General features: G+C 36.4%; 57 protein-coding genes and 4 pseudogenes. 50 read left to right on the top strand and 11 right to left on the bottom strand.

Translation table 11 applies throughout. From position 1 onward, the window contains the following. Positions 1-17: 17 nt before the first annotated feature. Together OK414_RS28205 and OK414_RS28200 are read left to right on the top strand one after the other, a co-directional pair. Positions 18-497 carry a hypothetical protein gene (locus tag OK414_RS28205; RefSeq protein ID WP_205663252.1) on the top strand — a complete coding sequence of 160 codons (480 nt, stop codon included), beginning with the start codon at positions 18-20 and terminating at the stop codon, positions 495-497. Next, positions 484-648, top strand: coding sequence for a hypothetical protein (locus tag OK414_RS28200; RefSeq protein ID WP_157842233.1), 165 nt, complete (start codon positions 484-486; stop codon positions 646-648). The genes OK414_RS28205 and OK414_RS28200 overlap by 14 nt, the downstream gene beginning before the upstream one ends. A 206-nt stretch (positions 649-854) precedes the next feature. Here OK414_RS28200 and OK414_RS28195 read toward each other — a convergent pair whose 3' ends face one another. The 4 genes from OK414_RS28195 to OK414_RS28180 all read right to left on the bottom strand — a co-directional run bounded on the left by OK414_RS28195 (position 855) and on the right by OK414_RS28180 (position 4850). Beyond that, positions 855-1328 carry a MerR family transcriptional regulator gene (locus tag OK414_RS28195; protein ID WP_205663250.1) on the bottom strand — a complete coding sequence of 158 codons (474 nt, stop codon included), beginning with the start codon at positions 1326-1328 and terminating at the stop codon, positions 855-857. A 301-nt stretch (positions 1329-1629) separates the two neighbouring features. Continuing rightward, entirely contained in the window at positions 1630-2424 is a 795-nt protein-coding gene (locus OK414_RS28190) for a plasmid stabilization protein (RefSeq protein WP_205663248.1), read from the bottom strand. Between the two features lie 109 nt (positions 2425-2533). Next, the gene (locus OK414_RS28185) at positions 2534-3835 is read right to left on the bottom strand and encodes a replication protein (protein ID WP_205663246.1); all 1302 of its coding nucleotides are present in this window, start codon (positions 3833-3835) and stop codon (positions 2534-2536) included. A gap of 469 nt (positions 3836-4304) precedes the next feature. Continuing rightward, complete coding sequence (locus tag OK414_RS28180; protein ID WP_205663245.1) at positions 4305-4850, bottom strand: DUF3967 domain-containing protein; 546 nt, start codon at positions 4848-4850, stop codon at positions 4305-4307. 491 nt (positions 4851-5341) lie between these two features. On the opposite strand from OK414_RS28180, the gene OK414_RS28175 reads away from it, so the two are divergent. The 4 genes from OK414_RS28175 to OK414_RS28160 all read left to right on the top strand — a co-directional run bounded on the left by OK414_RS28175 (position 5342) and on the right by OK414_RS28160 (position 8794). Further along, positions 5342-5596, top strand: coding sequence for a hypothetical protein (locus tag OK414_RS28175; RefSeq protein WP_205663243.1), 255 nt, complete (start codon positions 5342-5344; stop codon positions 5594-5596). A gap of 240 nt (positions 5597-5836) precedes the next feature. Continuing rightward, positions 5837-6817, top strand: coding sequence for an alpha/beta hydrolase (locus OK414_RS28170; protein ID WP_205663242.1), 981 nt, complete (start codon positions 5837-5839; stop codon positions 6815-6817). 7 nt (positions 6818-6824) lie between these two features. Next, positions 6825-8219 carry a sensor histidine kinase gene (locus OK414_RS28165; protein WP_234943564.1) on the top strand — a complete coding sequence of 465 codons (1395 nt, stop codon included), beginning with the start codon at positions 6825-6827 and terminating at the stop codon, positions 8217-8219. Further along, the gene (locus OK414_RS28160) at positions 8207-8794 is read left to right on the top strand and encodes a response regulator (RefSeq protein WP_205663241.1); all 588 of its coding nucleotides are present in this window, start codon (positions 8207-8209) and stop codon (positions 8792-8794) included. Before OK414_RS28165 ends, OK414_RS28160 begins: the two co-directional genes overlap by 13 nt. A 172-nt stretch (positions 8795-8966) precedes the next feature. Here OK414_RS28160 and OK414_RS28155 read toward each other — a convergent pair whose 3' ends face one another. Further along, positions 8967-9377: a helix-turn-helix domain-containing protein gene (locus OK414_RS28155; protein WP_047933336.1), complete on the bottom strand. Its 411-nt coding sequence runs from the start codon at positions 9375-9377 to the stop codon at positions 8967-8969. A gap of 153 nt (positions 9378-9530) precedes the next feature. Here OK414_RS28155 and OK414_RS28150 point away from each other — a divergent pair, with 153 nt between their 5' ends. From OK414_RS28150 to OK414_RS27980, 35 genes and pseudogenes are all read left to right on the top strand, one after another. Continuing rightward, on the top strand, positions 9531-9737 hold the full coding sequence (locus OK414_RS28150) for a helix-turn-helix transcriptional regulator (protein WP_264363560.1): 207 nt from the start codon (positions 9531-9533) through the stop codon (positions 9735-9737). Between the two features lie 39 nt (positions 9738-9776). After that, the gene (locus OK414_RS28145) at positions 9777-10025 is read left to right on the top strand and encodes a hypothetical protein (protein ID WP_205663238.1); all 249 of its coding nucleotides are present in this window, start codon (positions 9777-9779) and stop codon (positions 10023-10025) included. Between the two features lie 485 nt (positions 10026-10510). Next, positions 10511-10978 carry a hypothetical protein gene (locus tag OK414_RS28140; protein ID WP_234943562.1) on the top strand — a complete coding sequence of 156 codons (468 nt, stop codon included), beginning with the start codon at positions 10511-10513 and terminating at the stop codon, positions 10976-10978. Positions 10979-11006: 28 nt separating this feature from the next. Next, positions 11007-11255: a hypothetical protein gene (locus OK414_RS28135; protein WP_061860170.1), complete on the top strand. Its 249-nt coding sequence runs from the start codon at positions 11007-11009 to the stop codon at positions 11253-11255. 21 nt (positions 11256-11276) lie between these two features. After that, positions 11277-11582 carry a hypothetical protein gene (locus tag OK414_RS28130; protein WP_055990036.1) on the top strand — a complete coding sequence of 102 codons (306 nt, stop codon included), beginning with the start codon at positions 11277-11279 and terminating at the stop codon, positions 11580-11582. 59 nt (positions 11583-11641) lie between these two features. Further along, a complete protein-coding gene (locus OK414_RS28125) occupies positions 11642-12757 on the top strand; it encodes a hypothetical protein (RefSeq protein WP_205663236.1) in 1116 nt (371 codons plus the stop codon). A 170-nt stretch (positions 12758-12927) separates the two neighbouring features. Beyond that, the gene (locus OK414_RS28120; RefSeq protein WP_264363558.1) at positions 12928-13437 is read left to right on the top strand and encodes a hypothetical protein; all 510 of its coding nucleotides are present in this window, start codon (positions 12928-12930) and stop codon (positions 13435-13437) included. Continuing rightward, positions 13424-15139, top strand: a pseudogene (locus OK414_RS28115) (VirD4-like conjugal transfer protein, CD1115 family); the annotation flags it as partial. The gene OK414_RS28120 and the pseudogene OK414_RS28115, both read left to right, overlap by 14 nt. 602 nt (positions 15140-15741) lie before the next feature. Further along, the gene (locus OK414_RS28110; protein WP_205663233.1) at positions 15742-17556 is read left to right on the top strand and encodes a reverse transcriptase/maturase family protein; all 1815 of its coding nucleotides are present in this window, start codon (positions 15742-15744) and stop codon (positions 17554-17556) included. A gap of 104 nt (positions 17557-17660) precedes the next feature. After that, positions 17661-18572: pseudogene (locus tag OK414_RS28105) on the top strand (TraG/TraD/VirD4 family protein); the annotation flags it as partial. 25 nt (positions 18573-18597) lie between these two features. Beyond that, positions 18598-18804 carry a hypothetical protein gene (locus OK414_RS28100; RefSeq protein WP_205663231.1) on the top strand — a complete coding sequence of 69 codons (207 nt, stop codon included), beginning with the start codon at positions 18598-18600 and terminating at the stop codon, positions 18802-18804. A 23-nt stretch (positions 18805-18827) separates the two neighbouring features. Beyond that, positions 18828-21359: a pLS20_p028 family conjugation system transmembrane protein gene (locus OK414_RS28095; RefSeq protein WP_264363556.1), complete on the top strand. Its 2532-nt coding sequence runs from the start codon at positions 18828-18830 to the stop codon at positions 21357-21359. A gap of 40 nt (positions 21360-21399) precedes the next feature. Next, entirely contained in the window at positions 21400-21690 is a 291-nt protein-coding gene (locus OK414_RS28090; protein ID WP_205663229.1) for a DUF5592 family protein, read from the top strand. A gap of 14 nt (positions 21691-21704) precedes the next feature. Further along, complete coding sequence (locus OK414_RS28085; RefSeq protein ID WP_205663228.1) at positions 21705-22349, top strand: hypothetical protein; 645 nt, start codon at positions 21705-21707, stop codon at positions 22347-22349. 16 nt (positions 22350-22365) lie between these two features. After that, positions 22366-22494 (top strand): hypothetical protein, encoded by a 129-nt coding sequence (locus OK414_RS28080; protein ID WP_264363555.1) that lies wholly within the window; start codon positions 22366-22368, stop codon positions 22492-22494. A 26-nt stretch (positions 22495-22520) separates the two neighbouring features. Then, positions 22521-24455 carry a VirB4 family type IV secretion system protein gene (locus OK414_RS28075; RefSeq protein ID WP_413676979.1) on the top strand — a complete coding sequence of 645 codons (1935 nt, stop codon included), beginning with the start codon at positions 22521-22523 and terminating at the stop codon, positions 24453-24455. Between the two features lie 3 nt (positions 24456-24458). Further along, positions 24459-25574: a bifunctional lytic transglycosylase/C40 family peptidase gene (locus OK414_RS28070; RefSeq protein ID WP_234943561.1), complete on the top strand. Its 1116-nt coding sequence runs from the start codon at positions 24459-24461 to the stop codon at positions 25572-25574. Between the two features lie 13 nt (positions 25575-25587). Beyond that, entirely contained in the window at positions 25588-26172 is a 585-nt protein-coding gene (locus tag OK414_RS28065; protein WP_050691785.1) for a hypothetical protein, read from the top strand. Between the two features lie 10 nt (positions 26173-26182). Then, positions 26183-27070, top strand: a complete 888-nt coding sequence (locus tag OK414_RS28060; RefSeq protein WP_205663227.1) for a hypothetical protein — start codon at positions 26183-26185, stop codon at positions 27068-27070. Positions 27071-27317: 247 nt separating this feature from the next. Then, positions 27318-27575, top strand: coding sequence for a hypothetical protein (locus OK414_RS28055; RefSeq protein WP_034656083.1), 258 nt, complete (start codon positions 27318-27320; stop codon positions 27573-27575). Beyond that, a complete protein-coding gene (locus OK414_RS28050; protein ID WP_050691797.1) occupies positions 27575-27952 on the top strand; it encodes a hypothetical protein in 378 nt (125 codons plus the stop codon). Before OK414_RS28055 ends, OK414_RS28050 begins: the two co-directional genes overlap by 1 nt. Continuing rightward, positions 27949-29145 carry a MobP2 family relaxase gene (gene mobP2, locus OK414_RS28045; RefSeq protein WP_205663226.1) on the top strand — a complete coding sequence of 399 codons (1197 nt, stop codon included), beginning with the start codon at positions 27949-27951 and terminating at the stop codon, positions 29143-29145. The genes OK414_RS28050 and mobP2 overlap by 4 nt, the downstream gene beginning before the upstream one ends. Continuing rightward, a complete protein-coding gene (locus OK414_RS28040) occupies positions 29145-29585 on the top strand; it encodes a hypothetical protein (protein WP_050691669.1) in 441 nt (146 codons plus the stop codon). The genes mobP2 and OK414_RS28040 overlap by 1 nt, the downstream gene beginning before the upstream one ends. Positions 29586-29612: 27 nt before the next feature. Continuing rightward, positions 29613-29894, top strand: coding sequence for a hypothetical protein (locus tag OK414_RS28035; protein WP_205663225.1), 282 nt, complete (start codon positions 29613-29615; stop codon positions 29892-29894). Then, positions 29887-30855: pseudogene (locus tag OK414_RS28030) on the top strand (ArdC-like ssDNA-binding domain-containing protein); the annotation flags it as partial. The gene OK414_RS28035 and the pseudogene OK414_RS28030, both read left to right, overlap by 8 nt. 431 nt (positions 30856-31286) lie before the next feature. Next, positions 31287-32321 (top strand): hypothetical protein, encoded by a 1035-nt coding sequence (locus OK414_RS28025; protein ID WP_050691671.1) that lies wholly within the window; start codon positions 31287-31289, stop codon positions 32319-32321. 78 nt (positions 32322-32399) lie between these two features. Next, complete coding sequence (locus OK414_RS28020) at positions 32400-33395, top strand: DUF3991 and TOPRIM domain-containing protein (RefSeq protein WP_050691672.1); 996 nt, start codon at positions 32400-32402, stop codon at positions 33393-33395. Beyond that, a complete protein-coding gene (locus tag OK414_RS28015) occupies positions 33388-34026 on the top strand; it encodes a restriction endonuclease (RefSeq protein WP_050691673.1) in 639 nt (212 codons plus the stop codon). Before OK414_RS28020 ends, OK414_RS28015 begins: the two co-directional genes overlap by 8 nt. 228 nt (positions 34027-34254) lie before the next feature. Next, positions 34255-34401: a hypothetical protein gene (locus OK414_RS28010; RefSeq protein ID WP_205663224.1), complete on the top strand. Its 147-nt coding sequence runs from the start codon at positions 34255-34257 to the stop codon at positions 34399-34401. A 252-nt stretch (positions 34402-34653) separates the two neighbouring features. Then, the gene (locus OK414_RS28005) at positions 34654-35823 is read left to right on the top strand and encodes a site-specific integrase (RefSeq protein WP_264363554.1); all 1170 of its coding nucleotides are present in this window, start codon (positions 34654-34656) and stop codon (positions 35821-35823) included. A gap of 30 nt (positions 35824-35853) precedes the next feature. After that, positions 35854-37989 (top strand): tyrosine-type recombinase/integrase, encoded by a 2136-nt coding sequence (locus tag OK414_RS28000; protein ID WP_205663223.1) that lies wholly within the window; start codon positions 35854-35856, stop codon positions 37987-37989. Next, entirely contained in the window at positions 37982-38377 is a 396-nt protein-coding gene (locus tag OK414_RS27995) for a DUF6262 family protein (RefSeq protein WP_034652919.1), read from the top strand. Before OK414_RS28000 ends, OK414_RS27995 begins: the two co-directional genes overlap by 8 nt. Before the next feature lie 104 nt (positions 38378-38481). Beyond that, positions 38482-38889 (top strand): annotated as a pseudogene (locus tag OK414_RS27990) (L,D-transpeptidase); the annotation flags it as partial. 112 nt (positions 38890-39001) lie between these two features. Next, a complete protein-coding gene (locus tag OK414_RS27985; protein ID WP_050691806.1) occupies positions 39002-39217 on the top strand; it encodes a hypothetical protein in 216 nt (71 codons plus the stop codon). A gap of 294 nt (positions 39218-39511) precedes the next feature. Next, on the top strand, positions 39512-39793 hold the full coding sequence (locus OK414_RS27980) for an AbrB/MazE/SpoVT family DNA-binding domain-containing protein (protein ID WP_050691616.1): 282 nt from the start codon (positions 39512-39514) through the stop codon (positions 39791-39793). Between the two features lie 251 nt (positions 39794-40044). Here OK414_RS27980 and OK414_RS27975 read toward each other — a convergent pair whose 3' ends face one another. Continuing rightward, positions 40045-40974, bottom strand: a complete 930-nt coding sequence (locus tag OK414_RS27975; protein ID WP_050691139.1) for a hypothetical protein — start codon at positions 40972-40974, stop codon at positions 40045-40047. A gap of 48 nt (positions 40975-41022) precedes the next feature. Then, entirely contained in the window at positions 41023-41427 is a 405-nt protein-coding gene (locus OK414_RS27970; RefSeq protein WP_050691138.1) for a hypothetical protein, read from the bottom strand. Positions 41428-41800: 373 nt separating this feature from the next. On the opposite strand from OK414_RS27970, the gene OK414_RS27965 reads away from it, so the two are divergent. Then, a complete protein-coding gene (locus OK414_RS27965; protein WP_050691137.1) occupies positions 41801-42064 on the top strand; it encodes a hypothetical protein in 264 nt (87 codons plus the stop codon). A 213-nt stretch (positions 42065-42277) separates the two neighbouring features. Here OK414_RS27965 and OK414_RS27960 read toward each other — a convergent pair whose 3' ends face one another. Next, positions 42278-42529 carry a hypothetical protein gene (locus OK414_RS27960; protein ID WP_050691136.1) on the bottom strand — a complete coding sequence of 84 codons (252 nt, stop codon included), beginning with the start codon at positions 42527-42529 and terminating at the stop codon, positions 42278-42280. Positions 42530-43473: 944 nt separating this feature from the next. Beyond that, the gene (locus OK414_RS27955) at positions 43474-45423 is read right to left on the bottom strand and encodes an LTA synthase family protein (protein ID WP_404826837.1); all 1950 of its coding nucleotides are present in this window, start codon (positions 45421-45423) and stop codon (positions 43474-43476) included. Positions 45424-45985: 562 nt separating this feature from the next. Between OK414_RS27955 and OK414_RS27950 the strand changes: the two genes are divergently transcribed. Then, on the top strand, positions 45986-47287 hold the full coding sequence (locus OK414_RS27950; RefSeq protein WP_205663219.1) for an MFS transporter: 1302 nt from the start codon (positions 45986-45988) through the stop codon (positions 47285-47287). Between the two features lie 133 nt (positions 47288-47420). On the opposite strand, the gene OK414_RS27945 is transcribed toward OK414_RS27950, so the two are convergent. Then, on the bottom strand, positions 47421-47963 hold the full coding sequence (locus OK414_RS27945; RefSeq protein ID WP_205663217.1) for a recombinase family protein: 543 nt from the start codon (positions 47961-47963) through the stop codon (positions 47421-47423). 242 nt (positions 47964-48205) lie between these two features. Between OK414_RS27945 and OK414_RS27940 the strand changes: the two genes are divergently transcribed. From OK414_RS27940 to rnjA, 7 genes are all read left to right on the top strand, one after another. Next, the gene (locus OK414_RS27940) at positions 48206-49678 is read left to right on the top strand and encodes a SulP family inorganic anion transporter (RefSeq protein ID WP_205663215.1); all 1473 of its coding nucleotides are present in this window, start codon (positions 48206-48208) and stop codon (positions 49676-49678) included. Positions 49679-49693: 15 nt separating this feature from the next. Then, entirely contained in the window at positions 49694-50101 is a 408-nt protein-coding gene (locus tag OK414_RS27935; protein WP_205663213.1) for a universal stress protein, read from the top strand. A gap of 33 nt (positions 50102-50134) precedes the next feature. Next, entirely contained in the window at positions 50135-50341 is a 207-nt protein-coding gene (locus OK414_RS27930; RefSeq protein ID WP_205663211.1) for a helix-turn-helix domain-containing protein, read from the top strand. A gap of 313 nt (positions 50342-50654) precedes the next feature. Beyond that, the gene (locus OK414_RS27925) at positions 50655-52121 is read left to right on the top strand and encodes a SulP family inorganic anion transporter (RefSeq protein ID WP_205663209.1); all 1467 of its coding nucleotides are present in this window, start codon (positions 50655-50657) and stop codon (positions 52119-52121) included. Positions 52122-52135: 14 nt separating this feature from the next. After that, entirely contained in the window at positions 52136-52543 is a 408-nt protein-coding gene (locus OK414_RS27920; protein WP_205663207.1) for a universal stress protein, read from the top strand. A gap of 84 nt (positions 52544-52627) precedes the next feature. After that, positions 52628-53908 carry an MFS transporter gene (locus tag OK414_RS27915; protein WP_404826836.1) on the top strand — a complete coding sequence of 427 codons (1281 nt, stop codon included), beginning with the start codon at positions 52628-52630 and terminating at the stop codon, positions 53906-53908. A 132-nt stretch (positions 53909-54040) separates the two neighbouring features. Beyond that, positions 54041-55705, top strand: a complete 1665-nt coding sequence (gene rnjA / locus OK414_RS27910; RefSeq protein ID WP_205663317.1) for a ribonuclease J1 — start codon at positions 54041-54043, stop codon at positions 55703-55705. Between the two features lie 906 nt (positions 55706-56611). Here the strand turns inward: rnjA and OK414_RS27905 are convergent. Further along, positions 56612-57671: reverse transcriptase domain-containing protein (locus OK414_RS27905; RefSeq protein WP_264363553.1), on the bottom strand; the 1060-nt coding region annotated here is incomplete at its 5' end.

Raw genomic sequence — 57671 nt, 5'->3', positions numbered from 1 at the left:
AATAAGGAGAGGATTCTGTGTATCGACTCACTTTAAGGTGTAGCGACGTCTATCGTACATATATTGATGAATGGTTTCAGCAAACATCCCTAAGTCGAAATCAAATTGTCAGATGTGCATTGTTTACAGCTGCCAACAATCCGTTATTTCTAGAAATTATGAGTCACTATAAACGAAGTGATGTCACTCCCCCCTCTCCACCATGGGACGCTTCTGCCCATTATTTATGGCTGGAGCAAGACGCGAATGTAAAAGAAGAAGGGAGCATTATATATGATGTCATGGAAGGAAAAGGAACGTCTTCAAGCGCTTCTAAAGTACTTAGAACACCAACTGGTAGCAGACGAATACCAGAAGCAAGTATTCAACCCTCACGTTCCTCCTACAGTGAAAAAGAGTCACCTTCACGATGTGAGCCAACGTCTGAGAGACGAACAGGGACGCTTCCTATCGTACAATTCTCAAATAATGGAGGAATCAGACTTGATCTTCGATAGTGAACAAGAGACAAAACGTAAATTAAAAATAGAGCCAATTGCTGGCTCGTATAATAGCTACTCTGTTGATGAAAAAGATAAAAGAGATTGGAGTGGAAACATTTATCTAGGTTGTGTGGCTGCTATTTTAGCCATTGCGTTCTTCTCTTAATCTCTTTTAAAATATTGTCGATATTTTTGTCATAAACATATAGCATGAATACAGGTAAGACCGCCTTATAGACTGATACATAATGGGCGGTCTTTGTTATAGATATTCCTCAAAATTGAACTTCACATAAACAAACCCTTTTTCCTTTAGGTAAAGGAAAAAGGGCTTGTTTTTTAGAGAATATTAGATAACACCATTCTAGCAAATCATTTTTCAAAAAAGGTTTTTAACCACTTATAAAAACTCTTCTTTTGTTGTTGTGCTTTTTTTAACGCCCGAATTTCGCGAGCCATTGAAATTAATTGACGTTCGCGTTCTTCAAATTTTGCATCGATATAGCTTTGTATTTTTTTCATTTGTACGTCGAATGGTTCTAAGCTAAGGGTTTGTTTTTCAGTTGAAATGTTAGGTGGAGTGTCTGGTACTAAGTTGAATTTTTTTGCAACGGTTATAACGGCTTTTTCTAAGGTCATTTCGGGATGGGCATACATTTTTTTAAGTTCATGAAAGATGGTAACGTCGTCATTCGTATAAGCTAATCTACCTTGTTTTTTAGTAAACTGCACTCCTATTTTGGTAAAATGGAAGTTGTATTTTCGTATAGTTGATATAGGCAAACCAAGTATATCGGCTAATTCTTCGGTGGTATATGCTGCTTCTGCGGTTATGACTCTCAACATATGATCACCTCCTCTTATCAAGAGAACTATTCTAGGTATATACGTAAAAACCTTCAAATAATAAGAGGACCATCTTTGGTGTTTTGTCATTTTGCCGTTAATGTACCAAGGAACAGTGTTGGCTGAAGGTAGGATAGTACGTTCAGCTATTGATTTCAATTCATGTTTTACCGTTAATAATGAACAGCTTAATATTCTCATAGTCATGGGATAACATAGGTCCTCACGCTCGATATTAGGGTTCTCTTTTTCAACTTGAGTCAAGATGTTCTCTCTCTATACCATTCTACTCCCACTTTATTTACTTTTGATATTCATAGACCACAGGAACTTTCTCCATTTTCACAGTTTTAGCCACGACATAACGACGATAGCCATCTTTTAAAACCTTGGAGCCTTTTTCAATCGTTAATGGCTCATCTAAGCGTCCTGTACGCTTCACATAATCAATGACCTTTTGTGTTTTCTCAGGGTTCGGACGTGTGTTTAAGAATGCTTCAGGTACGATAATATCATCAAAGCTCAAAAGATCCTGTGTCCCTTTTGGTTGATTCGGTAGTGTTTTCGGTTTTGGCTCAGCCTTTTTCTCTTGTACAGGTGTTTCTTTTGTTTCTTTTGCTTCTGTCTGTACCGTTTCTGCTTCTTTTTTCTCCTCTTTTGCTACAGGTTGAGAAACAGGTGCTTGGTCTTCTTCCTGTTTAGTAGGTTCCGTATTCTTTTGGGATTGAGACGGCGCAGAAGCTTCTTGTTTACTTTCTTTTTTTGCATCCGACTCATTCTCTTTGTCGTTTTTATTCGGTAGAACGGTAATCTGGAAACAGATCACCCCTACTTCGCCAGGGCATTCATCAATCGGAATATCTAACGTTGGTTCTCCTTGAATTAAGATTTTTTCATGCATGATACTTTTCTTCGTGAGGCCTGTTTTATTAAAGGCTTTCTTAGCAACAAATACGGTATACGAAATAAAGGTACTCTTCTTTAATCCTTTCGGTGCAGATGGTGACCCTTTTTCACGCATATCAAAGGCAACGTAGCGATCATATTCTCGTAGTGGTCCTGTGGCTGATCCGGTTAAGGTAATTTTATGTGGCATAATAGTCTCCTCCTGCGTAGATTATTGGTTATTGTTTATTTAGAACACGGTTCTAAATAAACATATTCTATTAAAACATCAGCTTCTAAGGAATTTCTACTTTTTTTGATTAGGAAGCTGTGTCTTCTAGCTGGTTATGCTGACGTAAACATTCTTGTTCCTCTAGTGTTAAAGCTTGTCCTAAGTCCTGTTTCACCTGAGCTATCTCCAACAAGCTATACGTGGAGCTGTGCTCCTCCAGCAAATTCTCTTCTTCTGGTGTTAGCTCTTGTCCTAAATCTTGCTTTAACTGAATCATTTCAAGCTGTTGATCCAAAGAAATCTCTGTTTCTTTTGGAACTTCTTCTTGCTGCTGTTCAGCTTTTAACCAATCAGGAACCAATTCTTTACGGATAATATGTTTCGGTTTAGCCAATGTTATTGATTGACTTTCGTTATGTATAACTTCTTGTTGGTTTGCGTATACTGATGAATGATCCTGTCCTTTAGGGTTTACCCATTCATAGAATTGATTTTTCGCAATTTGATAGATTAATCGACACATATCCCGTAGGGATAAAGGATTGCCTTGTTGATTAGCTTCATGGACATATTTATCTAATCCCACAATGGATGTATACGCAATGTCATGTACTTGCTCTTTCTCAATCGTAATCTCTGTATCTCTTTTTACTGCTTTTGCAGCATTTTGAATGCGAGCATAGAAGTCTTTTAGTTGATGACCATATTTACCTGCATAGACTTGATTGACTTTCTTAGGCACACCTTTGATATAACTGAAGGACTGTGAAACAGATATTAAATGATTATTTATATGATTTACAGGTAAATCAAGGTTAATAAAGGCATCAGGTGATTTATCGTCCTCTAAGCTTGGTGTATCAACGTTTTCAGCACTTTCTGGAGACGTCACAGGACGTGTCACAGGAGTGGTCATTTCTTCTTGTTGAAGTGTTTGTATCCCTGTTGTATCATGGGCAAAAAAGATCTCGTCGCAAATATGCTGAAAGTTCTTATGGCTTTTAAGGATAAATACATAACTGTCAGGATGAGTACCTGTTGCATCCTCTTTAATGTATCGCGCCACAAGTACAAAGGGCGTTGCCTTTAGTGAGCGTACAAAACGAGAAACCGTACTTTTGGACACGTTAAATTTCTTCATAAGCGTTTCAGAACGGATTGCTTGAATGCCTGTAGCCACTAGGTTATAGATGACGTGATCGAGCATTTCCATTCTCTTTTTAGGAAATTCTTTATGTATAGCAGATTGTTGTTGTTTAAAGTGGGTACGAAGAATGTCTAAAAACTCTCCTTTCTTTTTACGAAGCGTGGACTTGTTGGTCCATAACCATTTGAACCGTCCATTGAAGGTATCTACATCTTTTAAATAGCAGGTTAATATCTTTGTCATTTGTTCATCGTCTCCTTTTAGGAACAAAAAAAGACACTGTTTCCCTTGAGAAAGGAAAACAATGCCTTGATTTTGATGAACTAAGCCCTTGAAATAGATGTCAATTTCGTATAAAATAAAAACATAAGTTTTATTTTATAAAAAAATGAATCTATTAACAAGAGACTTCGACAAGTGTTTTCCCTACCGGATTTAGGGGGAACGGTTTAAGAGTGCGACCAACACTTCTTAAACAGTTGAAGTCTTTTTTCTATTCCGAACCTTTTTGTTAGTTTTATTATAGCGTTAACTCATCTCAAAATTCAATAAAAAATAGCAAAATATATCAAAACAAGTATATTTAGCTACAATCGATCCTTCACTGTTTATTGGAGGAATCAACTTCATCATATATGAATTTAATAGATTTGGGGAGGGGTATTTTTTTACCCCTCCCCTATTTCCGTTTTATGTGGTATAATGTGCAACTTTACTTCTTAAACAGCTTTGTAAACCAAGACTCCTTTTTTTCTTCAGTATTGACACCTTCTTTACTAATAGATGCTAATAATTTTGTTTCTTGCACTTCCCTTATTGATAACATCAGTTGCTCGTCACGTTGCTTCAACTTTTCATCAATGTACTTTTGTTGAGAAACTAATAGTTCTTCTTGTTCTTTAAATTTTTCTAAAAGTTGCTTGTTAAACTCTTTTTGCTCATCTAAGGCTTTTTTTATGTCCATCACAACTTCGCTCAGCTCTGCACTCTCTTGCTCACCAGTCTCACTCACAACCTCTACAGTTACTGGAACCCCTTGTGATGTAAGGATTTTGTCTACCTCTTCCGCATTTTTACCATTCCCATATAACTCACGTATTCTCGCTAGTACATCTAAACAATCTTTATGAAGTTGATAAGCTTTATGTTCCTTTTTAATGCGTAATAAATGTGCATGAGAAGCTATGTATCTTCGTAATGTTTGTTGCGGAATACCTGTTTTTTCGCTTATTTGAGGTACGGTAAACCATTCACTCACACAATCACCTCCTTTTGCTTACCACTCACTTATTCTAACAGATTCAACAAAAACAAGCATTATCCTTCTTTCGTGAGTGAGTGAGCTTTAGTTAAACTCATTCGCTTTCGAGTTGAACTCCATGGTGGGTGAGTGATATGTTTGCGTGAGTTTTTAGGGTGAGTTCACCTTAAGTTAAACTAAAGGTGAACTTAAGGTGAGCTAGGGCTCTTTTTTTAAAAAGATATAGGCATATTGTGTTTTGTCAATCACAAAACAATATAGAGAGGAAGCACTATTCTCTGAAAATGAGGGTAATCACTCTCTGTAAAGTATAAAGAATATAATATATGTAGCATTTAGTATAAATTTGAGCTGCATTTTCTATTATTATTGGTGTGTGAAAATGGCCCTATTGGAAAATTGAGGGTAGAAAGTTAAATTTAAGATGAACCAGCTAATTTTAATTTATGAAAAGGATAATTACAGAAATGGAGTGGGGAGGGGTTTATATGAAGCTGTTGAAGCATAATGCAATTCCAATCTTTATATCTTTTCTTATATTAGGTTTAATTCTTACGGTTTTATTTATGCTTAAAGGGTTATTATTACAGCTTATAGGAGCAGCTTTAATTATTGTTGCAGTAGTTTTTTGTATTTTATGTGGCTTGTATTTGTTCGGTTATATTTTATTGGGGGTAATAGGTATAGTAGCTCCTATTATTGGCTTGTTATTAATAATTGGAATATTTATGTGGATTTTTTAGGGGAATATAGGGCTGTTATAGGAATTTTGAATCTCTTTAAATGGTAAATATATGATATATATTTAATTTATTACCTATAATTCAAATAATATCCAATAATTTAGGTCTTAATTATTGGATATAAAAGGAATGTGGGTGCATGTAAATCAGAACACAAGTTTGATATCATGAAAAAGAGTACAAAAATTTAACAAAAAAACTAAAATATATCTAATTTTTAGGTCGTAGGGAGAAATTAATTTGTTATTTTCGAAACTTATAGATCATTACGCTTTAAATGATTTGCATAAAGACCGAAGTGAGGAGTATCAATACTATATTGATTCTGCTCATATACCAATAAACATAGATAGAGAAACTTTTTTTGAAGTACCAGTATCACTTTCAGATATTGGCTTGAACATAACTTCTACAGACAAAGGATATAGCATGGGTGAATTTGGATTTGAAAGTTTGATACCTTCAGGGGATGATCCCAATGACTATGTAAGAGGAGAGGCTTACTTAAATGAAGCTGAAAGTAAGCCTAATGTTATTTTTGTACATGGTTGGCGAATGAAAGGATTCGATAGGGTAAAGAAGATTTTTCATAATTCGATTATGAATAGTTTAGGATGGAATATGTACTACTATACTCTTCCTTACCACTTGGAACGTCAGCCAGAGGCATCACTTTATAGTGGGGAGTTTATGGTTAGTGCCAATATCAATAGGACTGTTGAATCTACTAGACAGGCAATTGTTGATCTAAGGGCTTTGATCCAATGGATAAAAAATAACAAACAAGGTTCCGTAATTATAATAGGTGTTAGTCTTGGTGGCTTTATCTCAAATTTAGTTGCTACACTTGAGTCAGAGATCGATGCATTAGTTTCTATATTCTATTCTAATCGCCTTAGTTATTCGATATGGAATACGATTCCTGGTAAGTATATAAGACAAGACTTAGAGTCTCATGGTGTGAATTACAACGATTTAGTGAAATATTGGGAATTAACCGAGCCAAATCAAGCCATTCCAAAAATGAATAAAGATAATATACTACTGATTTCTGCTAAACACGATCAGTACGTTCACATTCAAGATGCAGATCTGTTATGGGAATCTTGGGGGAAACCTACACGGTATGTCTACAATTGTGGACATGCAGGAATAGTTCTTAAACGAAAAAAAATTGCAAAGGATACCATTTCGTTTCTACAAAATAAGCTAAAGAGGTAATGGACATATGTTTATGTTTATAATGGTGGCTTTACTGTGGTTAATGAGTTCAATTCTCTTTTTTAGAAATCCTCAAAATGAGAAAATTAGATGGGCAAGTGTTATAGGGTTTTGTGGTGGCTTTGGAGGGATAGGAGCTTTACTAGGAAAAGGCATACAACGGCCAGAGTGGGTATTACACTTGGATGGGATATTTACGTCAATAGGACACTATTTCACTCCATATGGTATGTTGATTTTTGGAATAGTTTATTCAGATGCCATTGGTAATGAACGAAAGAGAAATTTAGTAAAGCTGCTTTTACTAATTCCGGTCTTCATTATGTATCCTATGTTTCAAGTATACCCAGAGTTTAGAGTTGATTTTCGTATTTTAGCGATTTGGGTAGTACCATATGTGATAGCAGCTAATATTTTATTGATATACTCCGCATGGCGGGAAGATCGTCCAATTATTAAAAGAAGAAAAATATTGACTTGTGTATTTGTAGTTCCAATGTTTACATTTGCACTGACTACAAATATTATCTTAGAAGCGTTGGGGATTGTGGGCGTATGGCATTATAATCCTTGGGTTATTGTAATCCAATTTCTTGTATTTGTTTACTTTGGAGTTAAATATGGAATTCTTGGAGTGCGGATTAGGTTTGAAAAAGAAATGCGTGATTCCACAATGAAAGCAGCGCGTTCTGGTACAGCGTTGTTCAACCATACAATAAAAAATGAAATAGCTAAAATTGATTTATTAGTGAATCAGATCAAAGAACAAATTCCACCTGAAGAAAGGTCTGCTGAAAATCTAGGGTTAGTTTTAAATTCAACAAATCACGTTTTAGAACTTTCAAGGCGTATTCAAAGTAAGTTAGATGTTATAAACCTTAAAGAATCTGAATTTTCCCTCAGAGAAAGTATAGATTCAGCAATTATCTTGCTTAAACCTTATTTAAATATGAATCCCGGTATCAAAATCATTAAACAATATGAAGTTGATGCTATAGTCTTTGGTGATACCGAACAATTACAAGAAACTTATTTAAATATAATCAAAAATGCCAGTGAGGCAATGAATGGTCAAGGTGTAATTTTAATAAAAGTCTACAAAACTCGAAAGAAGATTCATATTGACTTTATTGATGAGGGTAAAGGGATCGAAAAAGATGAACTTACTCACGTGTTAGATCCATTTTATTCAACTAAACATAATCAAACAAATTTTGGACTTGGCTTAACCTATTGTTACAATGTCCTCAAAAAACATGGTGGCGATATTTTGGTAAAAAGTAAAGTTAAAAAAGGAACAACTTTTACATTAACTTTGCCTTCCAAGAGAATTATTGAATTTAGGGTAAATGAACAATCTAACTCTAAACTAATAGGAGAGAATAGCCAATGGACAAAATAAAATTAATGATTGTAGAAGATGATCCTGTTTGGATGCAATGTATAAGTGATTATATAGAAAAAGAGAACGATATCATTGTTGTTAAACAAGCTTACAACAAAGAAGAAGCCTTACAAGTTGATTATAATAATATTGATGTAGTTTTATTGGATTTAACGTTATTAAAAGATGAGGGTGACGAAGAAAACCTAAGTGGTCTTGAAGTCGCTAGACATTTATATAAAAAAGGTCTAAAGAAAACTATTATGCTAACCTCTTGGGATGAAAAGGATATTATACTTGAATGCTTTGATACAGGGGTTGTTAATTACATAACGAAAACATCTTATAGAGATATCCCTAACGCTATTAGAGAAGCGTTTAGAGGAAAAGTTAGTCTCCATGCTGATGTTACAAATTTATTGGTTGGAGAATTAAGGAAAGAAAGAAAAGTAAAGATATTAACACCAACAGAACGTGAAGTTTATACCTTAAAAGAACAAGGGTTAAATAAATCACAAATCGCTGACAAATTATATAAATCTGTCGAAACAATAAAAAGACAATTACGAATTATAAAAAGCAAAATGCAATGAGAAGTTAGTTTGTAGCTAATTTTTCATTGCATTTTGCTTTTTTTATGTTTTGGAGAACCACAATCTATAAAAGAAGGTTAAATATTATACTACACTTATGCTTGTTTGAGGAGGGGTATTTTTTTGACCCTCCCTTAAAAGTATTAAGTCCTGTAACATTTAAATTACATAATCAATCATTATTTATTATCGAATTTAGGTGATTGGATAAATGTCTTTTCTGATTAGGGGTTAATTTATTCAGTGTTCTTAAGAGCGACATATCGTTTATAACAAGAGTTTCTGTTACTTCAATATCTTCAGAAGATAACCTATCTAATATAAGTGCGATGCGTTCATTATGAATCTGAGGAACATTTAAATTTTCACTTTGCTCAGAAGGTAATATGTCGTAAAGGGTAATGCCTAATACTTCACAGATCTTTAGCATTGATTCAAATGTGCCAAATCTCGTTCCGCGTTCAATAGCACTAATAGTAGTCTGAGAAGTGTTAGATAACTTGCCTAATTCAATGGTGGTCATACCTAGGCTTTTACGATACTCTTTGATTTTTGTACCAATATATTTTTTTAGCTCATCCATAATTATCTATCTACTTTCCTTAGATTTATTTATTAATTTTATCAAAATAAATAGTTATTGTGAAATTAACCGTAAAAATTTAAATTTATTTCAATAAAAAATGTTTACAACTTAGTCGATAACGAATATAATGTAATCAAGGAGGTGCTGGAAATAAAGACCATAAAAGAAAAGAGGTTGGAGAAAAAGTGGAGTCAAACCTATCTAGCTCAACTGTCGGGAGTCCCGCAACCTACTATTTCTCAAATCGAAAATGGGACTCGTCAATATCCAACGTTTGAAAATATGAAGAAGATTGCAGAGGCATTGGATCTTAGATTAGAAGATATTTTCTTACCGAATCATAAGGATATGAAGTGATTTTAATAATACTTAACGGTTAAAAGGGGCGAGATGAACATGGAAGCACAAAAGCGACTAGCATTCTATGATATATCAGACGCACGGGCGAAAAGTGCCAAAACCTTTGATGGAAGAACATACAGCTTAAAAGGTGGTATAGCTGTTGACAATGGAACGGGCGACATTAAGAGTGTAGCTGATATCTATTATGACGTACGCTCAGTGATGGATCAGTCTCATACCATCGTCGCCAAGCGAAGAAAAAGAGAAGAAGAATTAACAGAAGTGATTCAAAAAAGTTCTTAATTCTTAAACCAAACAGACAAGCGATTTTGAAACGTGCCGAGAGCACGAGGAATGGAACCTAGACAACTTCATATTGCGTGCCTCCCCTAAACGGATCACAAGGGGGTCAAGGTATACGGTTAAAAAGAAAGGTTCGATGAGTGCGTCCTAAAACTCATTGGTGATCTAGCAACAAAACAGTGACGGTGTATCCACGATCTGTGAAGAGTGATGGCGTGAGGGTAATTCCGACGAAGCGACGACACTCCAAGCAGTAGATACACGAGGTTCTTCGTACATGCCGAAAACGTTGTGCATTATTGGGCTTAGTGAAAACTATGCATGCCAATATAGGGTTTGCCCTTCCAGCCAGAAATGGGTATATATTTCCTTTTAGTACTTGAAAAGACAGAGTAGATGCCAACATGTATGATAAACTATGAATACCTCTCGGTAGGTTTCAGAATCGCTTGTTATGTCTGAATATTAAGAATAAAGGAGAATGAATGATGAATCGTAAACAAAAAATCATGGCGGCAGCCGCAGGGATTGTCGTTGCATTAGGAATTGGAACGGCAGCAATCTCTTCTCAGAATTCAAGTCCAGTACAAGGAAATGGTCAGCTAGAAGAATTAAAACCTCTTGAAATGAAAAAGTTCATGAAAGAAGATGGTACGGGATTTGTGATGTGTTCGTTCGATGAGGAAAAACGTGTAGTTTACATGAATGAAGTGCAAAAGGCGTTAAAGGAAAATGATGTAGATGCTAAAGAGATTTACAGTTATGATCCTCTTTACAATCAAAAAAAGAGCCAAACTTATTATGGTTTACAACAGGATACTGACACATTAGCTGCTTATAAGAATGGAGAATTGAAACAACAGATTAAGCTTGATGAATATGATCCATCTGAATTAGAGGGTGAATTATCTCATTTCATTGGAACATCAAAAGAACTGTACTTTGAAGAATAAATGTTTTCCCTTGGAAGGTGGTGATAAGATGACCGTTTCGCAAAAAGATGTAAAGAAGTCAAAGGATCTGGTCGAGAAGTTGTTGAAAGTTAATGACCAAAAATACAACGATTGGCTTCACCAACAGCATCAACAGTTCATTGAAGAAAATCAAGATTTAATTCTTCAAGCATTGAGTGCTTTTACAGGCCAAGGAGAAGAGGAGGAGAAAAGCGAACCAAAGGAAAATGAACAAGTTTCTGTAAAGCCAACAAGTATTCCAGCAATGCAAAATTAACAAATAAGAGGAGTGAAAGACATGTTAGATTTATTGAATAGCGTAGATGTGACACAGTTAACCTCTCATTTAACACTGGGAGCCGCAGATGGGATGACAGGGCTAATTGAAAGTGGAAAATCGATTATCAAATGGATGCAACGAATCGCCATGGTAGCCGCAGCACTTGCGTTTTGTGTAGGAGGCTACCATTTAATTTTGGGAGGTGAACGAGGTCGTCATAAATGTATCGCGTGGTTTGTAGGAGGAGCAATTGGTTTGATTGTTGTCATGGGAGCGTATCAGTTAGCCGAAGGGGTTAACACAAATGTTCATTTCGGTGGTTAAGAAAAGCTATACACGAGGGTTGTATAGCTTTTTTCTATGCCCATTTTTAGAAGGAAGGAATGGAAAACATGCTATCTGTCCTATTTATGCAAAACCAAATTGACCAATTGAAGGCATTTCATAAGATGCCGGTTGGAGAAGCATGCGAAGTCACATCACAGATTGAAAAAGAGTACCAAGAGCAACAGAAAAAAGCTAAGGTTGATTTTGTTGTCCTTGACAACGATGGCGTAGAGTTTTACCGTGGAGCCTTATCTTTTGGATCAGGTGCTGCTTCTCATGTGGTGGATCATATCTGTAAGACATTAATAGGTGTAAAAATGAACGATCAACAAGAAGCGCGAAAGCGAATTTTTCTGAAACGACTGAACGAACAGGTACCGGACCATCTGAGGCATTCAGGTGGTCTTTCTACTTCCAGAGAACATCTCCTGACGAACGTTTCATCATCTAATCATCATCGAAAATGGATGTATGGAGGAGGAGTTCTTGCCCTTCTCATCCTTTCAGCTACATGTTTTTCAACAGTGGCTACTTCTCACAATCGAGCTGAAACTATCCAAGATTTACAAAAACAAGTCAAATTCGAGCAACAAATAACTAGTGTTTATGAGGATGCTCTTTTAGGAGAGCAGAAAGGGGCTTTAAAAAAGCTTTCAACTATTCCAAAGAAAAACCTAACGAAAGAACAAAAAAACGTCTATACGAGCCTTCTTATTAGTCAAAAAAATTATAAGGAAGCTGTAAAGCTTCAAGACCATCATCCACAAACTGTAGAAAATATGATTGCTCAAAAAGAAGATATAGACGCTTTAAAAGCATTTCAGCAATTGTTTCCTACCCCTAATGGTGCATTTGATTTGGCTTATCAAGAACAACGGTGGGAAGAGATGGTGAAGCAACCGGGAGTGGAAATGACCGATAAAAGGTATGAAATGAAGGCTTACGGGTATTTGAAGCTCGATAAAGTGAAGGAGGCAAAAGAAGAAGCAGCTCACATTCAGAATCAAGACTTGAATCAAAAGATTGTTGTGTATGAAAAAGCCAAAAAAGAATTAGAATCAACGAAAAAGCAGATGGAGGACGAAGGTAAGAAAGATCAAAAAGACGAGGAGAAAATTAAATCTCTAGCCGACCAACAAAAGAAACAAGAAGATACCATGAAAAATATATAAGGAAAAGAGGAGGCAGCTAGGATGAGAAAATACATGGGCTTCACGGTATCTTTTTTATTGGGAGTGATTATATATATAGCCATCAAGCATCCAGACATCGTACGAGGAGTTGCAACTCCTTTATCATTTGGAGGGTGAATTAATTCCAGTTTAAAGAAAGGATGAAAAGAATGTTCAATCAGAGCACAACAAAGAATCAGCGACACTCTTTTGTGGTGGGTGTCGAATATGGACATGAGGATCTCTTTTTAGAATTAGAGTTGGGAACGTTCCATACGACTCCTCTTCATGCCCAACGGATTGTGAATAGTGTAAACAGTATTATTCTTCTGAAAGATCACATGGTAGTTATTTTCAAAAATGCTGATTCAATCACGATTAATGATGATTTTCTCAAACACGCATATAAGTTTAGAGTATGTATAAAGCCTAAGTTACCGCCTCTAGAATTATCAGTACTTACTCATCAAGAGAGAGAGGAGTTTATCCGAAATCAAGCGTATATCGTGACTGAAGAGGATATGAAAGAGGTCAGTTGGGACATCAAGACAGCTTTTCATTACCTTCAACAAGAGTATGAGGCTAGAGATCAATCGCATTTTTTGTTTACACCTAGCTCATCGTATGTGATTCCACTGTCCACTCATGTGCAACAGGAGGTACAGCATGCAACCTACTAAATCTATCAAATATATCATAGCTGAGAAACAAGTGCTTATTCCTTTAAGTGCTTGTTTTTTTGTACTTATTTTTCTGATTTTAAACTTTTTATTCAATACGCTGCGAAGTCTCATTCAAACTACGTTTAGTGATGTGTTTGATCCGCAGCCATTTCATTTGTCTCTCTCGTTTTTCTGGCAGATGAACACCCATCAGTATGCAGCCATCTACTGCATGATGGCACTTGTTTCCTGCTTACTGACGGCCAAATTGACGTATGATGTACGATCCAACTTCAAAGACTTAAACCAAAACCAAAAAGGATCTGGACGCTTTACAACACGTCGAGAGCTTCAAAAACAATATCGGAAAGTACCCGAAAAAACCGAATATTATCAAGGCGGAGGTGGTGTACCAATATCCCGTATCAAAACGCGTAATCTCATTCACAATTGGTGCGACTATCAAAAGTTAAAGGGGATGGATAAATTATTTAAAGCACATCAACTATTTACGACTCGTAATCATTTATTAATTGATGATACACCTGTAAATAATCTCATTATAGGGATTACACGATCAGGAAAAGGAGAAACTTTTGTCATTCCAGCGATTGACGTATATTCAAGGGCTGAAAAACAGCCTTCGTTGATCCTCAACGATCCCAAGGCAGAATTGCTTGCAGCTTCGAAGGAAACGCTTGAAAAGAGAGGATATCATATTGAAGTTCTAAATTTATTAAATCCATTAGAATCCATGAGCTATAACCTATTGGAGATGATAAAAGAAACGTATAAAGACGACGATTACTCAACAGCTCAAGCATTGTGTAATACCTTATCGTATACGCTTTACTACAACCCTAATGCCAAAGATCCCTTTTGGCAACAATGTGCGATGAGTCTTTGTAATGCCATGATTCTAGCTGTAACAGATAAGTGTATTAATGAAAAAACAGAAGAAAAGATTACGATGTACACGGTAGCTAATATGTTGTCAGAGTTAGGATCAAAAGAAGTCGTGATTGATAAAAAAGGAAATACACAAAATGCACTGGATATGTATTTCGATGATTTACCAACGAATAGTGTCGCGAAAATGCAATATGCGACATCAAACTTCTCGAAAGGCACAACACGGGGCGGGATCTTTACCCAAACGATGAATGGATTGTCTATTTTCACGTTTGACGAAATTGCAAAAATGACGGCTAAAAATAGTGTGGATCTAAAGCGCGTAGGCTTTGGAAAGACCCTGAAAGGAAAAGCGATGCCTCTTACACGTTTAGAGGTGACCTTTCCCGATGGGAAAGTGGAAAGTATTAAAACGGATGCCAAAGGTTTATTTGAACTTAATTTTACAAGTGAGATTAAGCCAAAAGAAAATGAAATTCGGATTGCTGAAAAAGTGAACGATCAGATTGTCACCGATCATAAAAATGAAACGGTTGTATCGGTCTATAATATAGACCGAAAAAAAGGAACCACTTCTTTTCGCGTAGAGAAACAACATCCAGACATCCACGTAAGCGAAGTGACGTATTTTACAAAGCCAATTGCGATCTTTATGGTTACACCTGACTATGATTCTAGTAATCATGTGATTGCCTCTATTTTTGTGCGTCAACTGTATTATGTATTAGCCAAAAATGCGTCGCTGGCTAAAGGAAATAAGTGTCACCGTGAAGTGGTGTTTTTACTGGATGAATTTGGAGTGCGCCCATACGGGCATATAGAGAATCTCCTTAGACAAGAGATGGGAGTCTGCGCTTAACCCAGTTACCACCTTGCTTACCTACATGGGGAAACCCGGAGGGGACCAGAGCATGCAAGGAAAGCCCTAAGTTACCAAAATGACCTAGGTACGACTGAGGGGCAAGGTAAAAAAATGTTGTGAATAAGGATGAAGGCTAAACTGCTTCAACCATAGTCTAAAGTGGAGTATCGTCGCCCGAAGTGAAGGGTCATTGAAACGCTTCGCAGTCAAAGAATGGAAATGTTTCCGAAGTTTCCATTGAACATACGTGATACGTATGGCAGACCAAAGACTGACTAACTTGGATAACAAGTAACGGACGAAAGTGGCATCCGACATCATAACGAGTCTAGTCTCTATATGTACTAAATGGGGATTACCTAACCTGGAGCGCCTCGTAAGGAGGCTATTGAGGATGATACCAAGTGTAAAAAGCAAGGTATGTGGCTCATGAAAATCCAATATGGTAACGGAGTTCTCGTAGTAGTCAGAGCGAGGGAAAGCCTCGTACAAGGCGAAGGAGAACAGTCTTTTCGACTAATATTAAATTGGGAAGGGGCGTGAGGCTCTTGCGAAGCCCAAAAATCGTATTAGAAAATCTAGCATCTTACAGTAACAAAGCAGGATATAAATACAAGAAGTTATATCGAAATCTGTACAATCCATTATTTTTCCTTGATGCCTATCAAAACATATACGCCAGCGAAGGAAACATGACTGCTGGAACAGATGGAAAGACCATTGACGGAATGTCTACAAAAAGAATCTCAGGGTTAGTCGATAAATTACGAGATTTTTCTTATCAGCCACAACCAGTAAGAAGAGTTTATATTCCAAAGAAAAATGGAAAAAAGCGTCCATTAGGCATACCTTCAGTAGAAGATAAATTAGTTCAAGAGGTCATCAAAAACCTATTAGAATCCATCTATGAACCAACTTTTAGTAAGTTCTCTCATGGCTTTCGCCCTGAAAAGAGCTGCCATACAGCTCTGATTCAGGTTAAAGGCACATTTACGGGGAGCAGATGGTTCATCGAAGGTGATATTGAAGGCTTTTTTGACAATATTAATCATCATATTCTTATCAATATCCTAAGGAAGAGGATTGATGATGAACAATTTATTTCGCTTATATGGAAGTTTCTTAGAGCTGGTTACTTGGAAGATTGGAAGTTCCATAAGACGTTTAGTGGTACACCACAAGGTGGTATTCTTAGCCCTCTATTAGCAAATATCTATCTGAATGAATTAGACAACTTTATGAGTAGATATAAGTCAACTTTTGATATAGGAAAAGCTAAAAGGACAAATCCAGCCTATTCTAAAATTCAGCATCAGATAAGTGGGGCTAAGAAAGAACTAAGGGAAGCTAAAGAAAAAGATGAAGTACGGGAAAAAGAGTTGAGTAATAGGATACGCCAGTTATTAGCTGAAAGAGAACGCACTCCCCAACGGTATCCAATGGATGAAAACTACAAACGAATTCAATATGTGAGATACGCAGATGACTTTCTGATTGGAGTCATTGGGAGTAAGGAAGATGCGTGTAGAGCAAAGAAAGACATCGCTAATTTCTTGAAATCTGAACTTAAGCTAACGTTATCCGAGGAGAAAACACTTATAACAAATACGAGGCATAAGGCTCGATTTTTAGGTTATGACGTTAAAGTTGGGCGAGATTTTCACTCTAAACGACGAAGTGATGGAATAAAAACAAGAGCATTTTCGTTAAAGTGCGAACTATATATGCCTACTGATCTTGTTTATAGTCGCTTATTTAAAAAAGGGGCAATAAAGGTCAACCAAAAGACAGGAAAATGGAAACCAATGCATCGTCCGGAATTAATTAAATTGGTTCCTCTTGAGATTCTAAGGAACTATAACGCCCAAATACGTGGAACCTATCAATATTATCAACTGGCAGTGAATGTGTGCCACTTAAATAGTTATAAGTATCTCCTTGAATATTCTATGTATAAAACCTTAGCAAATAAGTACCGTACGACCTTAAGTAAAGCTAAACGAAAATTTATGGTGAACGGAATATTCCAAGTCAGTTATATGACAAAGTCCGGTAAGAAAACAGAAGTGCTTTATGATAAGGGATTTCGTAGGAATAAAGCTCCTATAACAAAAAAGGATATAGAAAAACTTCCTTCGGAAGTATCATACCAATCCCGAACATCCCTTATTCAAAGGTTGATGGCTAATCAATGTGAATGGTGTAAGGCTGAAGAAGGTTCAATGGAAGTTCATCATGTTCGAAAGTTAAAGAACCTTAAAGGGAAAAAGAAATGGGAAAGACAGATGATAGCAAGGAACCGTAAAACAATGATACTTTGTCGAAAGTGTCATCGTGACCTGCATAACGGGAAGCTAGACTGAAGAGACGGAGAGCCGTATACCTTGAGAGGGGTACGTACGGTTCGGGGGGGAGTTCTCGGAAACCTAAGACCGAGAGGTCTTAAGGCGCCGGGTTCTTACCCTACAATATGCCGGCGATTGAAGGAATGGCAAACATTATCACGGTTTGTTTAGGACGAAATATACGCTTCAACTTAGTGATTCAAGCCTATCCGCAGCTCAAAAATAAATATGGTGAAGACGCAGCTACGATTGAAGGGAACTGCGGAAACACCATTTATATTTTAACGAATAACTATGAAACAGCACAAGAAATTTCAAAGAAGTTAGGAGACGGGACCATCAATTCTATGTCTCGAAGTGGAAAGACCTTATCAACTGATAAAAATAAGACGGAGGGTGTGGATGCTAAGCCATTATTAACACCCAACGAGCTGATGGAACTGAAAGAAGGAGAAAGCGTCGTGGTGCGTGTCGTCAAACGTCAAGACCAATCACGCCGCCGTATTAAGGCTCATCCCATTCATAACACAGGAAAAACGGCTCTTAAATACCGATGGGAATATCTTGGAGACGATTTTAACACGGATCGTTCGCTGTTAGACATTGATATTGAATCATTGCATAAGGAAGTGAATCCAAGAGAATTAGTGATTGAAAACTTCTTCTCCTTCCAAAAACAAGCCAAACAAGAGCCAGAACCAGTAAAAGAAGAGGAGTTACAAGAAGAATCATCTGTAGAAGAGAAGGATCAACCTTTTGCCGATGTGAATAGTGAGAACTGGAAAAGTCAAACGGTTGAAGCATTCTTTTCATTGGATGAAGGAGTATGGACATATATGCAAACCACAGTCGCTCCTTCCTTATCTATCCCATCTGAAGTATTTAAACAACAGTCGATGGGAGCTTTTTACGACGCGTTTATGGGATCAGCTTATGCAGATCAGCTGGATGAACAAGATTATCAGCTCATTGAAGAAACGATTAATAAGATCTTAATACAATGTCAGCAAGATAAAGAACATGCCAAAAACTAACGTATATTAAAGGAGGGGAAACAGGATGAGAGCTATTTCAAAGGAGTTAGAACAAATTTTAGAGGCGTATTCGCCTCTTGTACAGGAAGGGAGACAGATCGCAATCGGCTTATTAGATGGCACTGTCCATCTTGAAAAAGGAAGAAGAGGAGAAGCACCGATTCAAATTCGTGTTTCTCTTCTCAATCAGCGATTAAATATGACGGTAGATGCCTTATTTCAAGGATTGTAAAGATGTAGAAAGGAGGCAAGAGAATGAAAGATGAAGAGATTCTGAAAAAGCTACATGAATTTGCTGATTACCTTGATAAAGGAAATATTGCTTCTTATTTATTGAGAAAAATAGGGTGGGGCATTATACAAGTACTATCCTTCCTTGTGGATAGTTTAGAAGGCATTACAAACAATGTATTGGGCATTAAGCTCTTTTTCAATTCACCTGCGATTCAAGATTTTATTAAAGAGATCCAGCCGTTTCTCTATATCTTGTGGGCATTTTCCTTCCTGTATATCGGCTATATGTTAATCATCCATAAAAAAGTCAATCGAGAACAAATTATGATTAACATCTTTCTATCGATGGCTGTTTTGTTATTGCTCAACGCAGGAATGGTAAAGGCTGATAAATTTACAGATGAGGCCATAGATGCCGTTGATTTAAAGGGTGAAAGTACAGTTAGTGAAAAGATTATTAAGCAAAATACTACGGATGTTGCTCAATTTGATGTAAATAAGTGGAAAACACCTAAACTTAAAGAATCCAATAAAGTGCCACAAAGCCGTATTGATATGATTGACATTACGGAGAAAATAGATGATAAGTTTAAATTAGGAGAAGATAAGGAGATGAGCAAAGAAGGGAGGGAAATTTTAACCCATAAAGCAGCTATTACTCCTGATGGAAAGGAAGGCCTAGTAGAGCTTGAAAATGGATGGTTTGATTTCTTTCCAGAGCTTTATTATCGGTGGCACTGGAACTTTTGGACGATTGCAATTTCCCTTTTTGTCACAGGGATGACGATGCTGTTTACATCTATTAAACTAGCAAAGTTATGTTATGAGCTAGGGTTTAATGCGATTTTGGCTCAATTAGTAGCTCCTGCGGATGTAGGAGATGGACAAAAGTTAAAAACTGTTCTACAAAACATATTGAATACGTTCTTGGTAATTATTATGATTTTCATTTCGATGAAGGTCTATCTGATAGGCATGACTTATATAGCTGAACACACAGAAGGTGTCACAACGCTTATTCTTCAGATTGCCTTTAGTATTGCAGTTGTAGATGGACCGGTCATGTGTGAGCGTCTCTTCGGAATTGATGCTGGCCTCAGAAGTGGCTGGGGTGCAGTCGCAGGAGGTCTTGCGATGATGAAAGGAATGGAAAGTACCATGAATGGTGCGAAAGGGACGTTCAAAAATGCAACAGATCTTGCAAAGGGGATTGGAGGTCTTGGAAAAGGTGCAGCTAGCAGTGCTCTTCAAGCTGCCGCAGGTGTTGGGGGACTTAGTAAAGGATTAGTAGGAGGTAAAGGGAATAATGGACAACAATCAAGTCTACACGAAGAAATGAAAAAAGCAGGAGTTGGAGGAGGAAATGGAAAAGGAAACGATGCTTCTAAAGGACAACAGGGAGGGGGTAAGAAGCAAGGAGCCGCACCAGGCAAAGAAGCCGGTCAACAAGAAGGTGGACAAAAAGGGAATGTTAACTACGCCCAAGGAAAAGGAGAGCAACAAGGAAATACAGCCATCGCAGGAAATGGAGGAGCTTCTCTTCACGAGGAAATGCAGGCTTCTGGTTATGATGACAACAGCTCAAGTGAAGGAACATCATCTAGTGTAGAAAACGGAGGAGCTTCTCTTCACGAGGAAATGCAGGCTTCTGGTTATGATGACAACAGCTCAAGTGAAGGAACATCATCTAGTGTAGAAAACGGAGGGGCTTCTCTTCATGAAGAAATGCAGGCTTCTGGTTATGATGACAACAGCTCAAGTGAAGGAACATCTTCTAGTGTAGAAAATGGAGGGGCTTCTCTTCACGAAGAAATGCAGGCTTCTGGAAATAGTGGTAGCCCAAGTGAAGGCGGTTCTTCTATAGGAAGTGTAAGCACACCTGTTCAAGAGGAGATTCAAACTTCCGGTTATAGTGGAAGCCCAAGTGAAAGTAGTTCTTCTATAGGAAGTGTAAGTACGCCTGTTCAAGAGGAGATCCAAACTTCCGGTTATAGTGGAAGCCCAAGTGAAAGTAGTTCTTCTATAGGAAGTGTAAGTACGCCTGTTCAAGAGGAGATCCAAACTTCCGGTTATAGTGGAAGCCCGAGTGAAAGCAGCTCTTCTATAGGAAGTGTAAGTACACCTGTTCAAGGGGAGATCCAAACTTCCGGTTATAGTGGAAGCCCGAGTGAAAGCAGCTCTTCTATAGGGAGTACAAAGGTTCCTTCATCAATAAATGAACCTTCTATTACGATGCCGAGAGACATGGATCAAGCACAAAGGCAAGTGGCAACTACCCAAGAACCTCGTCAGGTAAAAGAAACCATCAAGCAAGATCCGGTTCCTGCTTCCACAAGCGATATTCCAATGCCACATCAACATCGGACAGAAACGCGGAATATCGCCCATGTCGTGCGTGATAATGTTAAAGGAAAAATAGGAAACGTCAAGAACCGAATTGAAAGCTCACCAACGCTTCATAAGACAAAGCGCTCGTATCAAATTGGGCGTAATACGGGGCAAGACTTACGTAAACTTGTGTCTAAGAAACAGAAGAAATTAGATGAGAAGTAACCGACGTTACTTCTCTTTTTTATGGAAAGGAGATTCCTAGATGGCAAACTATACAATCCCAAAAGAAATTTCAACGGAATTGAAGATTAATAAATCTCTTTACTTGTTTGATCTGCTGTTCATCATCGGCTTATTGCTTTTTACGATGATGCTACGCTATTTTATTCATCCGATGCTCCATATTCCATTTTACGTGTTTATGAGCCTATTTGGTTTAGTGATGATTCTTCGACCCTTAACCAATCCTCAAAAACGGATGTATGAAATCTTATTACTCACGATGGTGCGCAAGAAAAGCACCTATTGCGCCATTGATCGGGATTATGAATAAAGGGGGCTTACCACATGGCGATATTTGATGAAAAGGAGATCCAAAAACAAGCAGCACGTTCCTCAAAAAAGCTTTTTCCTTTTAGTCGTGAAGGGTCAAAAGGAGAAATAAAAAAGAAAAAGGAAAAACCGCCAGAAATTAAAAAGAGTGTAACGGATATTATTCCCATTATCGATCAAACCAAGAATGGCCTGTTTGAACTGAAAGAAGAAGGAGGTTATTTTGATATCTGGCAAATTCAAAGTACCGATGTAAACTCATTAAATGAGGAAGATGCGAATCGTCACATTTATATGCTAGCGAAAGGATATCAAGGGGATGAGAAGTCGCTCAAAGTGGTGTCCTTGAATTTACCTGTATCCACTCAAAAACAACAACAGTTTTTACAGAAGAAAATCCAACAATCAGAGGATGCCTTATTCTTACGGTTCCTACAGAAAAAATTAAAGGAACTGCAATACTTAGAGTGGGGGCGCACCAATCGTGAATACTTCCTCTTTCTCTATGGTGACAAGGAAACGGATGTCATCGCCCGTCATGCTCAATTCATGCGTGATGTTCAATCCGTTTTGCCTTTATCAACCGTATCACAAGAAAAGAAAATTGATTTGCTTTACAAACTTTATAATCAAAATGCCAAGCTCGGCAATAAACAATAGAGAAGGAGAATACTTAATGAATAAAAAAACAGAGAGCTTTACTCATATGCTGCAGCAAGTAGGAGGAACGAAATTAGTGATAGAGGTCAAAAAGGGAAACGTGAATCCTTTTCACCTTGTTCATGAACCCATAGAGAAACGATAAAATCAAGAAGAGAGGATGAAACCAAGATGATGTCTATTCCATTTCGTAAAAAAGAGAAAACGCCTGAACAAGAAAAACAAAAGAAAGGATACAACCCACGCTTAATTGCTCAAATTCAGCCGCAAGGAGGCGTGAGCTTCAAAGAAAATGTGACGCGCAATGGTGACGGTTATACCACATGCGTTCATGTATACGGCTACCCAACCAACGTGAATAACTTCTGGTTAGCCCCGATTATGAATATGCCGAATGCGATTACGACACTTGATGTGATCAGTGACAACCGTAAAGAAGTCGTGGCAGCCATTAGTAAAAACATGAGTGAACAAAACGCTCGTCATATTAATGCCAAAGAAAACATTGATCGAATGGATGCCCAGGAACAATATTTAGACATGAAAGACTTGTACCGGCATGTGGTGAATGGCGAAGTCATTAAACGTGTTCATCTTCGTATTTACCTTGCAGCTAAAACGATTCCTGACTTGGAACAACACGTGAAAGAAGTCATTCATCACCTTGAAACCCATAACTTCCGAGGATCCATTTTCTTAAATGAACAAGAGTATGAATGGGAGTCGATGGTCACGCCTTTTCATATTCAAAAGAAATACCCCAATAGACGAAAAGGAAAGGAAATCCCCGCACTTGCGTTAGCCGGAGGGTTTCCTTTTCATTTTATGAAGCTAGATGATCCTTACGGGACCTATCAAGGCACAACTGGCACAGGCGGCAGCGTCATTTTTGATTTGTTTCATAAAGATGAACAACGAAAAAGTTACAATGCGGTCATGATTGGGCGCATGGGGGCTGGGAAATCGACCTTCCTCAAAAAAGTCACGATGGATAACGCGATCAAAGGCTATAAGATCCGTGGACTAGACATCGTTGGGGAGTTTAAAGATCTTGTGCAGCAACTGGGAGGAAAGCAAGTTTCCCTTGATGGATCGGAAGGGCAAATTAACCCCCTACAAGTCTATAAAACGGATGAAAAAGAGACGCTAAGTTTTACGCATCACTTGTCTAAACTGACCATTTTCTACCGTTTTATTGCGCCCGAAGCAACAGACGCTGAACTTAAAGAATATGAAAACCTTCTGCGAAAGTTTTATATTAAAAGGGAATTATGGGATGAAGAAAAAGGCGATGATAACACCATTACAAGTCTTAGTCCCGAAGAATATCCGACGTTCAGTGATTTTTTAGCGTATATTCGTCAAGAACTCTATGCGGATCGTGAACGGAAAATTCACCATCCGCATCTAGGTGAAGGGCGTAAAGAGCGATTAGAACTAATGGAGCTACACATCACAAACTTAGTTGAAACCTATGCTCAATTGTTTGATGGTATTTCAACGATTGATAATTTTGCGGAAGAACAAATTGTCTTCTTTTCGCTTCGACACTTATCTAGTTTGAAAAGTGAAATCTTTCAAGCACAGCTGTTTAATGTAATGAACATGTTGTGGGATAACATGCTTCAAAAAGGAGCTCCTCAAATGGAAGCTTACGGGCGTGGCGAACTTCCCTTTGAAGATGCCATTCGTTATCTCATCGTCATTGACGAGGCGCATCATATTATTAACACGCGGAAAGGGAATGAACATGCCCTACAGTTTCTAGGAAAATTCAGCCGAGAAGCCCGAAAGTACTTTGGCGGATTAATCTTTGCGAGTCACTCAATCCGTGACTTTGTGCCAGAGGGTTCGGATCAAACAGCCGTCGAGGAAATCAAAAAACTATTTGAATTTACGCAGTATAAATTTATCATGCAGCAAGACCGAAACAGCATTGAAACGATTCAACGCGTTTTTGGAACGGGGATCACATCCAGTGAACTTGAGGAGATCCCAAAGCTTGCCACAGGGGACGTGATCTTATCTATTGATGCCGTAAAAAACATTCCTTTCCATATCGAAGTGGATGAAGAAGAGAAAGCTCTATACGGAGGAGGTGCGTAAGTCTTGCATGTCGTTTTGCATCTCATTCCTAAAAAATATTTGATTGGGGGCGCGTTGATCCTGTTAGGATTATCGGGCCTCTTACTCATGGGAACCTTTGTCGCCATAACAGGCGGATTTGAAAGCCAGAATGAACAAGGAGAAGTAACAGAAATTGAAGGTGGAGGCATTGGGGCAGGAACAGCGAATGTCTCATCAGAGGTCATGAGATATCAACCTTTGCTTGAAAAGTACGCTCAAAAGCACGGGTTAGATACTTCGTATGTGCCAATTATGATGGCTCTCATGATGCAAGAAAGTGGCGGACGCGGAAGCGATCCGATGCAAAGCTCAGAGTCCTATTGTGACGGTAAGGTTGGCTGTATTAAGAGCCCGGAATTATCGATTGATAAAGGGGTTTTACACTTCAAAAGTGTACTAGAAAAAGCGAATTATGATTTGAAATTATGTCTACAGAGTTATAATTTTGGCGGTGGATTTATCAATTATGTGATGAAAAATGGAGGAAAGTACACCCCAGAGTTAGCGATTTCCTTTTCGCAAATGCAATATCAACGAGTTAAACATACCGGAAATTATCACTGTGTACGTCCTGAAATGATACCCTACGGGGCATGTTATGGCGACGCAAAATATGTAGATGCCGTGTTGAAATATTACACAGGAACGATTGCAGCTGATGGAAAGCCTATGACCCCTTCAGGTGGTGGAAGTGGAAGTAAATCCGGTGTAAAAGTCATTGAAGCAGGAGAAACCCTCATAGGAAAAACACGTTACGTATTCGGTGGGGGACGCTCTCAATCTGATATTAACGCAGGAAGGTTTGATTGTTCAAGTTTTGTGCGTTGGGCGTTTGAACAGGTAGGAGTGAATGTCGGTCCATTGTCCGGTGTGACAACCGATACCCTTAAAACACAAGGGCAAGCGATCAATCCAAAAGACATGAAGCCTGGTGATGTGGTGTTCTTTGATACGTATAAAAAAGACGGCCACGTGGGTATTTACGTGGGTGACAATAAGTTCTTAGGTTGCCAAGGAAAAACGGGTGTGGCTGTTGCGAGTATGGAGAAAGGCACCTACTTTGGTGACAAATTTAACGGTCGCGTAAAACGATTTTAAAGGAGAATGTAGGATGAAAAACAAAGCTGGTGTCATATTATTTGGAGCGCTTGCCGTTGCGCTTGCAGGCGTGACCATTTGGAATATCTACCTCAATCAGAATATCTCTCAAGCGACAGCTTCGAAACAACTTCAAGTCACTAATGACACATTAAAACAGGAAAATAATGAATTGAAAAAGCAATTGAATGAGGTGCTTCCTTCTGCGCAAGAACAACAAAAGCGAGCGTACCTAGATACCGTCAGACAGTTTATTGATGTGTCCTACCATCGTGAAAAAGAAGGATTTGAGGAACGAAAAAAGATTGCAAAAGCGATTATGGACAAAGAACTTTATGCGCAATTTTATCCAACAGAAACCTTTGATTATGGCAATACGTATAGCTCTAACCCAAGTGACCTTCATCTTTATGTTCAACAGTTTGATGGGGGACAAGATGAGGTGAAAGTGATCGCAGAGTTTACCAATCATCTGGTTATCAAAGAGGAAAATGTAGACGATCAAACGCATGACATCATTCAGGTTTTATTGCGAAAGGAAGAAAAGAAGTGGATCGTTTATAGTGTCGAAGAATTAAAAACAGAGATCTTGAAATGAGGTGAACACATTGACAATTAAAAAGAAACTAGATGATTATCGATTTAATTTACGGAGAAAACAGTCATGGAAATACACAGCCATTTTAGCCTTTTTCTTTCTTGGTTTTTTGTCTCTCTTAACGTCAAAATTTTATATTCATACGGACGACAGGCTCTATCATACGAAAACGTTTGAGCCGATTTCAACGGCAGGAACTGGAAACATTACGCTTGAAGAACGTGTGTATTATCCAACAGCCCATGCATTGGATATGGTGGTGAAAATCGATCAAGGAGAGGACGAAAACCTCTCCTTTTCTGCGATGGAAAAAGCAAACCCAAACGTGAAATTACCTGTGAAAGTCATCTATGAAGATGAAGGATATTACGTAGTAAGGGTAAATAATTTATCACCTCACTGGGAAGCACTTGCCTTTGATTTGTATCAAGAAGAGGAAGAAAATGAAACGGTGAACGTGGAGGATATGACGAGCCACTATTCAACAGATTCAGCTGAAAAAGAAGACAGTCAATCATTCCTTACGACCCTTTATTCCGATCAGACAAAGACAAAAAAAGGGAAAGGAAAGAGCCTTCAACAGAAGCAAGACTATTCCCTTTTAGTAAATGCATTGGAGAAAAAAATCGTCAAAAAGAAGATGCAAAACTATGAAAAAGCGATCGCTCTGGAAGCGAAACAAAAACGTCAAACGCAACAGGAAATGAATGATTTACAACGTGATATGAAGTACCAAGTAGATGAAGAAAAAGCAGATACCGAATCGAAAATCGCCATGAAAAAAGATCGTATACAGTCGAGTGATGAAACCATCGAACTCTATAAAACGGAACAAAAAAGTTTGCAAGAAAAGCTGAAAATGTTGAACGAAAAAGAACAGGATTTGGTCATGAAGTGAAAAAAGGCATGTTAACAGTAGGTTCACATGCTTGGTTTTTTATCCAATTTTTGTATTTTTTGAGGTTCACAGCAGGTTCACATAAGTGGTTTCAGGTTCACAGTAGGTTCACAGGAAGACGGTTTTCTTGACCCCATGGTTTTGCTAGGCTTTGCCTAGCCCCACACAGTCTGTGGGGGCAAAAACCCCTTATGCTCTTCTCTTTTTTTGAGGGGAGAGCACTACTAAAAAAGAGAGGGAAGATAAAATGGAGATTAAAATACGAAATGTAGATCCAATTGCCGTTAAAAAGATAGATGAATTGGCCAAGAAAAAGAAGTTGTCTCGTCAAGAATTTTTAAAAGGTCAGCTTGAAACACTTACGTTATTTCAAGCACAAACAGACCGAGAAAAGGAGTTAGAGAATCTGGTCCATTTCAATATTCAAACTGTAGAAAAATGTACAGAAGTCATGGAAACGATGAATCAATTTATCACCGAATTAATGGAGGGAGATGAAGAGTAATGAAACAAAGAAGAATGGTTTCTTTCGATATAAAAACAGACGAATACCTTCAAAAATATATGAAAGAACAACAATTTCGTTTTCCTGGAGATGCGATTGCTCGTATCTGTTTAGAGCATCAAACACTAAAAGAAGAAAAACAAGAAACACCAAGTCAGATTGTACCTGTTCCATCTGTCGAGGAAATGGTAGGAGCCATCGCTGAAAAAATAAATCAACTCATGGAAACGGAGCGCCTCTTTCTACGAAATGAATGGTTTTGCATGGAAGAAAGTATGAAGCGATCGATAATGGAAATCTTTCAAGAAGTAGAAGAAAAACAAGCTGCCAAACGAGGAGAATTGGTGGCAGCTATTTTAGAAAGGTATAACCAATGAGTGTAGCTTCTCTTACACCGGGTGTCGTACTGAAAACAAAATTCATTACAGCCAATCAAAAAGCCTTTCAAGATTATGTAGAGTATGTCGATCGTGAAGAAGCCCAAAAAGAAGAGAGTCCTGAGCTACATTTTTCACATTATCATGATTACATGGATAACCCTGAAAAGACCTCAGCGTTATTTACAAAACACGCTGATCAGTTAAACAAAGAAGAGAAGCAACAATTAAAAATACTGTTTGAAACCGCACAAAAAAATCAGAGTATCATGTGGCAAGATGTTATCACCTTCCATAATGCGTGGCTCGAAGAAAATGGGCTATATGATGCACGTACTCATACAGTTAATGAACAAAAGTTAATGCATGTGACTCGTCAATCAATGGAGGAAATGCTTAAAAGGGAAAAGTTAGATCAGTCGGCTGTTTGGTCGGCTGCTATTCATTATAATACCCAAAACATCCATATTCATGTTGCTACCGTAGAGCCAGATCCTACACGCAAACGAGGAAAACGAAAACCTCAAACATTAGATGCAATGAAGTCTAAAGTAGTGAATCAAATCATAGAGAGAGGCGATTATCAAAAAGAAATTAATGAGTTAATCCGTGCGCGCATTGTAGATAGAAAGAAACAAGATTCCTCGATGACATGGAAAAACCGTCACATGAAACCTTTGTTTCTACAAATTTATAATCATCTACCGGTTGATAAAAGACAATGGCACTATGGATATCAAACCATAAAGCCTCTTAAACCTTTAATCAATATGTTAAGTCAACACTATATTGAAAAACATCATCAAAAAGAGTACCAACAGCTACTTAAAAAACTAGATGAAGAGGTCAAAGAATTAAAGAAAGCTTATGGGGAAGGAACAAATGATCAAAAACGATATAAAGATTATAAGCAGAATAAAATCGATGAGTTATATCAGCGAATGGGCAATGCTTTTTTACAAGAAATGAAGACTTATGATGAAAAGCAACAGCGTGCTCAACGTCTTATCGAGCATGGGAAAACATCCAAACGTCCCAAAGGATTTCAGCAGCATGTGTCGATGCATGCATCCTTAAAAAGAATGGAACGAGCTTTTAAAAGTGAATATGAAAGTTGGAAAAACCAACAGCACTATGAACGATTACAAAAAGAAATCGAACATAAACATACAACGGAAAGAGGGTATGAATAATGGAAAAACAGAGACGTACCATTTCATTAGATATGGAAACAGACGAGTATATTCAATCTTATATGGAAGAGCATCATTTTCGTTTTCCTGGCGAAGCCATTATGGATATTTGCCAAAAGTATCGAAACGAACAAAGTAAAGAATGGTCATTGAAATATATTTCTGAAGTCGTCAGTCAAAACTTGTATGACGTACTAAAAGAGGAACTTAAGAAGATCCGTCTTGGCACAAATGCGACAGATAAAAATACGCAGATTTTAATTGAGTATATGAATGGCTTATTTGCTTTCCAAGGTTTTAAAGGACTCATTACTACTCAAATGCGAGAAATGGATAGTACGAGAATTGCACGAGAATTAGTGGAGGAACGTATTGCTCATCAGCGACAAAAACGAATTGATTGGGAAGAATCAAGAGGGAAATCTACATCTACTCAATGAATAGGTGTAACGAAATAGAAGGAGGAAATGAATATGTTTTTTCAAAAAGATGTGGTGTTGGTATCAATCAAAGCGATTGGTGAAAAGAGTGCGATTGTACAGTATCGCGATCAAGAAGAGGAAGTGTTTTTTACACCAGAAGAAGCGAAGGAGTTTCATCAATATATCAGTCATCTAGGTGATATGTTGATCCCGATGAATATCAAAACGAAGAAGCTCTTTGTCGAAGTAGATGAACCTTGGGTTGAACAAGAATTAGAGGAATTAAAAGAAATCTCATACCAAAAGGAGAACGAGAACGATGAGTAAAGGATATGTGAAAAAATCAGCCGAAGAGAAGAGAAAAGAAATTGAATCACTCACCAAGGACATGGAGAAGCGTATGGAACAGCATTTTCATTCACCAGAAGATTTAAAAGAGTATCTCTCTTTCATGGGTAAGTTCCATCAATATTCTTTATCAAACACTCAACTAATTCAACACCAATTCATGGGAGCACAAGCCGTTGGCTCCTTTGCTTTCTGGAAAGAAAAAGGATTCTCTGTCAATAAAGGAGAGAAAGGGATTAAAATTCTGGTCCCAAACAAAACCGTTCCTAAGTTTCAAGATGAAAAGGGAAAGTGGAAGTCGATTAATAAAGCGACTCCTCAAGAAAAGAAGCTGATACAAGATGGAAAAAAAGAAGTGTCTCAAGGCCGACTGTACTTTTCAGTCGGCCATGTTTTTGATGTGGTCCAGACGAACGTAAAATCGAGTGATTTACCTAAAGTCTTTCCAAATCGTTGGTTAGAGGGAAGTGTGGAGGATTACAAGGCGTTATATAAAGGAATGGAAGCTATCGCAGAAAAGAACGGCATCGCAATTATTGCACCAAAAGAGGAACTAGGGAGTGCTAAGGGTGTGAGCTATACTCTAACAAAAGAAGTAGCCCTCAATCCTCGAAACTCTGAAAAACAAAATGTCAAAACCCTGTTACACGAGTTGACCCACGCCAAGCTTCATACAAAAGAAACACATATGAACTATACGGCGGCGGAAAAGGAGTTTCAAGCTGAAATGACAGCTTATACCGTTTCGTCTTACTTTGGAATCGACACGAGCTCGTACTCACTCGATTACCTGTCGAACTGGACGAAGGGGAAAACCTTTGAAGATAAAACCAACCTGTTAAAAGAAGTACATGAAACGTCGGCTGAGTTTATTGGAACGATGGAAGAAACTCTTGTCAATGAACGAGAAAAACACCCATCATCTGAGAAGAAGATAGATCAACAAGAGCCTCTTTTTCCTCAAAATGTGCGTAAAAAATTGAAAGAAGGATATGAGGCTTATAGAGAAAAACAGCAGAATGAATCTTCGGACGATGTAAAGAGTGTATTCGAGCGCGTGAGGGCTGAGGAAACCTATTATTCAATCAAAGTCAAAGTCATTAAAAATGGATGGATGACGAAAGAAGAAGTGGTAAAACTTGAGCATCAAATAGATTCCGTGACGAAAAAAAATGAACAGGGAGTTATACATGGTCAAATTCAAAAAGAGCCTCTTACTTTCAAAACACATCATGAAAAGGAGCATCAGCCATATTTTCAAAAGCGAACAGGTACCGTCAAACACAAAAAAGATGAACAGGAAATGGAAAGATAAGCGAGCGTGCACGCTCTTTTTTTATGCCTAAATAAAACTTAAATGGAGGAATAACGATGAAAAAAGTGACATCTCTTTCAAATGACCAATTTAATACCCTTATTGCGGATAAACGAGCGTTAAAAACGTTTATGAAACACCCACAGAATGAAAAAATTGAGGCAGGATGGGCGAATGTCAGTGGTGAACAGCTGCAAGACATTCCTTCTGGCGCGATCTACCTCACGCAGTCCGCATTAGGCGAAGGAAAACCGCAGGTTTTATTGGTGTCGACAGACGAAACCGGAAAAAAACAAGCGTATGAAAGTGACACAACACTTGAGTTTTTAACGAGTCATGATGTCAGTCCTGTACTACCACAAGATCGGGACCAACAGCTACAAGTGAGTTATCAAAAGTTGTTAGAAGCACATGACCAAGAACAGCCACAACATGTCGAAAGTATGTTGGCGCGTGTGAATGCCGAAAAGGACTATGTACAGTTAAAAGGACTGACCATAAAAGAAGGCACTTTTACGAGGGAACAGGTGGATGCGATGGAGTCTCGTGTATCGGTGCACTACTACGATCAAAAACAGGCGAAAGAACAAGGACAATATAAAGATGATTACAAGCAAGAACTTCTTCATGAGCTGGAGAAGCCGAGTGAAGAATCACAATATAAAGCAGTTTATAAACAACAGTTGCTTACACAGTTAGGCATATCACAAGAAAAAACAACCGAAAAAGAATCAAATAAGCAAGGAGATCAGGAGAAACAAGAACCTGTTCAACCAAAGGCGAAAGAAGAAACACCACAGGCGAAAGAGCAGCGTTTGGCCAAGATGAGAGAATTTGAACAAAAACATTCGTTTGATAAGGTTTATAAGTTGAAAAAAGAAGTGCTGAGGGAATTAAAAGGGTTAGATTTGACGGATTCGCAACGTGAAAAGTTAACCAAATTGGAAAAAAACTTAGATACGGAGAAAAAGAATCATGACCAACAGAAAAAAGAAGAGAAATCACAAAATGGCTTTGTGAAATTTTTCGCACGGAAAAATGGTGCACATTCTAAGACAAAACAACATGATTCACACGAAGTAGAACGTTAAAAAAGGCAAAAGATGGAATAACTAGAGGGGGATGATTCCCTCTCTTTTTTCATAGGGTGAAAAGGAGGAGGGAGTGAGATGGAAAAACGCCTTTATGTCCGAAAGGAGGAGTCTATGAAAGCGAGAGATGTTGATTTATTGTCGTATCTGGAAGCCAAAGGCGAAACATTTGTGAAAGAGGGCCAGTATTATCGTCATACCGAACATGATAGCCTGCTGATTAAAGGGAATATGTATGCATGGAATAGCCGGAATGAGACAGGGTACGGAGCGATTAGTTTTGCTCAAATGTATTATGGCATGTCGTTTCCACAAGCCGTGTTAGATATTAATAAAGGCGATTATAAAGAAATTTCTCATTCCTATGAACAACCGTCGGTTTCAACGTCAAAAGAGCCTTTTCGATATCCAAAGGAATTAGAGGTACAGGATCAAACGAAAGCAAAAGAGTATCTTATCAGGGAACGGCACATTGATCCTCGGCTTGTTCATTGGCTCTTTCAAAAAGATTTAATTGCCCAAGACAAACGTAATAATGTGGTATTTAAATGGCGAGAACAGGGAGGCAAAGGGAAAGTCATTGGGGCGGATCGACAAGGAACCGTACCGATGAAAAATAAGCGTGGTTCCTTTAAACAAGTCCTGCCCAATGATAGCCCTCATACAGGATTTTCCGTTGATGTAGGAAAACCAACGAGTATTCATTTCTTTGAAAGTCCGATTGATCTCCTTTCCTATTGGAGTATACAAGAGAAAGAGTTGCAGAATACACGCCTCATTAGTATGAATGGCTTGAAGCCTAAAACGGTTGCGCAGTCGTATCTTGCAGCTCGACGTGAAGGTCTTCCCATCAAGGAACTGATATTAGCTGTGGATCATGACCAAGGAGGAAAGGAATTTATCACGAAAATGAATCAAATTGTCAATGCGGATCTCATCAAAGGAAAACTACCGTCTACAGGAAAGGATTGGAACGATGAGCTAAAAAAAGGAGCAAAAGAAAAGCCTTTTTCCAAACACTTTTCTCCTTCGAGAAACAAACCGAATGAACAGGAGCTTTCAATGAATGGATAATTTCATCACAAGTATCGGATATTTTCTTCTTTTTGTCATATTGTTTAAAGGTTCTCTTATGCTTTATCAGGTTATTCGAACGCGTAAACAGCATAAGGCATTATTGAAAGCTGATATGCCTTATATTGATAAAATGGATGGTAGGCAATTTGAAATCTATTTACAAATTCTTTTTCGACATTTAGGATATCATCCAGAAGTAACCAAGCAAACAGGGGATTTTGGCGCTGATTTAGTTATGGAGAGAGATGAAAAAATCGTGGTTCAAGCCAAACGATACGGCCACAAAAACCGAGTAAGTTTATCAGCTGTGCAAGAGGTACACGGGGCGAAAGCCTATTATCGAGCTAATCAAGCTTGGGTGGTGACGAATAGCTATTTCACCAAACAAGCCAAAGAGTTGGCAGCTGCATGTGATGTAAAGTTGGTTGATCGTGAGGATCTGCAAGAACTTATTCGTGCCATTAACCCTACGTTCGAAGCAAAAGAAATCTATGAAAATGTCACACCGGAAGCACGCAAGTGTCCAAAGTGCGGTAAGCAATTAGTGGTGAGACAAGGAAAGGGAGATCGTTTTTTTGGCTGTTCATCTTTTCCTTCCTGTCGTCATACCGAAAAAATAAATAAGTAAAGGTAGGAGCAAAGAAATAGACGGTTTTTAGAACGCTGAAATTTGCATCGAATGGGCAATTATACGAGAAATAAAAGTTAATTTCGTCAGAGAGCGTTTCTCTGCATGTCAAAATCGATAATTTAATAGGTTTTTGTTCATAAATGATTGTTACGAAGAGCATCTTTTTCATATAAAGAAGGTGCTTTTTTTGTTTCCTATAAAAATATAAAAAAGAGGAGAGTTTTTATGAAGAACATCTTTATCAAATCAATGACCGTTCTTACGTTACTAATGGTCGCATTGTGTGGAGTTAATGGAGGAAAAACAGAAGCAGCAAGCAAACCAGTGAATCAAGATTTAATTATCATTAATAAATACTACAATTTAAATTAAGGTAATAATTCATAGGATAGTTAGTCTGCTATGTGGTCTAACTATCCTTTTTTATTTACATAATAGATTAGAAAAATGAATATTGAAATAATAGTTTAATATGTATAAAATGTGATTGTAGATAAGAGTGTTAGTTTGGTTTTAAGTGGAGGACAAAGCCTCGGTGCGAGGACAGCACTCCGCAGAACCGTTAGGTTCGAGGATCTTAAAGAAATAACGATAACTAGATAACATTATGTGGGAGGCGTTTTCATGAGAGTAGAAGAAATATCTGTTGGTAATAGAAAGGCATATCTTCTAATTGGTACAAGTGGATTACCTGTTGAACCTGTTGCAAAGTATATGAAATACCTATACAACAGTGAGAGGAGCAGTAATACTTTACAGACGTACTGTACGGCTTTGAAATTTTACTTTACATACTTGGAGCAAACAGGAATTGATTATCAACAGGTGAGCTTTGAAAAGTTATCTAACTTCGTTGTTTGGCTTAGAAATCCCTATGAAAACAATAACGTTGTAATCCATAAAACAGCAAAAGCTAAACGCAGGGAAAGCACAGTAAACAATTACCTTACGGTCGTGGCATCATTTTATGATTACTTATACAGAAATGATTTAGTGGACTCAGACATGGTTGAAAAGCTTATGAAGAAGATGTTCATTGGTGCTGGTGGGAATGGGTACAAGGGTTTCTTACACCATGTAAATGGAGGGAAACCTATCTCTAAAAATATTCTAAAGCTGAAGGAAACCAGGAAACGCGTCCAAGTATTTACGAAAGAACAAGTCGAAGAAATCTATTATTCTACTACAAATATAAGAGATAAATTTCTTGTGCGGTTGCTTTTTGAAAGTGGATTGCGTATCGGAGAGGTTCTCTCCCTGTTTCTTGAAGATCTTCAATTCGATGCTAAACAAAGAAAGCACAAAATCCAACTGACCAATAGAGGTGAATTGCCAAACGGAGGTAAATTGAAGACTGGAGAGCGAAAATTAGACATCTCTCAGGGTCTCATGAACCTATACGATGATTATTTGTACGAAGTGGTTGATGAATATAACCCGGACCATAATTTTGTGTTTGTGAAGATTTGGGGAAGGAATGCTGGAGACCCCCTCACCTACTCCGATGTCTATGCGACCTTTAAAGAGATTGAAAGAAAAACAGGTATACATATTACCCCGCATATGTTTCGACACACTCATGCTACAATTTATTATCTTCAAACCAAAAATATCAAGCTGGTACAAGAACGTTTAGGTCACGCCCAAATTCAAACCACGATGAACCTATACATTCACCCCTCTGAGGATGAAATCCGAAAGGATTGGGAGAAAGCCGCCCATGCATTTGAGATTGGGCAAGAAAACAAGGAAGACTTTCAATCAAATATCCCTGACGAAGCAGTTCCTTTTTAGAAGCTAGTTAGAATTTTAGGAGGCAATTTATTGGATAAAATCATAGCAAACAATGCAATTACAAAAAATGAATATTGGAACTTAATCACATCTACTCTCTCCTCTTACGAGGTTAAGGATATATCTCCTGATGGAAAAGTAACAAGGAGAGTCGTGAATAATGATTACTTTTTAGTCAATGATATTTGGAATGTAAATGATATTGGTAACATCCCTAACTTTGAGGAAAGCTTCAACAGATACAAAGTTCCTAGCAGGAATCAAAAGTTTCCAACCGAAAACAAAACTATTGGCTTAGAACTTAAATTTGTTTATTATTGTAAGTTGTTTAACGATGAATGGAGTTTAAACAGCTTTTTTCATACTTACAAAACATTTCTAAACAAATTAGTTTTATTTCTTAACGAAAAACATTCTCACCTCTATTCTCTCCTTGATTTGGACGTTGAGAAAACTGAGAAAGAGTGGATTTGGTGGTTGAACACCAAAGGTGTAAAAACAACCCTAACAAGAAAAAGTATGCAGTATGGTGAATTTGAGACTAAAACACCAATAGCAACTTTCTTCCGTTCCATATATGAGAAATTATTTAATCTAACCGATACCCGTGAGGAATGGAGAAAAGATAGATGGGATGTTAGGGTGTTAAATGCCAATTATGGAGTAGATTACAACGCCTCACTACCACTTTATTATATTGATTTCACAAAAATTGAAAATGTTACTTTTAGACAATATTTAAAAAAATATATTAAAACTAGATTACTAGGTGGCAGGAAATTTTCTTGGTCAACTGCTCAAAATTATGTGAGATGGGTTCCAAAGTTCTTTAATTTTATTAATGAATTAGAACCTGAATGGGATGATTTAAAAGATCTTACAAGACAGCATATAGAAAAGTATGTAGAGTTTCTTCATCATTATGCCCAAAATAACTTAAAGAATAGAAATGCCAACCCGGAGAAATTTATATATATAAACGTGGAGTGCACTTATTCATTTTTAAGAGATACCCAGCGTTACGATTACAGTATTGCACCTAAGAAATCAACTACAAAGTTACTTTACTCTGAGGATTATCCTTCTCTTGATAAGAAATCAGATGATACTATTGATTACATTCCTGACTATGTATTAGAGCAATTATTTGACAATATAAACGACCTTCATTCAGATGTACAACCTGTCGTGTGGATTGCTTTTAAAACTGGATTGCGTATCAGCGATACATTAGGATTAACACAGGAGTGTTTGGTTCGGTTAAATGGCAAATATTCTATTCAAACCGATATTGAAAAAATATATGTGAATGGTCATAAAATCCCGATTGACGACCAATTAGCAAATATGATTGCCGTTTTAATCCATAAATCCAAGGAACTCAGTAACGATGATAACAACCCTAATAAATACATCTTCGTTCGGTACAAAGGTTCCCGTAAGGGAAAACCATTTTCCCAGTTTTGGGTACGAGATCAACTTGGAAAACTAGCTTTCGAAAAGAACATTACTGACGAAGTGGGCAATGTATTCCATTTCAAATCACACCAATTTCGACATACATATGCGGTCAAGATGTTGAATGGTGGCGCTGACATTTTAACCGTCCAGGAATTACTAGCTCATGCCTCGCCTGAAATGACCCTGCGATACGCCCGTTTATTGGACGATACAAAACGGAAAGCGTTTGAAAAGGTGGTTAAGCAAGGTGTATTTTCCTTTAACCTAAATGGGGAAATTCATCAAGTATCTGAAACAGAAGATATCCCTGAAGACATTCTAGATATGATGTGGAAAGATGAAAAGCTAAACGCTTTGGACAACCCCTACGGAACTTGTCGTGCTAGAGTGAAAGGAAACTGCCCATTAGCAGCAGAACCTCCTTGTCTCACAGCCAACGATGGAAAGCCTTGTTTTGATTTAGCTGTAGGTATGACGAGTTTTGACGTTAAAAAGTATGAACTTCTAATAGAAACCACTACAAAGTGGATTGAAGCCTCCAAAAAATATGGTCGCGAAGATATGGTCAAAGCTAATGAAAAAAACTTGGAGAGATACCAGAGCATTTATAAAACAATTAAGGGTGGGAATGTAATTTTTGGAAAATTTGAACGTGTGAAGAAACAGTTAGAAAGAAAACAGAAGAAAGGTGTTAAACATGGCTAATTTTGAACGTGAGGAGCAACTAAGGCAACTACATAAACAGCGAAAACAAGCAACTAAAGATAAAGTTGAGGAGGCTATTAAACGTCTTATAAAGAGTTCTAAGGCAATAAACTTTAATAGTGTGGCGAAAGAAGCAGGTGTAGCGAAAGCTACCCTATACAATCATATAGAACTCAAAGAGCGCATTGATTTCTTGCGAAATCAACAAGAAAAAGCATTTGTGGATGATAGAATTAAACGGGATGAAAATAATCAGAACGCGGTCATCTCTTCCCTCAAAAGAAGAATTGAAAAGTTAGAGAAAAAAAATCAACAATTAGAAAAAGAAAATAGAGAGTTGCGCCAAAAAGAAAATGAAAAGCTCACCGATTACTTTACAAAGTTATAAAGTTAAGCCCTCACATATTAGACATATCTAAAATGTGAGGGTTTTTTATTCTCAACAGTTTTACTTGTCTAACCTAAATATAATATAACAAGCTTGCTTATTTTCATAATGGAAAACTAGAAATGGTGGAGCCGGTTGCGACGGGGAAATCGTGGGACAAAACACCGGTTGGATTTTTTAAAGTCGTAAACAAAATTAAAAATCGCCCTTATTATAAAGGAAAGATTCCTGGAGGAGAGCCTCGCAATCCATTAGGAAAACGTTGGTTAGGATTAAATGCAAACGGTACGTATGGCGATACATACGGCATTCATGGCAACAACAATGAAAGCAGCATTGGAAAATACGTGAGTCAAGGTTGCGTGAGGATGCATAACACTTCTGTTGAAAAGTTATATGACAAAGTTCAAGTAGGTACTCCGGTTGCTATCACTTATTCCTATAAGAGCTTTGTTGATCTTACGAAAGTATATGGTTACAAGTTCAAAGGCTACAAGTTAAAAAACACTTAATAACGAAGCAGCATTTCGTGTTTATCACGGAATGCTGTTTTTTCTTTGTCTTCTTACCATAAAGCCCTTATCATAGAGATATATGAAAAATATGGATAAGGAGGATATCATTATGCGAGCGAAAATTGAAAAGGCTAAACATGTATGGATGTTTGAAGCAACAGGAGAGTTTTATGCTCATGAGGTGAGTAATGAGAAAATAAAAAGAGGTTTCTTTCTATGTCCTTCTTGTGAAGTAAGAGTGTATTATAAGCAAGATCATTTTTTTTCCCGTGAACATAAACGAAATTGCACCTATGTAATAGAACAATTTAAGAAAAAAGCCTAAAAGGGAAAGGGAAGAGACATTATTTTAACAAAATCCCTTCGTTTATTCATAAGAATAAGTAAATGGTGCAAGGAGAAACAAAAGATGAATCATAAAATGTCTAGAGTAGTTATAGAAGGGTACTATTTTAAACATCCGACAGTCTTGAGGCTACATAAACAGGATGAAGACTGTTTTAGTACCGTTTATATAATGTAGGAAGGAGCACTTAAGATTCCTTTGTTGGATTGATAAATCCAATTCATAGAAAATAAAATGAAGTAGAATATTGCAGCAAGAAGAGGAGAATATGAAATGAAATCAACAGGTATTGTACGAAAAGTAGATGAATTAGGAAGAGTTGTTATTCCAGTTGAGCTAAGAAAGGTTCTTGCTATTCGAGAAAAAGATCCTGTAGAAATCTTTGTTGACGGAAATCAAATCATTCTAAAGAAATATACGCATTACAATGAATGTGTCATTACAGGTGAAATCACTCCTCAAAATAAGGAGTATGCAAAAGGTTTAGTGTTAAGTCCAAGAGGGGCAGAAATTTTAAAGAATGAAATAGAGTTTAAGTTCAATATAAAAGCTTAATTTATGCATGATTTTATTCAGTACGAGTAATTTGTCAAAGGCTTGAAACCTCGATAAATCAACGATGTATAAAATACTGCATAAACGATAAATTTTAGTGTAGCGCTATCCCTTGCCGCCCAAGGGATAGCATTTTTGTTTGGTTCCGCGAATCGAGCTTATGTAAACTAGGGTTGTATATGATATACAAATAAAAAAAGCAGCCTAATATTATTTTAGGCTGCTTTTTCTTAATCGAGGCAAGGCTATTTTTATTTTATCGTAATTTTATTGGTATAAGTAGGTGTCCAAGGATCTAAGAGGGACCCTTTACTGTCTTCTCCCTTTTCAAATGGCCTTTCAATTACTCCTATAATTAGATTGTCGTTGTGATTCCATTCTTTGACAGTTAGAGGTAAGCTTGTAGTGCCATTTGTATTTGACGTAATGAAAGGCGTTTCTAATTTGAGTTGCTTATTGTTTAATAACGCGATAAGTGCATAGTTTTTATTTACTACTGGTGTAGGGAAATTAATCCATACTTTATCTGACTTATTTTTATCAATTACACCAAGCGCCTCTCTTAATGATTCTGTAGGCTTATATGAAATAAAAGGAATTGATTTTGAGTCATTACTATTTGGAATTTTATTTTCAAGTTTTGAAAAGTTAGGACGCGGAGGTATATCTTTTTTGACAATTAAGGTGCTTCTTCTTGAAAGATGCAAAGCCTCAGTAGGAATAAATTCATCCTTTTTTAGAGGTTTATCTGGGTTTCTTACTAAAAATAATAAAAAATCATGTCTACCTTCTTTAAGATTATTAATACTTATATCATCAAATTTAATTCTTTTTCGAGCTTCTAAATCTACCTCAACATATGGTTGAACTTTTCCTGATTTAGTCACATTAACTTGTTTATAATCGACAAAAAAGAATAAACGATATGTATTCTGCCAAGGGAAATCGTTATCAACTTCAATATGAGGAGTAAAAGAAGTTTTATTTAACATATATAAACGGTGTTGATCGCTCTTAGCTGTCTCATCACTTGATATAAGAATCATTTGTCGGACTTCTGGCTTGCTACTTACCTCTATAGCTTTTTTATCATTTGTATCTTTACTTACCTCATCTTTTGGTATCATTGAACATCCTATAGTTAGTATGGCAAAAAATAGAAACAAAAGTAACTTTTTCATAGAGCCTCCTTAAATGTAAGGAGTCCACAAAGTGGACTCCCCTTTCAATTATTTTGGATAGTAAACAGAACTAGAATATCCACCAGCAGCTTGTGTGCCTTTTTCAAAGTGATGGTAAGAATATGTTCTATATACTGTTTTTGTAGCAAACTTATACTTACCAGAAAGAACACTTACGGAAGATGCCTTGGATTTTTGAGCGACATTTTCATCATCTAGCTTGCCTTGTATATAAATATAGTTACGAACTGAAATATGATCCATTATTCGATTAGCACTTGATGTCCCTTTAGATTGTATATAACTTCCTGATTTTATAAATGAATTGGTTCCTTGACTTGAAGTACTTGATATACCAGGAAAGTACTCAGCAGATGCAGGAGAAGCACTGTAAGCGCTCAGACCAGTGGCTAAAATCATGCCACCTAAAAATAGCTTTAGCTTTTTATTCATTTTACATTCATCCCCTTTTAAATAAAAATATCCTAACAATTATAATATTTTCCATAAACATGCAAATTTTCCCTCTTTTTAATTTAAAATAATGCTGTAAATTATTTATTATCATAACTCAGTATATGAAAACAGTATGTAAAAGTGGTTGCTTTTTAGAGAACGTTCGTAAAGTTACTTTAAACTTATATGAACGATAAAATGATGGATTACGTATTAAAAATAAAAGTCCGTAAAAGTATACTTTTACGAACTTTTATTGGTTCTTGTAATCATTATTATGTAGTCTTAATTTGTATATGGTATACAGAATCTTTTAAAGAATATTTATGTTAATATGGTACAAAAAGGTATTCTGAAAGGCTGATAGCTAATGATGATCGGTGTTCCTTTACTTATTGCATTAATACCAGGTGTAATTGTATTATTTTTAACTTGGCTATTTAGACGTATGAGGTGGGGTATAGCTGTTCGAATGATTCCTGCAATTTTAACAGTTATAGCTGCAATCGTTCTTTTTTATATTGGTTATATAGAAGTACGAGGTTTTGAAGGTGCTGCTTATTTGTTCTTAGCAGTATTTCTAATACTCTTTGCTATCATATCTTTTGTAATGGCAAAAAAGCCTTTAAGATAATATGCTCTTAAAGGCTTTTTTGTGCCGATAACGTATTTTATATTAAGTAAATCGTGAAGTATTCCATAAAAATAATTAGTTTCATTATTTACTCTACCTGACGACAAGTAGGATATATTTATACCTCTTGCCTAAGCATAGAAATTTCTTCAATTAACTCCTTCAGGGTATTTTTTTTATTATTATTTGGGGCCCAAATAGGTATTTTTAAATCTATGACCAACACACCTCATCGATCTCATAGTCTTCCGAGGAATCCACCTCCCCAGTTAAACACGAAAAACATCCTTGATAAGCGATAGCACTGCCAATCGCCCAAATTTCCTGACCGCAGTTGATGCAGATCGCTCCATTTTTCTTATCTTTAACTGCCTGTTTTAAACTTTCCCTTAACTGGTTTGGTTCTTCTCCAGGATTATTCTTGCAATGCTTATTCACATATGCTTCCATTGAAATGGGTATCATTAATGGTTTCCTTTCTTATGCCTTTTTTCTTATTTTATTTAAAATTGCCCTTCAGTTTATTTATAAACTCTCTAATCAGATTTACTGCAAAGAATATACCACCATATAAGCCTGCTAATAAGGTGCATGCTATTGTTACTAAAGGATGTATATTTAGAAGGGCGATAATTCCCAAAATCACTACCGGAGAGATAATAAGAATCATTTCCTGCGTTTCATTTTCTAAAGTACACCATATGGACTTAAACACAATTAATCATCCTAACTTTCTTTATCATGCTTATACAAATTCAAAATAGCGCAAATGCCTTTTTGAATTGAAGATTAAATGATTTGATACTTTGATTAAAAAAGGTGGTCCCTTTCCACAGAAGCACCTACATGTAATTCCTAGTTTGAAATTATTATATCATCAACTTATTAAATATTTATATTGCTTATACAAATATTTAAGGTTGTTAAATGCTTAGATGGCATGTTATGCTATGCATCAACCTAATCATCTAATCGAGTTCGAAAAAGATCGTTGCTATGTAGCAACGATCTTTTTTTGTATAGCTAGTCCCAAAAGGTACACCTTTTTGGACTATGTAGAATCAAATAACAAAATGTCTATTTAGTCAATAGAATTAACCTTTATGGACGTACAAAAAGTAATTTATCTTTATAGACAATATGTTATTTTCAATTTTAGTTAACATAGTAGATTTTCAAGGAAGCAAGAAGGTAAAAGAATCCTCATGGGATGAAGGGTCCAAGTGGGTGATTTTTATAGAGTATGCAGCTTTTTATACATCCTTGATTTATCAACTTTCTGTGTAAGAGCGTTAACAATACTTATATATAAAAGGTGTATCCTTCATATTTTCTTATTACATGTAAAAAAGAACAAATAAATAGAGAGGGATAACGGTAAAAGCATGCACCATTAAAGGTGCATGCTTTTATTGTTGATTCAAATGTTCTGCCTTGGAATAATCTAGCGTCGAACGTTTTACTGGCTTAAACCCTTTCACCTCATGAAAACGTAATAAATCACCATACACAGTTTTGTCTGAAAGTTCTAGTTCTTTTTTTACAGCCTCACTATATTGGGCACAGGTTTTAGAATCCTGAGTTAATTCACCAGTTTCATTACTGTAACATTTACCACTAACTTCTGTGAACTCAGGAGTTACAAAGTCTCCATTCCGGAAAGGAACAATTTGATGGTCCTCCGTTGAGAGTAAATCAGAACCAAACTCAATATAATTTTTCGTGTCAATTCCCAGTAAGTGTAGAATAGTTGGACGAACATCTACTTGACCACCATACGTATGGTTTACTCCACCTTCAATTTTCTCCCCAGGAATATGAATTAATAATGGAACCCGTTGCAATTGAGCTTGTTCAAAAGGTGTAATTTCTTTCCCTAACAATTCACCCATCGCACGTTTATGGTTCTCGGAGATCCCATAGTGATCACCGTACATAACAACCATTGTATTATCATATAAGCCAGAAGATTTTAGATCATCAAAGAATTGCTTTAATGATTCATCAAAATAACGGGCTGTTTGGAAATATTGATCTACTGATTTATCCCCTGTTGTGGCAGGTTCAAGAGTCCGATCTTTTTCCTCTAATGGATAAGGAAAGTGGTGCGTAACCGTAATGAATTTTGTATAAAAAGGTTGCGGCATCTCTTTCAAATAGGGTATAGATTCTTTTAAAAATGGTTTGTCTTTTAATCCATAGCCTATGATATTTTCACTTAACATATTGTAATAGCTAGAATCGTAAAACATATCATAGCCCTGTGATTTATACATTTCTTCACGGTTCCAGAACGTTTTAGAGTTACCGTGAAGAGCAGCTGTATAGTTAAAACCATTGCTTTTTAGAATACTAGGCAAACCTTGATAGGTGTTCATTGCTTTTGTTGTAAAGACTGATCCTTGTGGTAACGGATACATAGAATTTTCCATCAAGAACTCTGCATCAGATGTCTTTCCTTGTGCTGTTTGATGAAAAAAATTATCAAAGTAAAGTGTATTAGAATCTTTGGTCAATGAATTTAGAAAAGGCATTACCTCTTCTCCTCGTAATTTATAATCGATGAGGAAACCTTGAACAGACTCCATTGAAATATAAATTACATTCATATCTTTTGCAGCACCAAAATATTTTTCATTTGGCTTTACATAAGTTGAATTTGTGTAGTTTTTTACTTCTGTAATGTCATTACTATCAGCAAATGCACGTTGAGAAGCAGATTTTGAGCTTTGAATAATATCATAAATGGTAAAATTGTGAACACCTAAATATTTCACAAGATAATTACGATCGAAAGTACGTGTTAATAACTGTGGACGATCAGATTCTGCAATTGCTAAATTGGTTGTGAAAATTAAGATAGCTGATATAAAAGCTGTTGCTATCGCTTTTCTAGATAATTTCTCTTGAGGTTTTATTTTTTTTGTTAGCACTAATAGAGCTAAAACAATAAAATCCAAGAAATAAAGTACATCAGTAGGGTGTATAAGTGCTAAAGCACTTCCACCTAGTTGACCAAAGTTTTGTGTTTGCATCAATACTGGTACAGTAACAAAATCATTGAAAAATCGATAATATACAACATTTCCATACAGTACAAAAGACAGTATAAAATGGATGATTAGATACGCTCTGTTCCTCGCTTTTCCTTTAAATAATAAAGCAAAAGAAAGGAAAAAGAGAGTAGAACTAATTGGGTTAATGAACAACAAAAATTTTTGAATACTATTTTCAATACCTAATGAAAATTCGACTTGATAGATTGTATATGTTTTTAACCAAAAAATGAGTGTTATCAAGAAAAATAAGCCAAACGTTTTGTTTAGTAAGCTTACTCGATTAAATAAAAACGACTTCAAATTATTCACTCCTTACTAGTGTTATTAAATTTTGGGTTTACTGCAGGCAGATTTCTATTTTGTTGTGTTAGGTATTCAGATATTAGTAAATTTATATACGCATATTGATAGAATAACTACAACATCAGATTTAGATAAGAGAAATAATAATCTCGTAAATTATTATATTGGGCACTACAATATAGGATCCAATTTCTCAGCTAATTTTCGTTTAGAAATCTTACTTAATAAAATGTAACGACTTCGAAGCACCTCTTTCAATTTAGTTTTTCTGGGCTTTCAACTCTCATAAAAGCCAGATCCGCAATTAACAAGACGAATTATATATTGTTTATTCTTATTTGTACAACGTTTTCAACGTAACTAAATAGATTGTTGTTCTCCGAAATGCTTCTGTTATCGATTTTTTCATCCCTTTATCTAAAATTTTATTATTATGTTCGAAAAATGAATTTTAAAGAAAAAGCAAAGAATTGTCTTGTTTATGCTTACAAAAATTGTGGTATTAAGTAGAATGCCATTCAGCTAAGAGGAACAAACTAACAAAGAAAGGAGTTCATTCATGAGTGAAGATACAGTAAAGAAAACAGGACATACAAGGTGGTTTATTTCATCACTATTAAGCAGCATGATTATTCTAAATTACTTTGATCGTGTAGCTATTTCAGTTGCAGCACCTGCTATACAGGATTCATTTCACTTAACTGCCACAGAATTAGGAATTGTTTTCTCTATTTACACTTATTCCTATACCATTATGCAAATTCCTGTTGGCAGTTTATTGGATAAGTTTGGCGTAGCTTGGGTTACAAGAGTCGGAATGTTTATTTGGAGCCTATTAACGATTTCGATGGCATTTCTACAAGGAAAACTTCTTTTGTATATTGTTCGATTCTTAATAGGTATTATGAGTGCCTCAGCATTTCCAGCAGCCTCGAAAGCTACTTCTTTATGGTTTCCCCCAAAAGAACGTGGGTTACCTAACTCTTTATTTGATTCAGCAGCAAAATTTTCAAATGTGATTGGGGCACCGTTAGTAGCATTTCTAATTACCAAGTTCGATTGGCGCACAGCATTTTTATCAATCGGAATAATAAATGTTTTATTTACATTACTATTCTGGTGGTATTATGAAAAGCCAGAAAAACATAAGCGTGTCTCTGATGATGAATTGAATTATATCCAAGAAAATAATGTGGGTGCTAATGACGAACAGGAAAATAAACTGTTATATACGCTTAAGGTTTTATTTACGAATCGAAAAGTTTGGGGATTGATGATAGGATTTACAGGTTATGGATACACCTTTAACTTATTATTAACGTGGTTACCAACTTTCTTCAAAGAAAAGTATGGGATGGATATTATGTCATCTGGTCTACTGACAGCTGTTCCTTGGTTGATTGCATCAATCTCGGGAATTTTAGTCGGTGGTTGGTTGGTTGATTATTTAATTAAAAGAGGCTATAAAAATCAAAAAGTATATCGGATTATCATTGTCATTGGATTATGTTTGGGGTTTGTTTTCTTAGGCTCTATTTTCACTGATAATGTGGTCATCGCGATGGTATGTATATCGGTAGGACTAGCAGGTATATCTGCCACTGCTCCTATTGGATGGTCTATCTCTTCAGAGATTGCGCCTACAGGATCTATTTCTCTTCTTAGTTCTATAGTAAATTTAGCGAATAACTTATTTGGTGGTATCATAGCAACTGCTTTAACTGGTTATCTTGTAGATAAAACCGGTTCATTTGATCTTAGCTTTATTGTAGCAGGATTTGTTTTATTATTAGGGTTAATTTTCTATATCTATGTCTTAGGTGATATTAAACAAATAAAAGTTCCCCAAAACAAGAAATAACGTTTAAATAATTTACGATTCCTATCAAAATTAATAACATTAATCATACGAGCCCATGAATTTTCATGGGCTCTTAACTATGAATGCTAAATATCCTGTTAGAAGCTAGCGTTAGGTTTTAAGGAATAAAAAGTTAATTATCTAAGTAACGATACAGAGTAGTTTTACTTATTCCTGTTGCCTCTGTAATTTGAGCAATCGTATATTTTTTACTCCAATACATATCAAGAGCGCGGTGAACATTATAATCAGGCTTTTTCGGGCGCCCGCCACTTTTTCCTTTTAATTTTGCTTCTTGAAGTCCGGCCTTCGTACGTTCACTAATTACATCATGCTGAAATTCACCAACCCGTTTCATCATGTTAAAAAAGATTGTGCCCTCTACAGTAGAAGTATCAACTTCATCAAGGATAGATATAAAATGAATATGATGCTCAGAAAAATATTCACTTAATTCGATGAGGTGTCTAGTAGAGTCTGCAATGCAATAAAATTTATAAACAACCACTGTGTCGCCTTCATTGAGGGACGCTAACATATGATCAAATTCTACTCGTTTTTTTACGGAATTCGTTTTCTCTTCATAAATCTTGTCACAATTGTACTTTTGTAAAGCTTTTAATTGTGTGTCCAAATCTCCATCTTCACTATAAGGACGGGTATAACCAATAATCACCAAACCATCTCCTGTAAGGAAATTTTATTTACATTTTCTTATTGTAACAAATTCCTGTAGAAGTTAACATTTTCTTTTTCAAAAAACATATGATTTACTAAAGTTCCAAAAAAGTTCGTTTTTGGTACAAAAAATTGTAGACTTTTGATTTTATGTCTGCTAGAGTTTTAATTGTTAACAACGTCCCGACTTCTATGAGAGTTAGAAGTCATTACTAAAATTAGAGAGGTGTTTTTGTTAGTATGTTAAAAAAATTAAATAGCGCATGGTTTGGAAATGTAAAAGGAGATGTACTGGCAGGTATTGTGGTGGCTCTTGCACTTATTCCAGAAGCAATTGCCTTTTCTATTATCGCAGGTGTTGATCCTATGGTAGGACTTTATGCATCCTTCTGTATCGCGGTTGTCATATCGTTTGTAGGAGGGAGACCAGCGATGATCTCTGGTGCCACTGGCGCCATGGCGTTGCTTATGGTGACTTTAGTGAAAGATCATGGAGTAGATTATTTATTAGCTACCACCATTTTAACAGGAATTATTCAATTACTGTTTGGAATCTTCAAGATTGCGCGCTTTATGAAATTTATTCCACGATCGGTCATGGTAGGTTTCGTGAATGCGCTGGCCATTTTAATCTTTATGGCTCAGGTTCCTTACTTTATTGGTATTTCTAACATGACCTATGTGTTTGTAGGTATCACTTTAGTTATTGTTTATCTCTTACCACGTTTTACAAAAGCTGTGCCAGCTCCATTAGTAGCAATTGTAGTGATGACTGCTGCAGCAATTTGGGGTGGGTTTGATCTTCGTACAGTAGGTGATCTAGGAGAAATTACAAGGGCCTTACCAATCTTTTCAATCCCTAATATTCCTTTAAACATGGAGACCTTAACAATCATTTTTCCTACAGCCTTAGCTTTATCTATCGTCGGCTTACTAGAATCGTTATTAACAGCTTCTATTGTAGATGATATGACGAGCACAGAAAGTGATAAGAACAAAGAAAGTAGAGGGCAAGGGATTGCAAACATTGTAACTGGTTTCTTTGGCGGAATGGCTGGATGTGCCATGATTGGTCAATCGGTTATCAATGTAAAATCTGGTGGACGAGGTCGCTTGTCAACTTTAGTAGCTGGTGTATTTCTAATGTTTCTCATCTTAGTATTGGGTGATTGGGTGATAAAAATTCCAATGGCTGCGTTAGTGGGTATCATGATTATGGTATCTATTGGCACATTTGATTGGTCTTCACTTCGTACATTAAGAAAAGTTCCACTATCAGACACGGTAGTTATGTTAGTAACAGTTATTACGGTTGTAGCAACTCATGATTTATCAAAAGGAGTAATTGCTGGTGTTATACTAAGCGCAATTTTCTTCGCATCTAAAATTTCAAAAGTAGATGTTGAGGTTTCTACCAATGAAACAGAGCATCGAACAGTTTATGTAGTAAAAGGACAGTTGTTCTTTGCATCTGTACAGGACTTTGTAAGTTCCTTCTCACTAAACGGAAAAAGAGAGCTCGTTCTCATTGATTTTTCAGAAGCCCACATTTGGGATGATTCAGCCGTAGCAGCGATTGATAAGGTTGTCTTAAAACTAAAAGAACAGACATCTGCTGATGTGAAATTAACTGGCTTGAATGAAGTAAGTGATCAATTAGTTCAAAAATTGGCGACATACGATAAGCCAAATGCCAAATCATCTGCTCATTAATAGGGGGAATAATCGATGTATCGAAAAATATTATTAGCTGTAGATGGGTCGGAACACTCGAAAAGAGCAGCAAAGCACGCAATCGAATTGGCTTTGCTTGTGAAAGATTCCACAATCCAAATAATTAATGTCATTGGTTACTCGCAAGCCAAGACAGAAGTTTTACATGAAGAGCTAAAAGAAGAAAGACAAAAAATATTATCTGAGGTAGAAGAGCTTTTTCAAAAAGGGAACATTTCTTATGAAATGAAAATTGAACGTGGTGAAACAGGGCCTACAATCGTTGAATACGCGAATAAGGAAGTATTTGACCTTCTCGTTATTGGAAGTAGAGGTTTAAACCCATTACAAGAAATGGTGTTAGGAAGTGTCAGCCATAAGGTTGCTAAAAGAGCAGAATGTCCAGTACTAATTATTAAATAATAAGAAATTGTTTTATAGTTGGAGTGTTGATAAATGGATAAAGAAACAATTAAATTAATTAGAAAAAGCTATAACATGAATCAGAGAAACTTTGCTGAAGCTGTTAATTGTAGCTTTTCATTGATCGCATTAGTTGAGGTTGGAAAAAGAAGGATAACAGAAAATCTTGAGAATAAAATTAAATCTGCTTTCCATTTAGATGATCAAAAAATCCAAGACCTTACTTCTTCGATTAATTAATTCTTTACAGAAATTATGTAATTAATATTTGAATGGGTTCAATCATATAGAAAATAATAAAAAGTAAGCTGTCTATAACAAACAGTTTACTTTTTTTATACCGTTCTTTTGGCCCTAAAGCTTCTGTTGTAAAAAAATAAATCGTGCTCAAACCCAGCTGTAAGCAGTTTTGTACCAAAAACGAACTTTTTCGGTACAAAAAATTGTAGACTTTTCAAATTTCCTCTGCTAAAGTTTTATATGTTAACAGTGAATTTACTTCAATACGTATTAGAAGTTTATGAATATAAATAGAGAGGTGTTTTTGGTCATTATGTTAAACAAATTAAAGGTTGAATGGTTCGGGAATGTAAAAGGCGACATTCTTGCTGGTATCGTCGTTGCCCTTGCACTTATTCCGGAAGCAATTGCCTTTTCCATTATCGCAGGTGTTGATCCTATGGTGGGATTATATGCATCATTTTGTATTGCGGTTGTTATGGCTTTTGTAGGAGGCCGACCAGCAATGATCTCAGCTGCTACTGGAGCCATGGCATTACTCATGGTCACTCTAGTAAAGGATCATGGAATTCAGTATTTATTTGCTACTACCATTTTAACAGGTATTATCCAATTAATCTTCGGTATATTTAAAATTGCTCGTTTTATGAAATTTATTCCACGCTCCGTGATGGTAGGATTCGTAAATGCATTAGCTATTATGATTTTTATGGCACAAGTTCCCCACTTTGTAGGGATTTCTACTATGACATATCTATTTGTTGCCATCACACTAGTTATCATTTATGGTTTACCACGCCTTACTAAAGCTGTACCTTCTCCACTTATTGCAATTATCGTCATGACTGTTGCAGCAATCTTTGGAGGATTTGACCTTCGTACAGTTGGTGACTTGGGAGAAATCACAAAATCTTTACCAATGTTCTCAATTCCTGATGTTCCGTTAAATATGGAAACATTATCAATTATCTTTCCTACAGCATTAGGCTTATCAATCGTAGGGTTAACAGAGTCTCTGTTAACAGCAACGATCGTCGATGATATGACAGATACACCAAGTAATAAGAACAAAGAAAGCAGAGGACAAGGGATTGCAAATATTGTTGCTGGTTTCTTTGGTGGAATGGCTGGTTGCGCGATGATTGGTCAAACTGTTATTAATGTAAAATCTGGTGGACGAGGACGTTTATCAACGTTCGTAGCTGGTGTGTTCTTAATGTTTCTCATCTTGGTACTTGGAGATTGGGTTGTGAAGATCCCAATGGCAGCTTTAGCAGGTGTCATGATTATGGTATCCATTGGTACATTTGACTGGTCTTCACTTCGTACCTTAACAAAGGTACCTTTAACAGATACAGTGGTTATGCTTGTTACAGTTATTACTGTTGTAGCAACACACGATTTATCAAAAGGGGTAATTGCTGGTGTTATTTTAAGTGCCATTTTCTTTGCAGCTAAAATCTCAAAATTAGAAGTTTCATCAAAAGAGTCAGAACATCGAACAGTCTACAATGTAAAAGGTCAGTTATTCTTTGCATCTGTACAAGATTTTGTAAATTCTTTTACATTTAAAGGAAAGCAGGATCTTATTCTAATCGATTTTTCAGAAGCTCATATTTGGGATGATTCAGCTGTAGCAGCAATTGATAAAGTCGTATTGAAGTTAAAAGAACAAACGTCTGCTGACGTAAAGTTAACTGGTTTAAATGATGTAAGTGATGAGCTAGTTCAAAAACTAGCCACTTATAATAAACCGAATGCAAAACCATCAAATCATTGATAGGGGGACAATGTATGTATAAAAAAATCTTATTAGCTGTAGATGGATCCGAACACTCGAAAAGAGCCGCGAAGCATGCTATAAAGTTGGCTTCGTTAATACCACAAGCGAAAGTAGAAATCATTTCTGTTATTGACCTATCAAAAGTGAAAACAGAAGTTCTACATGGAGAATTAAAACAAAAAAGACAACAGGCTCTAGAAGAAATAAAGAGTTACTTCGAAAAAGAACAGGTAACGCATGAGATTAAACTAGAACGTGGCGAACCAGGTCCAACCATTGTATCGTATGCAAATAAGAACGAATTTGATCTTGTTGTAATAGGGAGCCGTGGCTTAAATTCTCTTCAAGAAATGGTATTAGGCAGTGTCAGCCATAAAGTAGCTAAAAGAGTACATTGTCCTGTCATGATTATTAAATAAACAATAAGTGTGTAGAAGAGCCGGTTTTTCTTACTATAAGAGAAGTCGGCTTTTCTTTTTACTATATAAATGGGGATGAGGAAATTGATAAAGGAAAAACAAGCGTCATTTTATTATGGATGGGTTATTGTGTTTATTTCAGCTTTAGGGGTATTTTTATCAGGACCCGGCCAAACCTATTCTAATTCAGTTTTTATTGATCAATATATTAAAGATTTCGGGTGGTCACGATCTCAAATATCAAGTATATATTCTGTTGCTACACTATGTGCAGGTCTCTTAATGATTTTTATGGGCAGAATCGTTGATAAATTTGGGCAACGAAAAATGATGGTGATTGTGGGGATTATTTTTAGTCTTGCTTGTCTATTTAATAGCTTTGTCACTAATATTTGGATGATTACAATTGGCTTTTTTCTTATTCGTCTCTTCGGTCAAGGAAGTATGACACTTCTTCCTAATACATTAGTGCCGCAGTGGTTTGTTTTAAAAAGAGGAAGGGCCATGAGTTTTATGGCTATAGGAAGTTTTGTAAGTGCTGCATTATTTCCTATTATTAATACATGGATGATTGATATGTGGAGTTGGCAAGTGACTTGGAAGGTCTGGGGAACAGTATTGCTTCTTTTCTTTGTTCCTATTGCTTTCTTTGGCGTTCGAAATCGCCCAGAAGATATGGGGTTGTTACCAGATGGTCTTGAGAAATCTGATGTACATACACAAACGGATATCTCTGTTAAATTGCCAGTGCTTCCTGAAGAAGAGGATTGGACATTAAAACAAGCTATGAGAACGAAGGCGTTCTGGTTATTGCTTATATGTGTTGGCATTCCAGCAATGGTGAATACAGGAGTTACCTTTCATCTTCTGTCTATATTTGGACAAAATCACCTCTCTCCTCATATAGCAGCAACTGTCCTTAGTTTAATGGCTGTATTTGGATTTCCTGTATCTTTTGCATCTGGATTTATTTTAGAAAAGGTTAAAACAAATCTCTTATTAGGTTTGGTTTTTATCATTGAAATTGTTTTTTTACTTCTTCTGCTAGTAACAAAAGGAATAACAATAGCAATTGTTTTTGGAATTGTTTGGGGAATAGCAAATGGTTTAGAACGAATTACCTTAAATATTGTTTGGTCCAATTATTTTGGGCGTCGTTATATAGGAAGCATCAACGGAATTGCAATGGCCGTGATGGTAATTGGTTCAGCTCTAGGTCCATTACCATTAGGGGTAGGGTTCGATCTATTCCATAGTTATACAATGATCCTTCTTCTTTTAACTATCTTTCCTATAATGGGATTAATTTGTGCGATTTTTGCCAAAAAACCTTTAAAACAAAACTACATCATGAATGAGGTTTAAGAAGCAGCTGCACCTGAAGCTATTTCATTAATGTAGATTAATATAGAAAATAGATAAAACGTACAAGATTTATAGGTACTTATTAAATAAAAAAGTTTGATTTTTAATAAATAGAGAAGAGGAGTGAGAATGATGAGTCAATTTAAACAAAGCAGCGTAAGAATTTTCGCTTTAGGGGGACTCGGCGAAATTGGTAAAAACACGTATGTAGTGGAATATGAGGATGAAATAGTCCTTATTGATTGCGGAATTAAATTTCCTGACAATGAGTTATTCGGCATTGACTATGTGTTATCAGATTACACGTACCTTAAGCAGAATAAAGAAAAAATAAAGGGGATTTTTATTACTCATGGGCATGAAGATCACATAGGAGGGCTTCCTTTCTTATTTCGGGACGTAAAGGCACCTGTTTTTGGAGGGGATTTGTCTATAGAATTAATAAAAAGCAAGATAGAAGAGCATAGAATACGTGGTATTTCCTTTACATCTATAGATAGCGATACTATTGTCGAATTCGAAAAAATAAAAGTGCGTTTCTTCCGTACAACACACAGCATTGCAGACTCATTTGGCGTTGTCATCACAACGCCAGAAGGGAATATTGTTCATACAGGAGATTTTAAGTTCGATTTAACTCCTAACGGTGGTGAAATAGACCTTCATAAAATTGCTGAAATTGGGAGAGAAGGGGTCTTGTGCTTATTGTCTGATAGTACCAATAGCGAATCTCCGGGCTTTTCTATGTCAGAACGAAAGGTAGGAGAATCAATTGAAGAGATTTTCCACGCTGTCCAGGGCCGAATTATTTTTGCTTCATTCGCTTCGAATATTTATCGTATTCAACAAGTAATCAAGTCTTCTGTAAAATACAAAAGAAAAGTGGCTATTGTGGGACGAAGTATGGAAAAAACAATTGAAATTGGAAGAAAGCTTGGATATATAGTAGCACCCGATGATACTTTCATAAGCGTTTATGATATCAATAAGTTCCCAGGTGGCAAAATTACAATTATTTGTACAGGAAGCCAAGGAGAACCAATGGCTGCCTTATCCCGAATTGCTAATCGTAGCCACCGTCAAATTCAAATTATTTCAGGTGACACCATTGTATTCTCTTCATCTCCTATTCCAGGCAATACAATAAGTGTGAATCGTGTAATTGATCGGTTACATCGTGCCGGTGCAGATGTTATTCATCATAAAATCAGTGATATTCATACTTCTGGACATGGGAAGCAGGAAGAACAAAAACTAATGATACGATTATTAAACCCAAAGTATTTTTTCCCCATTCATGGGGAGTATCGTATGCTTCAAGCACATTCAAAACTAGCCATCCAATGTGGCGTTCATAGTAAGGATTGTTTTGTTTTAGATAATGGAGATATCTTGGAAATATCCTCGCAAGGTGCTAAAAAAGCAGGGTACATTCCGGCCAGCCCAGTATACGTTGATGGAAGTGGAATAGGGGATATTGGAACAGTTGTTTTAAGAGACCGAAGAATGTTATCTGAAGAAGGTATTGTCATTATTAGTATGACCATCAATCGAAAAGAGAAAAAGTTAGTTTCTCCACCTGCAATTGTCACAAGAGGATTTATATATATCAGGGAATCAGGGGACCTTCTTCAGGAGTTAGAGCAACTTATAGAAGATAGTCTTTTATCACAGTTATCCACGGGTGCAATTAAATGGAATGATATAAAAAGAAAAATGATAGATGATGTAAAACCCTTTTTAATTGATAAAACAGGACGTAGACCAATGATTTTACCAATTATAATGGAAACCTAAATGATGCAATTAAAAGTGACGTAGTATTATTCTGCGTCCCTTTTTTATATTGCTCTAAGTAATGTAAATGAGATGAGAACTAAAAGACAATTGCACTAGAGAAGATTTTTCTGCATTAAAAAACAAATATTGCCTCATTTTATAGTTGCACTGAAATTTGCATCGAATTATCGGGTCCATATTTAAAAAAGAAGTTAATTTCCTCAGAGAGCATTTCTCTGCATATTAAATACTTATATTTGATGTTCTTTTTCCTGAAAATTGCGGATTTTTCATTTAACGTTTTGAAACAGAATCGACTTTAGAGTTCGTAAAAGTATACCAATAAATTTACGAAAGAGGCCATCGATTAAGATGGTCTTTTTCATGCTTTTACTCTATCACAGTTAAGATTTATACTTATAGAAATTATAGTCTAAAATGCTATCCTTGAAGAATATATCCGTCAAAGAGAAAGATTGAGTAATTATATAAACCACAAAAATAAAATCAATGGGATATCCATACCTTTAAGTAAATGATAAAACATTGTCTTTATAAACACTTTAATATTTGAATAGTTTGTAGAAAAAGCCCATATTTGTCGTCAGTTAGAGTAAATAGTGAAACTATAATTTTTATAAGTTAGTTTATACATTTACTTCTTTGTATGAAGTAAGTTATCCTTTCATTCTTTTTTCACTATTAGATGATAAATTAATTGTTAAACATGCTATAAAGTATATTTTCACAGGTATTTCCCTTTCCATTTTCAAGCTTACCTAAAAAAGGTGAGTTTTTTTTGTAATCTGCATTTTATTTAGTCGGGTAGGCAGGCACTCTCACGAGCGCCCGCCCCCCTAAGAACCGTACGTGACAGATTTCCCGTCATACGGCTCAAGCCTTCTTTTTATCCGAACAACTTCTTTATTTAATACACGGTACATGTACTAATTTAGCAAATTTACCTGTAGAAACCTCGAGGTTTCGCACTGTAACTTTTTCTCCATTTTGTAGAATGCATTTACACAGTGCACAACGATATCCTTGTTTTCTTGCGAGTTTCATCCTATCTAAAGTATTTTCGGTATTAAAGACCTTACGGTCTCGCTTTTCCCAATAATCTTTTAGATTCGGATCATCTGGGCTGTTCTTGTAGGCTACCATGACATGTCGTTCTATTTTAATCCAAGACATCTTCAACAATTGAATATTAGTAAGTGGACATGTTAGAATCCATTTATTGTTTCCACCGTGGTGGGGTTTCTTAAAATAGCGCTTATTAATCCACTTCCAAGACTTCCTTGGATGCAATTGTCTAAGGTGTTTCATTATTTTCAAGAAAATGTAGTTGTCTATATAACCAAACGTCTTTTTCGACACGACATGTTTCCAATACTGTCCATAACCTCGAATAATGGGGTTTAGGACACGTATAATTTCTTTTACTGGTCGTCCTCGCATCACTGCGAACGTATCTTTTATCTTGCTTTTTGCTTTTCTGATACTGTCTTTAATGGGTTTGATTAATAACTTATTGCCTTGTTCCGTTTTGTATTGTCGGAGTGAAAAACCAAGGAAATCAAAACCACTCTCGATATGTGTGACTTTGGTTTTATCTTCACTCAATTTAATTCCTCGCTTTTGTAAGTAAGGATTGAGTTCCTGATACATACTTTCAGCTTGTTCCTTCGTTTCCGTTACGATGACGAAGTCATCTGCGTAAAGAACACGTCCTATCTTGCATTTAGGATCGATTTTATATCCTGATCCTGGTTTGTATGTCTTTTTGTAAACAATACCGATTTCTTCTTCCATTCCACATAATGCGATGTTGGCTAAAAGAGGAGACACGATACTTCCCTGAGGAGTTCCCTCTGCTGTTTTATGAAGCATATCCTGCTCCATGTATCCCATTTCAAGCCATCTTCTAATGAGATTATTTCCTGAAAACGCAGATGTTTGTTCTATTATCCACTTATGGTTA

The organism is Priestia sp. JV24 (assembly GCF_025910025.1).
GTDB lineage: Bacteria > Bacillota > Bacilli > Bacillales > Bacillaceae_H > Priestia > Priestia megaterium.
This window is presented reverse-complemented; position numbering and strand designations above follow the sequence as displayed.

Coding starts and splice junctions, on each gene's coding strand:
- OK414_RS28075 (WP_413676979.1), top strand. CDS start 22,521: ATGATGTCTATTCCATTTCGTAAAAAAGAGAAAACGCCTGAACAAGAA.
- OK414_RS28140 (WP_234943562.1), top strand. CDS start 10,511: ATGATGAATCGTAAACAAAAAATCATGGCGGCAGCCGCAGGGATTGTC.
- OK414_RS28015 (WP_050691673.1), top strand. CDS start 33,388: ATGGATAATTTCATCACAAGTATCGGATATTTTCTTCTTTTTGTCATA.
- OK414_RS28085 (WP_205663228.1), top strand. CDS start 21,705: ATGGCGATATTTGATGAAAAGGAGATCCAAAAACAAGCAGCACGTTCC.
- OK414_RS27920 (WP_205663207.1), top strand. CDS start 52,136: ATGTATAAAAAAATCTTATTAGCTGTAGATGGATCCGAACACTCGAAA.
- OK414_RS28165 (WP_234943564.1), top strand. CDS start 6,825: ATGTTTATGTTTATAATGGTGGCTTTACTGTGGTTAATGAGTTCAATT.
- OK414_RS28055 (WP_034656083.1), top strand. CDS start 27,318: ATGGAGATTAAAATACGAAATGTAGATCCAATTGCCGTTAAAAAGATA.
- OK414_RS28095 (WP_264363556.1), top strand. CDS start 18,828: ATGAAAGATGAAGAGATTCTGAAAAAGCTACATGAATTTGCTGATTAC.
- OK414_RS27950 (WP_205663219.1), top strand. CDS start 45,986: ATGAGTGAAGATACAGTAAAGAAAACAGGACATACAAGGTGGTTTATT.
- OK414_RS27970 (WP_050691138.1), bottom strand. CDS start 41,427: ATGAATAAAAAGCTAAAGCTATTTTTAGGTGGCATGATTTTAGCCACT.
- OK414_RS28185 (WP_205663246.1), bottom strand. CDS start 3,835: ATGACAAAGATATTAACCTGCTATTTAAAAGATGTAGATACCTTCAAT.
- OK414_RS28125 (WP_205663236.1), top strand. CDS start 11,642: ATGGAAAACATGCTATCTGTCCTATTTATGCAAAACCAAATTGACCAA.
- OK414_RS28020 (WP_050691672.1), top strand. CDS start 32,400: ATGGAAAAACGCCTTTATGTCCGAAAGGAGGAGTCTATGAAAGCGAGA.
- OK414_RS27975 (WP_050691139.1), bottom strand. CDS start 40,974: ATGAAAAAGTTACTTTTGTTTCTATTTTTTGCCATACTAACTATAGGA.
- OK414_RS27995 (WP_034652919.1), top strand. CDS start 37,982: ATGGCTAATTTTGAACGTGAGGAGCAACTAAGGCAACTACATAAACAG.
- OK414_RS28100 (WP_205663231.1), top strand. CDS start 18,598: ATGAGAGCTATTTCAAAGGAGTTAGAACAAATTTTAGAGGCGTATTCG.
- OK414_RS28035 (WP_205663225.1), top strand. CDS start 29,613: ATGAATATGTTTTTTCAAAAAGATGTGGTGTTGGTATCAATCAAAGCG.
- OK414_RS27980 (WP_050691616.1), top strand. CDS start 39,512: ATGAAATCAACAGGTATTGTACGAAAAGTAGATGAATTAGGAAGAGTT.
- OK414_RS27930 (WP_205663211.1), top strand. CDS start 50,135: ATGGATAAAGAAACAATTAAATTAATTAGAAAAAGCTATAACATGAAT.
- mobP2 (WP_205663226.1), top strand. CDS start 27,949: ATGAGTGTAGCTTCTCTTACACCGGGTGTCGTACTGAAAACAAAATTC.
- OK414_RS28025 (WP_050691671.1), top strand. CDS start 31,287: ATGAAAAAAGTGACATCTCTTTCAAATGACCAATTTAATACCCTTATT.
- OK414_RS28195 (WP_205663250.1), bottom strand. CDS start 1,328: ATGTTGAGAGTCATAACCGCAGAAGCAGCATATACCACCGAAGAATTA.
- OK414_RS28190 (WP_205663248.1), bottom strand. CDS start 2,424: ATGCCACATAAAATTACCTTAACCGGATCAGCCACAGGACCACTACGA.
- OK414_RS28155 (WP_047933336.1), bottom strand. CDS start 9,377: ATGGATGAGCTAAAAAAATATATTGGTACAAAAATCAAAGAGTATCGT.
- OK414_RS28010 (WP_205663224.1), top strand. CDS start 34,255: ATGAAGAACATCTTTATCAAATCAATGACCGTTCTTACGTTACTAATG.
- OK414_RS27940 (WP_205663215.1), top strand. CDS start 48,206: ATGTTAAAAAAATTAAATAGCGCATGGTTTGGAAATGTAAAAGGAGAT.
- OK414_RS28160 (WP_205663241.1), top strand. CDS start 8,207: ATGGACAAAATAAAATTAATGATTGTAGAAGATGATCCTGTTTGGATG.
- OK414_RS28050 (WP_050691797.1), top strand. CDS start 27,575: ATGAAACAAAGAAGAATGGTTTCTTTCGATATAAAAACAGACGAATAC.
- OK414_RS28065 (WP_050691785.1), top strand. CDS start 25,588: ATGAAAAACAAAGCTGGTGTCATATTATTTGGAGCGCTTGCCGTTGCG.
- OK414_RS28090 (WP_205663229.1), top strand. CDS start 21,400: ATGGCAAACTATACAATCCCAAAAGAAATTTCAACGGAATTGAAGATT.
- OK414_RS28135 (WP_061860170.1), top strand. CDS start 11,007: ATGACCGTTTCGCAAAAAGATGTAAAGAAGTCAAAGGATCTGGTCGAG.
- OK414_RS28130 (WP_055990036.1), top strand. CDS start 11,277: ATGTTAGATTTATTGAATAGCGTAGATGTGACACAGTTAACCTCTCAT.
- OK414_RS28120 (WP_264363558.1), top strand. CDS start 12,928: ATGTTCAATCAGAGCACAACAAAGAATCAGCGACACTCTTTTGTGGTG.
- OK414_RS27960 (WP_050691136.1), bottom strand. CDS start 42,529: ATGATACCCATTTCAATGGAAGCATATGTGAATAAGCATTGCAAGAAT.
- OK414_RS27985 (WP_050691806.1), top strand. CDS start 39,002: ATGCGAGCGAAAATTGAAAAGGCTAAACATGTATGGATGTTTGAAGCA.
- OK414_RS28175 (WP_205663243.1), top strand. CDS start 5,342: ATGAAGCTGTTGAAGCATAATGCAATTCCAATCTTTATATCTTTTCTT.
- OK414_RS27935 (WP_205663213.1), top strand. CDS start 49,694: ATGTATCGAAAAATATTATTAGCTGTAGATGGGTCGGAACACTCGAAA.
- OK414_RS28145 (WP_205663238.1), top strand. CDS start 9,777: ATGGAAGCACAAAAGCGACTAGCATTCTATGATATATCAGACGCACGG.
- OK414_RS28040 (WP_050691669.1), top strand. CDS start 29,145: ATGGAAAAACAGAGACGTACCATTTCATTAGATATGGAAACAGACGAG.
- OK414_RS27925 (WP_205663209.1), top strand. CDS start 50,655: ATGTTAAACAAATTAAAGGTTGAATGGTTCGGGAATGTAAAAGGCGAC.
- OK414_RS28005 (WP_264363554.1), top strand. CDS start 34,654: ATGAGAGTAGAAGAAATATCTGTTGGTAATAGAAAGGCATATCTTCTA.
- rnjA (WP_205663317.1), top strand. CDS start 54,041: ATGAGTCAATTTAAACAAAGCAGCGTAAGAATTTTCGCTTTAGGGGGA.
- OK414_RS27965 (WP_050691137.1), top strand. CDS start 41,801: ATGATGATCGGTGTTCCTTTACTTATTGCATTAATACCAGGTGTAATT.
- OK414_RS28080 (WP_264363555.1), top strand. CDS start 22,366: ATGAATAAAAAAACAGAGAGCTTTACTCATATGCTGCAGCAAGTAGGA.